The sequence below is a fragment of the Streptomyces spiramenti genome, from assembly GCF_012034385.1.
In the GTDB taxonomy this organism is placed as follows: Bacteria; Actinomycetota; Actinomycetes; order Streptomycetales; family Streptomycetaceae; genus Streptomyces; species Streptomyces spiramenti.
In genome coordinates, this window is sequence record NZ_JAAVJB010000012.1 from 1 (window position 1) to 54,663 (window position 54,663).

Annotated in this window: 40 protein-coding genes; 28 read left to right on the forward strand and 12 right to left on the reverse strand. The window is 71.8% G+C overall.

Annotated features, from left to right (window positions below; genetic code table 11):
* The 4 genes from HCJ92_RS03045 to HCJ92_RS03060 all read left to right on the forward strand — a co-directional run.
* The coding region (locus HCJ92_RS03045) for a M20/M25/M40 family metallo-hydrolase (protein ID WP_167931814.1) at positions 1-613 on the forward strand (613 nt) is incomplete at its 5' end.
* Positions 610-4,662, forward strand: coding sequence for a non-ribosomal peptide synthetase (locus HCJ92_RS03050; protein ID WP_167931815.1), 4,053 nt, complete (start codon positions 610-612; stop codon positions 4,660-4,662). The genes HCJ92_RS03045 and HCJ92_RS03050, both read left to right, overlap by 4 nt.
* Before the next feature lie 10 nt (positions 4,663-4,672).
* A complete protein-coding gene (locus HCJ92_RS03055; RefSeq protein WP_167931816.1) occupies positions 4,673-5,824 on the forward strand; it encodes an acyl-CoA dehydrogenase family protein in 1,152 nt (383 codons plus the stop codon).
* Position 5,825: 1 nt separating this feature from the next.
* Entirely contained in the window at positions 5,826-6,866 is a 1,041-nt protein-coding gene (locus HCJ92_RS03060; RefSeq protein WP_167931817.1) for an acyl-CoA dehydrogenase family protein, read from the forward strand.
* Positions 6,867-7,071: 205 nt separating this feature from the next.
* Here the strand turns inward: HCJ92_RS03060 and HCJ92_RS03065 are convergent, their stop codons facing one another.
* The 4 genes from HCJ92_RS03065 to HCJ92_RS03080 all read right to left on the reverse strand — a co-directional run bounded on the left by HCJ92_RS03065 (position 7,072) and on the right by HCJ92_RS03080 (position 12,305).
* Positions 7,072-7,797, reverse strand: a complete 726-nt coding sequence (locus tag HCJ92_RS03065) for a response regulator (RefSeq protein WP_245240535.1) — start codon at positions 7,795-7,797, stop codon at positions 7,072-7,074.
* 178 nt (positions 7,798-7,975) lie between these two features.
* Positions 7,976-8,155, reverse strand: a complete 180-nt coding sequence (locus HCJ92_RS03070; protein WP_167931818.1) for a hypothetical protein — start codon at positions 8,153-8,155, stop codon at positions 7,976-7,978.
* Between the two features lie 124 nt (positions 8,156-8,279).
* Entirely contained in the window at positions 8,280-11,282 is a 3,003-nt protein-coding gene (locus tag HCJ92_RS03075) for an AfsR/SARP family transcriptional regulator (RefSeq protein ID WP_167931819.1), read from the reverse strand.
* Between the two features lie 48 nt (positions 11,283-11,330).
* Positions 11,331-12,305 (reverse strand): ATP-grasp domain-containing protein, encoded by a 975-nt coding sequence (locus HCJ92_RS03080; RefSeq protein WP_245240539.1) that lies wholly within the window; start codon positions 12,303-12,305, stop codon positions 11,331-11,333.
* 452 nt (positions 12,306-12,757) lie between these two features.
* Here HCJ92_RS03080 and HCJ92_RS03085 point away from each other — a divergent pair, with 452 nt between their 5' ends.
* The 9 genes from HCJ92_RS03085 (at position 12,758) to HCJ92_RS03125 (ending at position 23,265) form a co-directional block, all read left to right on the forward strand.
* Positions 12,758-13,315 carry a DUF1062 domain-containing protein gene (locus HCJ92_RS03085; RefSeq protein ID WP_167931821.1) on the forward strand — a complete coding sequence of 186 codons (558 nt, stop codon included), beginning with the start codon at positions 12,758-12,760 and terminating at the stop codon, positions 13,313-13,315.
* 598 nt (positions 13,316-13,913) lie between these two features.
* Entirely contained in the window at positions 13,914-15,065 is a 1,152-nt protein-coding gene (locus HCJ92_RS03090) for an acyl-CoA dehydrogenase family protein (protein WP_167931822.1), read from the forward strand.
* Between the two features lie 431 nt (positions 15,066-15,496).
* Positions 15,497-16,816, forward strand: a complete 1,320-nt coding sequence (locus HCJ92_RS03095; RefSeq protein WP_167931847.1) for a lysine N(6)-hydroxylase/L-ornithine N(5)-oxygenase family protein — start codon at positions 15,497-15,499, stop codon at positions 16,814-16,816.
* The gene (locus HCJ92_RS03100; protein WP_167931823.1) at positions 16,804-17,853 is read left to right on the forward strand and encodes an FAD-dependent oxidoreductase; all 1,050 of its coding nucleotides are present in this window, start codon (positions 16,804-16,806) and stop codon (positions 17,851-17,853) included. The genes HCJ92_RS03095 and HCJ92_RS03100 overlap by 13 nt, the downstream gene beginning before the upstream one ends.
* Positions 17,850-19,835 (forward strand): class I tRNA ligase family protein, encoded by a 1,986-nt coding sequence (locus HCJ92_RS03105; protein WP_167931824.1) that lies wholly within the window; start codon positions 17,850-17,852, stop codon positions 19,833-19,835. The genes HCJ92_RS03100 and HCJ92_RS03105 overlap by 4 nt, the downstream gene beginning before the upstream one ends.
* Positions 19,832-21,349, forward strand: a complete 1,518-nt coding sequence (locus HCJ92_RS03110) for an AMP-binding protein (RefSeq protein ID WP_167931825.1) — start codon at positions 19,832-19,834, stop codon at positions 21,347-21,349. Before HCJ92_RS03105 ends, HCJ92_RS03110 begins: the two co-directional genes overlap by 4 nt.
* Positions 21,339-21,602: an acyl carrier protein gene (locus tag HCJ92_RS03115; RefSeq protein WP_167931826.1), complete on the forward strand. Its 264-nt coding sequence runs from the start codon at positions 21,339-21,341 to the stop codon at positions 21,600-21,602. The genes HCJ92_RS03110 and HCJ92_RS03115 overlap by 11 nt, the downstream gene beginning before the upstream one ends.
* Entirely contained in the window at positions 21,599-22,225 is a 627-nt protein-coding gene (locus HCJ92_RS03120; RefSeq protein WP_167931827.1) for a GNAT family N-acetyltransferase, read from the forward strand. The genes HCJ92_RS03115 and HCJ92_RS03120 overlap by 4 nt, the downstream gene beginning before the upstream one ends.
* Positions 22,222-23,265, forward strand: coding sequence for a C45 family autoproteolytic acyltransferase/hydrolase (locus HCJ92_RS03125; RefSeq protein ID WP_338053990.1), 1,044 nt, complete (start codon positions 22,222-22,224; stop codon positions 23,263-23,265). The genes HCJ92_RS03120 and HCJ92_RS03125 overlap by 4 nt, the downstream gene beginning before the upstream one ends.
* Before the next feature lie 55 nt (positions 23,266-23,320).
* Here the strand turns inward: HCJ92_RS03125 and HCJ92_RS03130 are convergent, their stop codons facing one another.
* Positions 23,321-24,094 (reverse strand): SDR family oxidoreductase, encoded by a 774-nt coding sequence (locus HCJ92_RS03130; RefSeq protein ID WP_167931829.1) that lies wholly within the window; start codon positions 24,092-24,094, stop codon positions 23,321-23,323.
* Between the two features lie 357 nt (positions 24,095-24,451).
* On the opposite strand from HCJ92_RS03130, the gene HCJ92_RS03135 reads away from it, so the two are divergent.
* The 6 genes from HCJ92_RS03135 to HCJ92_RS03160 all read left to right on the forward strand — a co-directional run bounded on the left by HCJ92_RS03135 (position 24,452) and on the right by HCJ92_RS03160 (position 32,147).
* Positions 24,452-25,390 carry an alpha/beta hydrolase gene (locus HCJ92_RS03135; protein ID WP_167931830.1) on the forward strand — a complete coding sequence of 313 codons (939 nt, stop codon included), beginning with the start codon at positions 24,452-24,454 and terminating at the stop codon, positions 25,388-25,390.
* A gap of 1 nt (position 25,391) precedes the next feature.
* A complete protein-coding gene (locus tag HCJ92_RS03140; protein ID WP_167931831.1) occupies positions 25,392-26,324 on the forward strand; it encodes a ketoacyl-ACP synthase III family protein in 933 nt (310 codons plus the stop codon).
* A gap of 40 nt (positions 26,325-26,364) precedes the next feature.
* A complete protein-coding gene (locus tag HCJ92_RS03145; protein ID WP_167931832.1) occupies positions 26,365-26,628 on the forward strand; it encodes a phosphopantetheine-binding protein in 264 nt (87 codons plus the stop codon).
* 103 nt (positions 26,629-26,731) lie between these two features.
* Positions 26,732-28,714 (forward strand): FAD/NAD(P)-binding protein, encoded by a 1,983-nt coding sequence (locus HCJ92_RS03150; protein WP_167931833.1) that lies wholly within the window; start codon positions 26,732-26,734, stop codon positions 28,712-28,714.
* A gap of 148 nt (positions 28,715-28,862) precedes the next feature.
* A complete protein-coding gene (locus tag HCJ92_RS03155) occupies positions 28,863-30,821 on the forward strand; it encodes a hypothetical protein (protein ID WP_338053991.1) in 1,959 nt (652 codons plus the stop codon).
* Positions 30,822-30,914: 93 nt separating this feature from the next.
* Entirely contained in the window at positions 30,915-32,147 is a 1,233-nt protein-coding gene (locus HCJ92_RS03160; protein WP_167931834.1) for an MFS transporter, read from the forward strand.
* A 652-nt stretch (positions 32,148-32,799) separates the two neighbouring features.
* On the opposite strand, the gene HCJ92_RS03165 is transcribed toward HCJ92_RS03160, so the two are convergent.
* From HCJ92_RS03165 to HCJ92_RS03175, 3 genes are all read right to left on the reverse strand, one after another.
* On the reverse strand, positions 32,800-33,126 hold the full coding sequence (locus HCJ92_RS03165; RefSeq protein WP_167931835.1) for an SCO5918 family protein: 327 nt from the start codon (positions 33,124-33,126) through the stop codon (positions 32,800-32,802).
* Between the two features lie 190 nt (positions 33,127-33,316).
* Complete coding sequence (locus tag HCJ92_RS03170) at positions 33,317-34,855, reverse strand: DEAD/DEAH box helicase (RefSeq protein WP_167931836.1); 1,539 nt, start codon at positions 34,853-34,855, stop codon at positions 33,317-33,319.
* A 978-nt stretch (positions 34,856-35,833) separates the two neighbouring features.
* Entirely contained in the window at positions 35,834-36,718 is an 885-nt protein-coding gene (locus HCJ92_RS03175; protein WP_167931837.1) for an alpha/beta fold hydrolase, read from the reverse strand.
* Positions 36,719-36,799: 81 nt separating this feature from the next.
* On the opposite strand from HCJ92_RS03175, the gene HCJ92_RS03180 reads away from it, so the two are divergent.
* Complete coding sequence (locus HCJ92_RS03180; RefSeq protein WP_167931838.1) at positions 36,800-37,312, forward strand: CGNR zinc finger domain-containing protein; 513 nt, start codon at positions 36,800-36,802, stop codon at positions 37,310-37,312.
* Between the two features lie 733 nt (positions 37,313-38,045).
* Positions 38,046-38,888: an alpha/beta fold hydrolase gene (locus HCJ92_RS03185; protein WP_167931839.1), complete on the forward strand. Its 843-nt coding sequence runs from the start codon at positions 38,046-38,048 to the stop codon at positions 38,886-38,888.
* A 113-nt stretch (positions 38,889-39,001) separates the two neighbouring features.
* Here HCJ92_RS03185 and HCJ92_RS03190 read toward each other — a convergent pair whose 3' ends face one another.
* Both HCJ92_RS03190 and HCJ92_RS03195 read right to left on the reverse strand, forming a co-directional pair.
* Positions 39,002-39,292, reverse strand: coding sequence for a hypothetical protein (locus tag HCJ92_RS03190; RefSeq protein WP_167931840.1), 291 nt, complete (start codon positions 39,290-39,292; stop codon positions 39,002-39,004).
* A gap of 272 nt (positions 39,293-39,564) precedes the next feature.
* Entirely contained in the window at positions 39,565-40,809 is a 1,245-nt protein-coding gene (locus tag HCJ92_RS03195; protein WP_167931841.1) for a helix-turn-helix domain-containing protein, read from the reverse strand.
* A 983-nt stretch (positions 40,810-41,792) separates the two neighbouring features.
* Between HCJ92_RS03195 and HCJ92_RS25510 the strand changes: the two genes are divergently transcribed.
* Positions 41,793-42,608 carry a carbonic anhydrase gene (locus HCJ92_RS25510; RefSeq protein WP_338053992.1) on the forward strand — a complete coding sequence of 272 codons (816 nt, stop codon included), beginning with the start codon at positions 41,793-41,795 and terminating at the stop codon, positions 42,606-42,608.
* Between the two features lie 130 nt (positions 42,609-42,738).
* On the opposite strand, the gene HCJ92_RS03205 is transcribed toward HCJ92_RS25510, so the two are convergent.
* Entirely contained in the window at positions 42,739-44,031 is a 1,293-nt protein-coding gene (locus tag HCJ92_RS03205) for an MFS transporter (protein ID WP_245240537.1), read from the reverse strand.
* Positions 44,032-44,188: 157 nt separating this feature from the next.
* On the opposite strand from HCJ92_RS03205, the gene HCJ92_RS03210 reads away from it, so the two are divergent.
* Positions 44,189-44,827 carry a TetR/AcrR family transcriptional regulator gene (locus HCJ92_RS03210; protein ID WP_167931842.1) on the forward strand — a complete coding sequence of 213 codons (639 nt, stop codon included), beginning with the start codon at positions 44,189-44,191 and terminating at the stop codon, positions 44,825-44,827.
* A 41-nt stretch (positions 44,828-44,868) separates the two neighbouring features.
* Here HCJ92_RS03210 and HCJ92_RS03215 read toward each other — a convergent pair whose 3' ends face one another.
* Positions 44,869-45,789: an AEC family transporter gene (locus tag HCJ92_RS03215; protein WP_167931843.1), complete on the reverse strand. Its 921-nt coding sequence runs from the start codon at positions 45,787-45,789 to the stop codon at positions 44,869-44,871.
* A gap of 568 nt (positions 45,790-46,357) precedes the next feature.
* Here HCJ92_RS03215 and HCJ92_RS03220 point away from each other — a divergent pair.
* The 5 genes from HCJ92_RS03220 to HCJ92_RS25745 all read left to right on the forward strand — a co-directional run.
* Entirely contained in the window at positions 46,358-47,371 is a 1,014-nt protein-coding gene (locus tag HCJ92_RS03220; RefSeq protein ID WP_167931844.1) for a TerC family protein, read from the forward strand.
* A 364-nt stretch (positions 47,372-47,735) separates the two neighbouring features.
* Positions 47,736-49,556, forward strand: coding sequence for an SDR family oxidoreductase (locus tag HCJ92_RS03225; RefSeq protein WP_245240538.1), 1,821 nt, complete (start codon positions 47,736-47,738; stop codon positions 49,554-49,556).
* A 155-nt stretch (positions 49,557-49,711) separates the two neighbouring features.
* The gene (locus tag HCJ92_RS03230) at positions 49,712-51,085 is read left to right on the forward strand and encodes a cryptochrome/photolyase family protein (RefSeq protein ID WP_167931845.1); all 1,374 of its coding nucleotides are present in this window, start codon (positions 49,712-49,714) and stop codon (positions 51,083-51,085) included.
* 173 nt (positions 51,086-51,258) lie between these two features.
* Positions 51,259-52,533 carry an NAD(P)/FAD-dependent oxidoreductase gene (locus HCJ92_RS03235; RefSeq protein ID WP_420824664.1) on the forward strand — a complete coding sequence of 425 codons (1,275 nt, stop codon included), beginning with the start codon at positions 51,259-51,261 and terminating at the stop codon, positions 52,531-52,533.
* Positions 52,534-52,987: 454 nt separating this feature from the next.
* The coding region (locus HCJ92_RS25745; RefSeq protein ID WP_420824665.1) for a MerR family transcriptional regulator at positions 52,988-54,663 on the forward strand (1,676 nt) is incomplete at its 3' end.

The window sequence follows — 54,663 nt, forward strand, 5'->3', positions numbered from 1 at the left end:
GCGCTACACCGTCACCCGCCCCGCCACCCACCCCAGCAACCCGGAACCAAAAGCATCCGAACTCGCCGCAGCCTGCTGGAACACCCTGCTCGAACTCCTGGGACCGAACGCCGGACACAGCACATTCGACCAACCCGGCGCCACCCTCAGCCGACTCACCGCCGACCTCACCTCGGCCACAGCAGACATGAGCATCCGCCTCCCCCCGGACTTCGACACCCGGACACTCCTCCAAAGGCTCCGCACCCGCCTACCAGCCGGAACACTCGACATCCAGAACAACGTCCCCGCCTGCCGAGTCGACCGCACCGACCCCGTCGTCCGCGCACTGACGACCGGAATCCGCCAACACCACACCCAGCCCCGCCTCAAGGTCAAAACAGCCACCTCGGACATGAACACCCTCGCCGAGGTCTGGAACATCCCCATGGCCACCTACGGCCCCGGCGACAGCAGCCTCGACCACACCGACCACGAACACATCGTCCTCTCCGAATACCAACACAGCATCGACATCCTCACCCAAGCCATCCACCAGCTGGCACGCCTCCCCTCGCACCCCGACAACAGCCCCACCGACACCACACCGCCACACCCCAGGAGTCGCAGGTGACCGACACCCACCGCATCACCGCACTCCCCCAACAACGCCGCACACAGTTCCTGGCACGGCTGAGGGAACAGGTGGAAACCGCGGCACGGCGCGGACCGGCGTCGCGCGGCCACACGGGCCCGACGCCGCTCTCCCACGCGCAACGGACGCTGCGGTTCGTCGGCGACTCCGTCCCCGGCGCCCCGCTGTGCCTGCGTCTCAGGGGCAGGCTCGACGCGGGCGCGCTGCGTGAGGCGCTGGCGTCGACCGTGGGCCGCCACGAGGCGCTGCGGACCACGATCGCCGAGCGCGACGGCGCCCCGGCGCAGGTGGTCGCCACCGAGGTTCCGATCGACCTGCCGCTGGTCGAGGTGGAGAGCATCGCGGCGGCACGAGCCCTCGTCGACCGGCGGACCGCCGAACCGTTCGAGCTGGGCCGGACGCCGCTGTGGCGCGCGGCGCTGATCAGGGTCGAGCCGGACGACCATCTGTTCCTGCTCGACCTGCCCGCCCTCGTCTGCGACAGCCGCTCGCGCGGCGTACTGATACGTGACCTCGCCGCGTTCTACACGGCGTCGGCCTGCGGCCGTTCGCCGGACCTGCCTGAACTGCCCGTGCAGTACCCGGACTACGCCCAGTGGCAGCACGACCGGCTCGGCAGCACCGACCTGGACGGGATCGCCGCGTACTGGCGCACCGAGCTGGCGGGCGCCGAGGGCCTGGAGTTCCCTACCGACCGGCCGCGTGGCGAGACCCGCACCTACGCGGTCGACCGCGCCCGCTTCACCGTCGGGGGCGAGGCGGTGCGGCGGGCCGACGAGCTGGCCGGGCAGGTGGGCGCGAACCCGCGCGACGTCCTCATCGCCACGTTCTGCACGCTGCTGCACCGGTACACGGGCCTCGACGACCTGGTGATCGGCTCGACGGACGAGAACCGTCACCACGACAGCGTGTCCTCGGTGGTGGGGCGCTTCACCGATGTCCGCGTGCTGCGCGCGGACCTCTCCGGCGACCCGACCTTCCGCGAACTGGTCCGGCGGGTCGCCCACGTGTCGGCGGAGGCCGACGAGCATGCAGGTCTGCCCTTCGACAAGGTGGTCGAGGCGGTGGACCCGGTCGTCGACCCGTTGCGCTCCCCCGTCTTCCAGATCGTGTTCGCCGAGACGGACGCGGCTGCCGAGGAGACCGTCGCTACCCCGCCCGGGATCGCCATCTCGCACGAGGACAGCCCGACCCACACCTCCTGCTTCGACATGAGCTGGAGCCTGAGCCGGCGGCCTGAGCCGGGGGCCGCCGCGGATCTCACCGTCGAGTTCAACACCCTCCTGTTCGACCCCGGGAGCATCGCCCGGTTCGCCGAGCACTACGACGGGCTGCTGCACGCCCTCACCGCGGCCCCGGACGCCTCGCTGTCCACGGCGGAGATGCTGAGCGCCACGGACCGGGCGTTCCTCGTCGAGGCGGCCCGCGGGCCGGTCCGACCGGTGCGTGAGTCCACCGTGGTAGCGGAGTTCGAGGCGCGCGCGGCGGAGATCCCGGACTGCGTGGCCGTCGTCGTCTCGGGTGTCGAGACCGGCTACGGCGAGCTGAACGCCCGCGCGAACCGGCTCGCCGCCCTGCTGCGGGCGCATGGTGTGGAGCCGGGCGCCCGGGTCGGTCTGTGTCTGCGCAGGAACCTGGACCTGCCGACAGCGATCCTCGCGGTGCTCAAGGCCGGTGCGGCCTTCGTGCCTCTCGACACGACGCACCCCCCCGGGCGCGTGACCGAGATCGCCGACGACGCCCGGTTGCGCGTGGTGCTCGCGCACGCCGACGCGGAGAAGGCCGTGAGCGGGGTCGACGCGCCCGTCGTGATGCTGCACGAGGTCCGCGACGCGTTGACGGCGCTGCCGGACGACAACCCCCCGCTCGCGGCGGGGCCGGACGACATCGCGTACGTCCTCTACACCTCCGGCAGCACCGGGAAACCGAAGGGTGTGCTCCTCGAACACCGCGGCGTCGTCAACTTCATCGACTCCACGCGGGATCTGTTCGAGCTGACGCCGGCCGACCGGGTACTCGGGTTCGCCTCGTCCACCTTTGACGTCTCCGTCTTCGAGACCTTCTCGGCCCTGCTGACCGGGGCCCGCCTGTGCCTGGCGACCGATGAGGAACGGCTGTCGATCGAACGACTCCAGGCGCTGCTGGAACAGGCCCGGATCACCGTCATCGACCTCCCGCCGACCGTGATGTCGCTGCTCACGCCGGAGAGCCTCACCGACCTGCGCATCGCGTTCGTCGGCGGCGAGGCGTTCAGCGGTGAGCTGGTGAACAGGTGGAACCCCGGCCGGCGCCTCTTCAACGGTTACGGGCCGACCGAGTGCACCGTGACGATGATCGTCGAGGAGTGCGGCGGTACCTGGGACGCGTCCCCGCCGATCGGCCTGCCCATGGCCAACCACGTGGCGCACGTCCTCGACCCCGGGCTGCGCCAGGTCCCCGTCGGCGTACCGGGCGAACTGGTCATCGGGGGCGCAGGTCTGGCGCACGGCTACCTCAACCGCGACCGGCTGACCACCGAGAAGTTCGTCCCCGACCCGTTCGGCACCGCACCCGGCGGTCGCCTCTACCGAACGGGTGACCTGGTGAAACGGTTGCCCGACGGGCGCCTCGTCTTCCTCGGCCGCATCGACCAGCAGGTCAAGATCCGCGGCCTGCGGATCGAACTGGGCGAGGTGGAGTCGGCGCTGACCGGCTTTCAGGGGATCGGTCCGGTCAACGTCCGGTCGTGGAGCGACGACAACGGGGACAAGCACCTGGTGGCATGGCTGACCGGGGTGGCTGAGCAGCAGGTGCCCGCGGTACGCGAGCACCTCGGCACGCTCCTGCCCTCGTACATGATTCCGTCCTTCTTCGTCGTCCTCGACGAGCTGCCGCTCACCAGCAGCGGCAAGGTCGACTGGCGCAGGTTGCCCGCCCCCGACCTCACCGGGCCGAGCCAGGGGCACAGCGACGCGTCACTGACCGGGACCGAGCGCAGGCTGCTGGACGACGTGCTCGCCCCTCTCCTGCACGACGACCGTATCGGCGTCCACGACGACTTCTTCCTGGCGGGAGGCAACAGCCTCCAGGCCGTCCAGCTGATGTCGGCGATCCGACGCAGGTTCGGCGTCGAGGTCACGCTCGGTGACTTCTTCTCCTCTCCCACGGTTGCTCATCTGGCCGCCATCATCGACGCCGCCCGCGCCACGGGCCCCACTGACGGCGGCGGTGCGCTCGACACGCTGTCGGGCCCGCCCCGGCAGGACGCCGTCAGGGCGCCGGTGGTCCTGCGTGAGGCCGGGCCGGCGCAGGTGATCCTGCTGCACCCCTCGGGCGGCGAGCTGTTCTGCTACATCCCGCTGGCCAGGGCGCTGCGCGGCGACATCGGCGTGACCGGCTTCGCCGCCGACCCCCGGGACACCGAGGTGCCCGCGCGGGAGGCGATGGCCGCGACCGCCGCTCGCATCGCGCGCTCCCTGACCGAGACCGGCCTGCCCGCGTCCTGCTGCCTGGCCGGATGGTCGTACGGGGGCGTGCTCGCCTTCGAGGTCGCCCGGCAGATCGAGGAGGACACCGGAGAGAAGCCGCCGGTGGTCCTCCTGGACGCCGCCTACGACGAGGACTCCGTGCCGCTGGACGATGCCACGGTGCGGCAGCGGTTCGTGCACGACGTCGCACGGCTGGCCGGACGCGCGGGCCCCGAGGTGGCCGCGGTCCTCGACGACTCGGCCGCGGGGACGGCCGACCTCGGGAAGACCCTCATGGATCTCGGCGTCGAACTGGAGCTGACAGAGGAGGAGTTGGCCTCTCGCTTCGCGACGTTCCGGTGCTCCGCCCTGTCGATGCGGGCCTACCGCCCGCCGGCCCCGTACGGGGGACCCGTCACCGTGCTCGTCGCCTCCCCGCACGTCGCCGTGGAAGAGCAGTGGCAGGCGGTGTGCGCGGGCCCCTTCCGCGCCGAGCGCGTGCCCGGCGACCACTACACCCTGTTCACCGAGCCAGCGATCGACCGGGTCGTCGCGGCGATCGAAGCGACCCTCGCCTCCTGAGGAGAGACACATGCGGTTCGGCTTCACAGAGCATCAGGAACGGTTCCGGGCAGATGTGCGGAACACCCTCCGCCGTCCCGAGGTCCAGGCCGCGGCGGCGGCGGCCACCGGCGCGTTCGGTGTCGAGCCGGACGCGCGCCCGCTCTATCGGTTGCTCGGGGAGCTGTGCCTGCTCGCCGTGCACTGGCCCGTCGAGTACGGCGGCCGGGGCCGCTCGCTCACCGACGCCGCGATCGTCGCCGAGGAGATGGTCCGTGCCGGTGTGCCGGACACGCTCCATGTGAACACCGTCCAGATCGTCGGCCAGTTCCTGCTGATGGCGGGCAGCGAGGAGCAGAAGCGACGGTATCTGCCGTCCATCGCCCGCGGCGAGAGCTTCGCGTCGGTGCTGTACACGGAGCCCGACGCGGGCTCCGACCTGGGCTCGCTACGGACGACCGCCGAGGCGGACGGCGACGGCTACCGGATCACGGGCACCAAGGTGTTCAGTCTCAAGACCCGCTTCGTCGACTTCGGCCTGTGCGCGGCCCGTACGACGCCGGGCGCGGGCACGTACCGGGGCATGAGTCTGTTCCTGGTCGACCTGCGAGCCCCCGGTGTGGCGGTGTCGGTGATCCCCGGCATCGGTGACGAGCACTTCCACCGGGTCGACCTCGATGCGGTCGTGGTGCCGGGCGCGGACCTGCTCGGTCCGCGCGACGAGGGCTGGCCGCTGCTCAACGAGGCCCTGGCCATCGAACGCACGGGCCTGGACTACTACCTGAAGGCGGAGCGCTGGCTGGACGCCGCCCTCGAAGCCCTGGTCGACGGTGAACCGGAGGCCGTGCCCAGCGGCCTCCTTGAGCAGATCGGCCGCTGGCACGGCGCGCTCGCCGCCGACCACGTCCTCGCCTGGGAGGTTCTCACCGGGATAGCGGCGGACCGGGTCGACCAGGTCGCGACTGCCGTCGCCAAATACCACAGCAGCGAACTCGCCCAGGCCATCGCGGTCCGGGCCGCCGACATCCCGAGCCCCGACCAGCGGGCCGACCGCACCGGAGCGGCCGTGACCCTGGAGTCCGCCTACCGGGAGGCTCCGGGACTGACTCTCTCGGCCGGCACCTCCGAGGTGATGCTCCAGCTCGTGGCCGCCTCGTTCGACTCCATCGGACAGGGAGACTGACATGGACCTCACGCCCGACCCACTCACCCTCCAGTTGCGCACGGCCCTGCGTGCCGGACTCGCCGGTGTCCCCGCCCGGATCGAGCTGCACGGCTCTCCGGTGACCGACGGCGTCGACGGCCCCACCCGTGCTGTGCTCCAGGCACTGGAGGCAGCCGACTTCGAGCGTCCGGCCGCCGCCGACGGGCTCGGCCTGGGTCTGCATGCCGGAATCGTGGTCAGCGAGGAACTCGGCCGAGCGGCGTGCGGTAACTCCTACCGGGCCGACGCGTTCGCGGCCGATCTGGGCGTCGGTGCGCCGAGCGTGGCTCTGGCGGGCTTCGAAGCCCTGCCCACCGGCAGTGGGGTCACCGCCACACCGCGTGCCGGCGGCTGGGCGCTGACCGGAACGGCCACCGTCGACGACCTGAGCGCCGACCTGTTCCTGGTGGCCACCAGGGTCGACGGGGAGCCGGTGCTGTTCCCGGTGGAGCGCGCGGCGGACGGCGTCACCACACAGGACGGGATCTGGCCGCCGACCGTCCGGTTCGCAGCCGCACCCGTCCTCGCCGCGGACGTCGTGGCCGTCCAGGACGAGGCGTCCACCGGCCCGCTCGCGCGCGCACGACTGCGGCAGGCGGGCTATCTGCTGGGCATCGCCGAGGGAGCGCACCGCGTGGCCGTGGAGTACGTCGGTCGTCGCCGGCAGTTCGGCACGCGGCTGCGCGATCTGCCGGCGGTGTCGTTCCCTCTCGCACGCGCGGTGGTGGCGTTGCGCGCGACGAGGGCGGCGGTCCACCGGGGGGTCTGGCTGGTCGAGTCCGAGCCACTCGCCGCCCGCACCGCGCCCCTCAGCGCCCTGGCCATGGCGTCCGAGACCGCGCGTGACGTCGTCCGCACGAGCATGCAGAGCTGTGGGGTGCGTGCGATGACGTCGGAGCTGGGCCTGCACCGGTACTTCCGGCTGGCGGCGGCGGAGTCCACCCGCTACGGGGACCCCGCCGCGCTCTGGCGGATGGTCGGCGCCGACCAGCTCAGGATGGCCCGGAGTGCCGCACGCTGAGCGTGTGATCGAGACCCCGCGCCGGATCAGCTCGCAGCGTCAGATGCGGTCTGCTGCACGGCGGAGGGGCGCCCTCATACCGGGTTGTGTGCGGGCGTTCCTGACAACGCAGCAGATGGCCGTAGCCGGCGTCGCGGGCCCGGCGTGAGGCCTCAACGACGCTTCGAGGGGAGCGCCCGGCCGCGGACGGCACCCCTGCCGTCGTTCAGCCGGCCCGTGAGCCACGCAGCGACAACGTCATCGTGCCGGCGTGGGCGTGGGCGTGGGCGTGGGCGACCGAGCGGATGAGCCCGGTCCGGTAGGCCAGTGACACCAGCTCCGCACGGTCGCGGACGCCCAGCTTGGTGCGGACGCGGTAGAGATGGGTCCTGACCGTGGCCTCGCCGATGATCAGTTCGCGAGCCACGTCCTCGGTGGACATACCTTGGGCCACCATCCGGGTCACCTGCCGTTCCCGCGGGGTCAGCTCGGTCACTTCCGGACAGGTCTCGGCCTTCTGGGGCTCCGGCTGCGCTCGGAACCACGTGACGAGCCGCTGTGCGATGTTCGGCGCGAGCACGGTCTGGCCTGCCGCCGCCCCGTGGACCGCGCTGATCAGCTCCTGAGGACTGACGTCCTTGCCGAGCAGGCAGCTCGCGCCGGCATGCAGCACGTCGCTCACCGTCTCGTCGGTGTCGGCGGCAGTGAATACGACGATATGGGGCGAATCGTCCTCCTGCCCAAGTCTGCGGATCATCTCCAGGCCGGAGATGGTCTGGAGGTTCAGATCCGTGACCACGACATCCGGACGCAGGGTGCGTACCAGGACGATGGCTTCCATGCCGTTGTGGGTCGTACCGATCACTTCGATGTTCGGCACCGCGTCGAGAAGAGTCTTGAGACCGTCCGCGATCACCGGCAGCTGGTCACAGACGAGCACCCGAATGGTCATTGTGTTGCCCCCCGACAATGAGTGAGAGAAGAGCCCCGCTGTCATCGATGGGTTCCCGCGTGCGGGGATCGCGAGCCTCGCGTCGCTCGTGTGCGTTCGGCCTCATGGGCGGGACGAGCGTCCGTGCGTGTGCGGCAAGAACGGGCCGGGCGCTGTCGGCGGGCCGCGGCCGGTCCGCTCAGCCGTTGCCGTGGTCCGTCGCGGGCTGGACCATGACCGTGTACGCCTCGAACTCGGTGGCGACAGCGTGGTGCTGGGCCGGTTGCTGCATGTCCGTGCCGGTCGCGGCCGGGGATCCGCTCAAAACGACTCCGAGCGCGATGACGGAGGCGGCGACAGCAGCGGAGGGGAACAGCATGGGAAGCTCCTTAGGGAAGACGCGTCGTTCTCGACTCCGCCAAGACTGGCAATCGGTCTTCCCTGCCGGTTCCCCTCCGGGCACCCGCCCGGTCCCCTCGCTGGGAGCGACCGTTGCACGGGACTCACCGCGCGCTCTCGGGCACGTTCATGAGGGAGAAGAGGCTGTCCGCAGCTGACCGGTGCTGCCGTGCCATTCGCAGCTCGCCCTGGGCCTCGGCGGTGCGGGCGAGGTGCCACAACGCGCACGCCTCGTCGTAGCGCAGTTCCATCCGGCAGGCGATCTCGTGTGCCAGTCGCTGCTGGGCCATCGCCGTGTCCAGATGCCCCTGCGCGTACCGCACGAGCCCCGCCGAGAGGTGCACCGTGGTGCGGTTGATGTTGTCCGTGCTGCTGGCGGCCTTGGACAGCGCGTGGTCGGCGCTCTCCGCCGCCTCCTCCAGTGCTCCCAAGCGCACCAACACATCGGCTCTGCGGGCGAGGACGAGCGGCAGCGTCGCGGGCATGCCGATCTGCTGGCACCTCTCCAGTGCGGCGTCGGCCCGCGCGAGCGCCTCCTCGTGGCGGCCGAGGCCCTCGAACGCCCGGGAAAGATAGCTCAGAGCGGTCACGGAGAGCTGGATCTCCTCGATGGAGTCGAAGATGGCGACCGCCCGCTCCGCGGACCGCCTCGCCTCCTCGAACCGCCCGAGCCGCGCCAGGATCAGGCCCAGCATGCTGAGCGAGGAACCGTCGAGTCGGGTGAAACCCAGCTCCTTGGCGCGTCTGCTGACCTCCTGGCTGAGCCGCAGCGCGTGCTCGAGCTCTCCCATGCTGCTGTAGGCCTGCCCAAGCCGCGCCTGGCACTCCGCCTCGCTGTACTCATCCGCCATCTGCTGGGACAGCACCACGGCTTCCTCCAGCAAACCGATCGCCTCCCGCAGTTGCCCGAGGCGCCACTTCCCCATGGCCAGGTTCATCAGGTTGAGGCGGGTCAGAGAGCGGTCCCCGAGCTGCCGCGACGCCCCGACCCCCTTCTCCAGCGCGAGGTTGGCGCTGAAGTCGTAGCCACGGATGCTGGAGTGGAAGCCCAGCTCACGTGGCAGCCGCGCGGCATGCCACAGCAGCCCGCCCTCGTGCGCGGCGTCCACCGCCGCGAGAAGGCTGCCCCGGTGCTGGTCGAGCCAGTGAAGCGCCTTGTCCTTGTGATCGAACGTGCCCTCCACCTGGTGTTCTCCGTCGTCCCTGATGCGCCGCCGCCCGGGGAACACCACGTCGCACGCATGCTTGGTCATACCCAGGTAGTGGTCCAGGAGCCGCAGCACCGCCGGCTCGTCCCCCGGCTCCCGCGAAGCCTGGACGATACGTTGCACGAAGCTGCGCACCAGGTCGTGCAGGGCGTAGACGCCCGGTTCCCTGGCCTCCAGCAACCGTGCGTCGACCAGCTCTTCCAGCGCGTCCTCGGCCTGTAAGGCGTCCGTGTCGAGCAGGGCCGCGGCCTCCTGGACATCGAGATAGCGTCCCGGATGATGCCCCAGCAGCCGGAAGGCGGACTGCTGCTCACGCGGCATGGACTGGTACGACAGCAGCAGTGTCCCGGCCACCCCTCGGCCCTCGCTCGTGAGCTCGTCCAGGCGCCGACTGTGATCACGCAACCGTTCCACAAGTCGCTGCACGGTCCAGTGCGGACGGTTCGCCAGACGGGCGGAGGCGATCCTGACCGCCAGCGGAAGACTCCCGCACAGCCGCACCAGATCCGAGGCGGCGTCCGGTTCCCTGTCGACGCGCTCGGCACCGAGGGTCGCGCGCAGCAGCTGGTCGCTGTCCTGCTCCGGAAGCGCGCCCACGGAGAGCCATTCGACTCCGTCGAGCCCCGTCAGCCTCGGACGGCTGGTGATCAGGACCAGGCTGTCGGAGGAGGCGGGAATCAGCGCGCGGACCTGCTCGGAGGAGGCGGCGTTGTCCAGGATGAGCACCATGCGACGGCTCCGCATGTAGGACTGCCATCGCGCGGCGCGCCCCGACGACACCGTGGGCAACTCCTCGCTCGGGATGCTGGCGGCAGCGAGGAGGTCCCCCTGTGCGTGGAACGGGCTGAGCGCGTCCTGGCCCGCCGTGAAGCCGCGCAGGTCGATGAAGAGACTGCCGTCCGAGTACCACTCCGCCAACTGATGGGCGGCGCGCACAGCCAGTGCCGTTTTCCCACAGCCCCCCATGCCGTCGAGCGCGACGACCGTCGGGGCCCCTGGCAGCGCGTGACGGGCCACCTCGCCGATCCGCGCCAGTTCGGCACGGCGACCCGAAAAGTCGGGCACGTCGAACGGCAGGGTGTGGGGGGCCTCCGTCGCCGGACGCCTGACACGGGTCGCGGGGCGCGCCGGACGGGCGAGCGACGGGTCCTGGCGCAGTATCCGGTCGTGCAGTCCGGTCAGCTGCGCGCTGGGGTCGATGCCCAGCTCCTCCGCGAGGTGTTTGCGCACGCGGGCGAACTCGTCCAGCGCCGCCGCCTGCTGCCCGGAGTGATAGAGGGCGAGCATCAGCCGGGTGCGCAGCGTCTCGCGCAGGGGGTGCCCGTCCACGAGGCCCCGTAGCTCACCCGTGATCTCGGCGGCCTCGCCGGCTTCGATGCGGAGGTCGTAGAGCTGTTCCGCGGCGCTGATCCGCTGCTCCTCCAGGGCTGTCGAGGCGGCATCGATCAGCCGGCCCCCGGCACCGGACAGCACCGGGCCCCGCCACAGCGCCAGCGCCGCGCGCAGCTCCGCCACGGCACGTTCCACCTCCCCCGCTGCCAGCGACCTGCGGGCCTGGCGCATCAGTTGCTGGTGCCGGAGCAGATCGAGGTGTTCGACCCCGACGACCGCGCGATACCCCGGCCCGTCGGTGACGATGACCTCGGGGCCGTGCGGGAGGCGACTGCGCAGCTTGGCCACGGTCTTGCGCACCTGGTGCTCGGCACTGTCCGGCGGCAGCTCGTCCCAGCCGGCCGTCACCAGCCGGGAGACGGGAACCACACGCCCGGCATCGAGGAGCAGAGTCACGAGGACACGACGTTGCAAAGCCCCGTTGACAGGTATCAGGGCGCCGCCGCAGCGAATCTCCAGCGATCCGAGGACGGCGAACTCCGGACGAAAGCCCGCATCGTCCCCCATAGATTCCGATGTCACCATCCATGCCCCCCGGCCTGCGCATTGGCCTCCTCACCCCGACGGTAGAGGATGACGAATGACAGTAACAAGATCCTTTCGCCCCCTGGCAACCCGATCGCGCGTGAGTTCCGGTGTGTCACCGTCGACGGCCACATATGCGCGCCGGGAGCGTGAGTCGCCGATCGGAGCGACCATATCGCCGACGCTGTAGGGAAAGCGAGCACCGTGTACCCACGGGGTCACGGCGATGTCCTCCATGCCGGTGTAGGTGTCCAGGCGCCCTTCGGACAGGAGGAAGAAGCCGACTTCCGCGTACCGGAAAGGGATCGGCACCTCGGGGCTGCGGCCTTCGAGTCCGGCGAAGACCGCCGCCTCCATGTCGAAGCCGCGCGCGATCTCCACGAGCAAGGGGATCCGGTCACCGCCCAGCTGCGTCCGGCACGACACGATCCGCGGTCCGAACGGCAGCATCGCCACCTGCGTGTGGGCCGGGCCGGAGCGGTATCCCACCGCCGTCAACCGCTCGTCCACCACTGCCTCGATCGCCGCTCGCTCGTCGTCGGTCAGGGGCGCCGGGTGGAGGTAGCCCGTCACGAAGAAGTGCGGCGGCCCACTGGTGCGTTGCGCCGTCACACCCACGACGTGATGGGCCCCGTCCACCGTCAGGGTCTCGACGCTCACCCGGGGAGCCTCTGTCGGCGCCCCGTCGCCCTCTTCGCACACCCGGAGCCGTTCGTACACCGCCGGGGGATTCGCGGACAGGCCGAGTTTCCACGCTTCCCGGACCACGGGCAGCACCGAATCGCCATGTCCGCAGTGCAGCACGGCATCAATGCCGTGTTGCACTGCGGTCCGCTCAATTATTCCGCGCAACCCGATCTCGTCGGCGAAATCGGCCAGCAGGAGCTTCTCCGAGCTCTCTTCGATTCTCGACGCGAAGTCGGCCTCCAACTGCTTCGGATCCCATACCGACCAGATCCGGAAACCCAGATCGGCCCCCTTGCGGACGAGCTGGTGACTCGGCATCACCAGAATCAGTCTGGGCCGAGAACGTCGAGAGAGGTGGGCACGCATACCTGCCACTCTGGAGCGCGTCCTTCCCCTCTTGCTCCCCTCTGCTTCCCCTCTCGCGGTCGCGCGCCGTTCGTCGGCCGCCGCTCCGGAACCCGGACTCCGACGGAAAGGGCACCGGCCGCGACGGACACCTGTCGGCGGTGTCGGGCCGAGGCCGTGAGCGAGACGCCCGGTCCTGGCGACGAGCGTCCACGCACCGCTTACTCGCGACTGAACCTGACGCGGACGCGCGGCCCGTCCGTCCCTCCGTAGCGTCCGTGGTACGCGCCGGGACGACCAGCGCGAGCAGTCCGGTTTCGGGGGTGATGACACGCCGACCGGTCGACCCACCCGGGGTTCGTGCGTGATGCGCCGAGCACCGTGCCCGATTCCGTGGAGAACACAAACCAGGACAGGGGTACCTCTTGCGCACTGACTGGACAGTCAAGCCGGTGGGGCTCCCGCTGATCCGCCGCCGCTGCCCTGGGTGTGCGTCCGGCACGTTCCGGACGACCGGCAAGTTTCGCGTCAATGCGAACCACAAACTCCTCGACATCTGGCTCCTCGCCCTATGCACACAATGTGACTGGACCACGAAGATCACCGTCATTGAGCGGACACATGTGCGCTCGATCAGTTCCGATCTGCTGGACCGCGCACATGAGAACGACCCCGGCCTGGCGGCCGAGTCGCTTCGGGACGGCGTCATAAGGCGCCGCAATCACATCGCCCTCGACTGGAAGGACGCCTGGCGGCTCGACACCGGCGGCTCGAAACATCTGGGCCATCACGTGACCGATGTGTCGGTTCGGTTCGACGCGCACATTCCGGTCAGGCCGGCGAGGATAATCGCGGAAGGCTATGGACTTTCACGGGCCGAGGTCGAACGGCTGATCACGGAGGGCGGTCTCGTCTCCGCGGTTCGTCTGAGCGGGAAACTCTCCAGCGACTTCGCCTTCACGCTCCATCGCCGCGCGAGTTGATCACGCGCCGTCCGCTCTTTCGATCACACCTGGTGAGAGCGTGTGTGAGAGCGTGTGTGAGACCCCGCGTGGGACCGGCTCGCGGCGTCGGATGCAGTCAGCTGCACGGCGGAGGGGCGCCCTCGTACCGGGTTGCGTTCGGGCGTTCCTGACAACGCAGCGGATGGCCGTAGCCGGCGTCGCGGGCCCGGCGTGGGGCCTCACACACGCTCTGCGGACCCGGGCCGGCCTCCATCACGTGGGGCCGGCCCGGCCTGCGTTTCTGCTCCCCCGGCGGCCGGGCGGGCCCGCGCCGGCTCGGGTAAACGAGGCGCGCAGGGACGACGGGGCGCCGTAACCGCCCCGCCTCCCGGCAGATGAGCTTGTGGCGGACGTGCGCGGCGCCGCAATGGCCGTAGCTTCCCCATGACGCGGTGACCGACCGCTCGCAAAAGCCCTTCCCCCGCTCCGCGGCGCCCTGGGGACAGCGGACCGAAGCTGCGTTCCCTGTCGCGACGCGAGAGGCCGGCGCGGCAAGCCGGGCACCGCACACTCCCACTCCGCCACGTCCGCGCGTTCTCCGAGCCGCTCGCCGCATCGACCCCGAGTGAGGATCACGATGAGTCCTTCCGAAGCGTTCGACCCCGACATCCTCGCCCTCCCGCTGTACGACAACATCCACCGCGCACTCGCCGCGGACATCGGGGAATGGTGCGGGGACCGGGCCGAGGCGTGGGCGGCGATGGACACTGGAGATCCGGCCGCCGTGGGACGGACGATGCTCACCGAGCTGGGCCGGTCGGGGTGGCTGCGCCACCTGGGCCCCGACCAGCCGGGCCCCGATACGAGGGCCCTGTGCCTGAGACGCCAAGCTCTCGCCTACCACGAGGACCTGGCCGACTTCACGTACTCGATCCAGGAACTCGTCGCCACCGCGATATCCCGCCACGGCACGGCCGAGCAGCGTCACCGAGAGCTGCCGGGCCTGGCCGACGGGACCCGTGCGGGGGCGCTGGCCCTCTCCGAACCCGGCGCGGGCTCCGACCTCGCTGCCGCCGTGTTCGAGGCGATACCGGACGGGGACGGGTTCGTCCTCAACGGAACCAAGACCTGGATCGCGCAGGGCGACATCGCCGACCTGTGCGTCGTCCTCGCCCGCACGGGCGACGGCCCGGGGCCGCTGGGCCTGACCGCCTTCCTCGTCGACGCCCGTGCCGCCGGTCTCAGGGCCGAGCCCATCGGCGCGATCGCGCCGCGCTCCTGGGCCGAACTGACCTTCACCGACGTCCGCGTCGGGTCCGAGGCCGTCCTCGGTGAGCGGGGCCAGGGACTCGTGGTCGCCCTCGACGTCCTCGAACGGGCCCGGACGTCCGTGGCCGGCGCAGCGCTCGGCTTCGGCCGGCGCGCCTTTCGACTTGCCCGCGGCCACGCCCGTACCCGCAAGGCCTACGGCGGCCGGCTCGCCGACCTCCAGCTCGTCAGGGCGTCACTCGCGAAGATGGACGTCGAACTCTCGGCCGCCGCGTTGCTGACCTCCCGTGCCGCCTGGGCGACGGACCTCGGCCACGACTACGCCAAGCACGCCTCGACGGCCAAGCTCTACGCCACCGAGGCCGCCGGCGAGATCGTGGACCGTGCCGTCCAGATCTTCGGCGCCGCCGGGCTCGTCGCGGGCAGCCCGATGGAGCGGCTCTACCGCCAGGTCCGTTCCCTGCGGATCTACGAGGGGCCCTCCGAGGTCATCGAGATGACGATCGCCGACGCCCTGTGATGCGCGACCAGGACGGGACGCCCTCCTACCGCCCCGCACGCACGGTCTCCGCGAGAGGGCCGCAAGGGCGTATCGGCGTGGCGCGCGGGCCGGCCGCTGCGGACTCGACGTGACCGGCGACGGCCCCCGGCACCGCCACGGTCCGGGTAGCGTCCCGGCCACCGCCGTCCGCCGCTTCGGAGCAGTCCTGGCCGGAGCACCGCCACCCGGTCCTCGCCGAGCCACCGCCGCAACCGAGGAGGTGCACGACAGGTCCGACCGGCTCACCTGATCCGGTCCGAAACGCACTCCCCCTACGACCGTCCGAGAACGACCGCACTGATCCCGGCCCACGGGCAGACACCGCCGGTGCCGCGCCAGGACGTCGCGAAACGTGCCGACACCTCGCACCTCCACAGGAAGGACCTTTCGTGGGATCCGCAGAGAAGCCGATGACGGCGTCCGGTGCCGTCGAGCAGGTCAGTCATCTCCGTCTCGTCGGTATCGGTGCAGGACCGGCCAACCTCAGCCTGGCCGCGCTGCTGCACGGCGATTCGGAGCAGCCGAACCTCTTCTTCGACCGCAAACCGAGCTTCACCTGGCATGACGACCAGCTGATCAACGGCGCGACCCTCCAGGTGTCGATCTTCAAGGACCTGGTGAGCCTTTCCGACCCGGCCAACCGGTTCTCCTTCCTCTCGTATCTGCACGAGCACGGCAGGATCTACCACTTCCTCAACGCCCAGTTCTCCGAGGTGCCGCGCACCGAGTTCCGCAACTACCTCGCCTGGGCGGCCGAGAAGAACGAGAACGTGGTGTTCTCGGAGAGTGTCGAACGGGTCGAATTCGACGGTGTCTTCCGCGTCACGACCGACCGCCGTCAGGTCACCGCCGACAACATCGCCGTCGGTGTCGGCACCGTGCCGTGGGTTCCCGAGTTCGCCCTTCCGTACCTGGGCGCGGGACACTTCCACGTCAGTCGGTACCTGAACCACGCGCGCGGCCTGGCGGGCAAGCGCGTCGCCGTGGTCGGCGGCGGCCAGTCAGGGGCCGAGACCTTCCTCGACCTCATCTCCCGGCCAGACTCCGAGCGCCCGGCCTGGGTCTCCTGGATCTCCAGGCGCCGCAACTACTTCCCGATCGACGACTCGACCTTCACCAACGACTTCTACATGCCGGAGTACTCCGAGTACTTCTACCGGCTGTCCGAGTCCAAGCGCGCCGAGCTCAACTCCGCCCATCTGCTCAGCTCGGACGGGATATCCGAGTCGACCCTCCGGGCGATCTACCAGCAGCTCTACCGACTCCAGTTCATCGAGCGGGACGAGCATCGCTTCGGCCTGCTGCCGAACCGGACCGTCGTGTCCGCCGACCGCACGGCCACGGGGGCCTTCGAGGTGACGCTGCGCCACAACGACGAGACCGGCCAGAGCCAGTGCCTCCCGGTCGACGCGGTGGTCTGGGCGACCGGCTTCCGTCCCACTCCCAAGAGCTTCCTCGATCCCCTGAAGGATCGGATCGAGACCGAGAACGGGGAGGTCCGCGTCGACGAGGACTTCGCGGTCGCCTGGGACGGCCCGCCGGACCGGAAGATCTTCGTGCAGAACGCCGTACGCGGCCAGCGCGGCCTGCCCGACGTGAACCTGAGCCTGAACGCCTGGCGGGCCCAGCGCATCGCCAACCGTCTGCGTGGCCGCAGCGCTCCCGAGATGGCGATGTCGTTCATCGACTGGTCGGCGAAGAGCGGACGGGGCACGCGGTGGACCGCGTAGACCTCGCCGTCATCGGTGGTGGAGTCGTCGGCGCGCTCATCGCCCGTGAGGCGGTCGCCGCGTTCCCCGACGCGACCGTCACCGTCCTGGAACGCGGCCTGGTCGGCCAGGGCGCCTCCGGCCGCTCGGCCGGTGTCCACTTCCCGCGCGGAGCGACCGAACGCGTCAGGTCCATGTCCCAGCACTCCGAGCGAGCCTGGGCGCACCTGGCCCGCGAACTCGACCTGCCGATACGCGCGGTGCCGGCGACCGTGGTCGCGGCAGGCGACGCCGACGCGGTCGCCGCCGCCTACCTGCGTCTCGGTGAGGCCTCCTCCCGCCCCCGCGGCTGGGCGGTACCGCCGGGCTCCCGCGCCTGGGACCTGGCCGGGTGCCAGTACGCCGACGTCCAGGGAGTCGCCGAGCGCGTTCTGGCCGAGCTGCGCGGTCACGTGACCGTTCTGGAAGGGACCGAGGTCACGGACCTCGCCGTCGGAGGCGGGCATCATCGCCTCACTCTCGCCCAGGGGCAGCGTCTGCTCGCCCGCCGGGTCGTCCTGGCCCCCGGTCCGTGGATCGCGCAGCCCGCCTGGGCCGATCTTGTCGCTCCGCTCGGGCTGCGCGTCAAGAAGATCGTGGCTGCCCATCTCGACGAGGTCCCCGCGCCCGGCGATCCGCTGGTGGTGTTCCACGACGAGGACGCGTTCCTCCTGCCGCTCCACGAGCGCCGCCACCACCTCTTCAGCTACACCTGCGACCGCTGGGACGTCGCCCCCGACGACGCCGACCTCGTCCTGGCGCCGTCCGACCTCGACGACGCCCGGGCCGTTCTGGGCCGCTTCGCGCCCGGCCTGACGTCCCGGTGCACCTCCGGCCGGGTGTTCTGCGACGCCTACAGCCCCGGGCGCGAACCCGTCGTCGCCGAGCTGCTGCCCGGCCTGGTCTTCGCCGGGGCCGCCAACGGCTCCGGCTACCGACTGGCCCCGGCCATCGCCGCCGAGACCGTGGCCGCCCTGCATCCCACACCGACCTCCCCACCGCCACGGAGGCAGTCATGATCCTCAACCAGTACAGCGAATCCGAACTGTCCGACTCCTTCGGCATCGAGATGTCCCCCGTCGAGGGTCTCGGTGTCGGTGCCGGTTGGGGCCGAGTAGCCCCCGGGGCCACCTCACACCCCGACCGGCACGACGAGACGGAGTTCTTCGTCATCGTCGCCGGTGCGGGCGAGCTGACCGTGGACGGCCGCAGCCACCCGATCCGCTCGGGCACCGTGGCCCTCTTCGAGCCCTTCGAGTCGCACACCATCGCCAACACCGGCGAGACGGACCTGGTCTTCCTGACCCAGTACTGGCGCGACTCGGCCCGCGCCCGCGCATCGGCGACATCGCGCGCCCGTGCGAATCCGACCGACCGTCCCCAGTTCGTGTTCTCGACGCCGCCGACCCCGAACGGGGACCTCCATCTGGGCCATCTCTCCGGCCCCTACCTCGGCGCCGACGTCTACGTCCGCTACCAGCGCCTCATCGGCAACCAGGCGTGGCACCTGACCGGCAGTGACGACTTCCAGAGCTACGTCACGGCCGTCGCCGCGCGTCAGGACTCCACGTCCACCGAGGTCGCCGCGCACTTCTCGGCCGAGATCGCCGCGACGCTCGCGGCCATGGACATCAGCGTCGACGAGTACTACGCCACCAGCACGGAGGACGGCTACCGCGAGGGTCTTCAGCGCTACTTCAGCCGGCTCGTCGACTCCGGGCACGTCCGCCCCAGGGCGACGCCCGCCCTGCTCGACGCCGAGACCGGCGAGTACCTCTACGAGGTCGACGTCGCGGGCAGCTGCCCCAGTTGCTCGCACGCCGCGGGCGGCAACATCTGCGAGGAGTGCGGCGAACCGAACCTCGTTGCCGACCTCGTCGACCCGTCCTCACGCCTGAGCGGTGCCGCGCCGAAGACCGGCGAGGTCGTGCGCTACACCCTGCCGCTGCACGAGTTCTCCGACACCGTCGCCGACCACCACAAGCGGGGCCGCGTCCCGGTCCGGCTGCGCGAGCTGGCCGAACGGGTCTTCGCCCGCGAGACGCTCGACCTACCGGTGTCACACCCCTCCGACTGGGGCGTGCGGCCCCCGGGTGACGACCTGGACGGACAGGTCATCTGGGTCTGGCCGGAGATGAGCCACGGATTCCTGCACGGCATCGAGCGGCTCGGCGCCGGGACGGGGCAGCAGTGGTCGAAGGAGGCGCCGTCCGACGACTGGAAGATCGTCCACTTCTTCGGGTACGACAACAGCTTCTACCACGCGATTCTCTACCCCGTGCTGTACGGGCTCGCCCATCCGGAATGGAAGCCGGATATCGACTACCACGTCAACGAGTTCTATCTGCTGGAGGGCCAGAAGTTCTCCACAAGTCGGCGGCACGCGATCTGGGGCAAGGACATCCTCACGCCCGACACCGTGGATGCGGTGCGCTACCACCTCTCCCGCACCCGACCGGAGGGCGAGCGCACCGACTTCCGTCGCGCCGAGTTCGACCGCACCTGCGCAGACGTCCTCGTCGGCGCCTGGCAGAAGTGGCTCACCGGTCTCGGCGAGCGCGTGGAGAAGCACGGCGACGGCGTGGCCCCCGACGCGGGCACCTGGACGACCGAGCACACCGCGTTCCTGACCCGCCTGTCGATACGGCTCGACGAGGTGACGGCCGCCCTCAACCCGGAGGGGTTCTCGCTGACGGCCGCCGCTACCGCGCTCGACGGCATGGTCACCGACGTCCGCGCCTTCTCCCGCCGGCAGTCGGCCCTGACGCACCACGGCCGGTGGAGCTCCGAGGCCCGCACCGCCCTCGCGCTCGAACTGGCCGCCGCCCGCCTCCTCGCCACGACGTCGGCACCGCTGATGCCGCGCTTCTCGGCCAAGCTCGCCGCCGCCCTCGGCATCCCGGCCATCGAGGCCTGGTGCGACACGGTCGGTATGGTCGAGCCCGGCAGCCGCTGCACCCTCACGGACACCCGCTTCTTCGGCACCGGTGAGCAGCGATGACCGCATCGATCATCAACCGCATCATCACCGAGCGGCCCACACACGACGGCTCCCTCACGATCACCGCGCTCGGCCACCGCACCACGGTGCCGCTGTCCTCGTTCCACGACCGGGCCAGGGCCGTCGCCGGGGCGCTGCACCGCCGGGGCGTCGGCGCGGGCGACCGTATCGGCATCCTCTCGGCCAACCGGCTCGAATGGGTGCTGCTCGACGTCGCCGCGCTCATGCTCGGCGCGCAGACCGCCGGGTTCGAACCCGGCAAGTTCAGCCCCGGCGCCGACCTGGTCCGGCGCTACGGCCTGGACGCCCTCTACACCGACACCCGGCTGCCCGACGACGCTCCGTCCGGGGTCCTGCCGATATCGACCGTCGCCGACTACGCCGAGGAGGACCCCGACGGGTTCGAGCCGGAGCAGTGGACCGCGACGCAGTGCACGACCGTCAAGTTCACGTCCGGGTCGACCGGTACCCCCAAAGGGCTTGAGGCGACCGTCGGCAGCATCGACTCCTCGCTGAACGCCGTGCAGAGCCTGTTCGCGCACCGGCCGGGCGACAACATCCTGACGTTTCTGCCACTCTCGCTGCTCCAGCAACGCTACTGGTTGTACTCGGCGTTGCACTGGGGCCATGACATCACGATCACGACGTACCAGTCCGTCTTCGCCGTGCTGCCGTCCGTCCGTCCCACCGTCGTCATGGGCGTCCCCGCCTTCTTCGACACGGCGAAGCGGCACATCGAAGGCGTCATCGCCGGGGGCGTCGAGCCGGCCGAGGCCGCCGCCGAGCTCTTCGGCGACCGCATCCGCTACCTGTGGACGGGTTCGGCGCCCGCCGACCCGGCGACGCTCGGCTTCTACGGTGAGGTCGGCCTCACGATCTTCGAGGGCTACGGCCTCAACGAGACCTGCATCACGACCAAGAACCATCCCGGTGCCCACCGGGAGGGCAGCGTCGGCCGAGCACTGCCCGGCAAGGAGGTCGTCATCGACGCCGAGGGCATCGTCTGCGTCCGCAGCGACCATCCCGTCAACACGGCCTACACGTACGCCGCCCCGGGCGAGAGCGAGCGCATGTTCCAGCCGGGCGGCATGGTGCGCACCGGGGACCTCGGCCGCCTCGACGAGGACGGATACCTCTACATCCTCGGCCGCAGCGACGACGTCATCGTCCTCGACAACGCCAAGAAGATCATCGTCAGGCCGGTCGAGACGCGGTTCCGCGACACCGGCGCGGTGGCCGAATGCGTCGTGTACTGCCCAAGCCCGGCCGGCCTGGTCGCCGTCGTCTCGCCCCACCCGGGTCCGGTCGACACGGCCGCGATCCGCGACGCCCTGGCCGCGGTCAACGCCGTTTCGGAGCGGGACGAGCGGATCATCCGCGTGATCGTCGCCGACGAGCCGTTCACCGTCGAGGGCGGGCTCCTCACCTCGCAGTTCAAACCGATCCGCAAGCAGATCGCCGGCCGCTACAGCGACCGGATCGACGACCCGAAGGCAGGTCTCCTTGTCCACTGACCTCGACACCCTGGCCCGCGAGAAGCTCTCCCACGTGCTGCGCGACCACCCGGACCCCGCGAGCCTCGACCTCGGCGAGAACCTGGTGGACACGTACGGCATCACCTCCCTCAACAAAGTCCTCTTCCTGACCTCCCTGTGCAGGGCGGCGGACATCGGTCTCGACAACTTCACCGAGGACGACCTCGCCGGGATGCGCACCCTCGGCGACGTCGTCGACACCCTCCGCCCCCACGCCGCCCCGAGGGGATGAGTTCGTTGACCCACCACGCCTGGAGCCGGCACGCCTCCACCTCCCTGGCAAACGAGCACGTCGAACTTCACCCGGTCTCGGAAAAGGACCGCGAGCCGCTGCGCGAGATCGCGTACGACGACCGGATCTGGACCTACTTCGTCTCCCGCGTCGCGTGCGACGACGATTTCGACCCGTTCTTCGACGCCATGCTCGCTGACCACGCCGCCGGCCGGCGTGCGGTCCACGTCATCGTCGACAACAGCACCGGGCGGGTCGCCGGCAGCTCCAGCTACGGGAATCTCAGCGAAGCCGACCGCCGGCTGGAGATCGGCTGGTCCTGGCTCGGCGTCGAGTTCCAAGGCAAGGGCATCAACCGCTGGGCCAAGTACCTGCTGCTCCAGCACGCGTTCGACGTCCTGGGCGCCGAGCGCGTCGAGTTCAAGACGGACGTCCTCAACGTCCAGGCCCGCGCCGGGCTGCGGAAGATCGGCGCCTACGAGGAAGGCGTCATGCGCAGCTTCAACCCGATGCCCGAGGGCCGCAGGCGTGACGCGATCTACTACTCGGTGCTCCGGCCCGAATGGCCCTCGATCGCGGACCAGATCCGCCGCGACGGCAGGGCGGTCAGCCCGTGCGCGTGACCGACGCGCCGCTCCTGAACCTGTCCGGCTCGCCGCATGCCCGTGGTCTGCTGCACGGGCATGCGCTGGCCGGGCGGCTCCACGGCTTCCTCGAGGACTCTCTGGCCCGTCTCGGCCACCTGACCGACCGGCCGGCCGTCCTCGACGCGCTGCGGCCCGACATCGCGGCCCACCGCGCGGTGACGGCCCGAGCACTGCCGGACCTCGCCGCCGAGATCGACGGACTCGCCGAGGGCGCCGGGCTCGAACGCGACGCAGCTTGGCTGCTGCAACTGCGCCGCGAGCTGATCGGCTACAGCCGGGCCACAGCCGGGGACTGCACGACGTACGCCTCAGTCGGCGGCGGGCAGCCAGTGCTCGCGCAGACGGTCGACCTGAACGGCGACCTCGACGACCAGATCGCCGTGCTGTCGGTCTCCGGGCCTCGTCACCGCTCCCTGGTGCTCAGCTTCGCCGGTCTCCTCGGCTACCTCGGTGTCAACGACGCCGGGATCGCCGTGGGCATCAACCTCGTCCTCGGCGGCGACTGGCGACCGGGCGTGCCGCCGTACCTGGCGATCCGCCATGTCCTCGACACCGCCGACACGGTCGAGCAGGCCGTCGAAACCATCCGGGGGCTGCCGCTGGCCAGCTCGCGGGCGTTCATGATCTGCGGCGTGGACCGGACCGTGTGCGTCGAGGCCACGGTCGCACGACGCCGCGTCCTCGACGGTGACGCCCTGGTGCACACGAACCACTTCCTGAACGCCGAGCTCGCCGAGCAGGACGAGATCAACGTCTTCGCCAAGAACTCCTCCAAGCGGCGCCGCCGGACGGTCCTCGACGCGGGCATCCCCGAGGCCGGTGACACGGAGCGCCATCACCGGCTCCTCGCAACGCCCCCGATCCTGGTGCCGGACAACGGCGACATCCGGCGGGAACGCACGGTCGCGGCGGTGATCCTGCGTCCGGACCTGGGGGAGATGCGGCTGTGGCCGGGCGACCCGTCGACCGTGCCGCAGCAACTGCACGTCCTCCCGCAGAAGGCGGGACCCGGCTGACGGATCCGGCCCCGGGACCACGGACGTGGTCCCGGGGCCGGCGGCCCTGTGCGGCTCAGCGCCCGATGAGATGCTGCTGGCCCTGCGGCCGCGGGCGCAGGCTGTGCTGGCCGCCGTCCACGGCGAGCATCATGCCGACGGAGGCGCTCGACAACGGGCTGGCGAGGTAGGCGATGGCGCCGGCCACCTCGTCGGCGGTCACCAGGCGGCCCGGCGCCAGGAACGCGAGCAGTGACTCCCGGGCGGCCTCCGGGTCCTCGGTCCCCTGCAGTTGCTTCTCCACCCACGGGGTGTCCGCCGTACCGGGCGCGACACAGTTGACACGGATTCCCTCGCGGGCGTGGTCGGTCGCCATGGCAAGGGTCAGCGAGTACACAGCGCCCTTGCTGGCCGAGTACAGCGTTCGCGTCTGGTGGCCGGCCCACGCGACGATCGAGCAGGTGTTGACGATCGACGCGGCGGGCGAGCGGCGCAGGTGGGGCAGGGCGTACCGGGCGACCCGGACCATGCCGACCACGTTGACGTTCAGGACGTTCAGCCACTCCTCGGAGCTGTTGGTGGCGACGTCACCGACCGCCGGTACGCCGGCGTTGTTCACGACGATGTCGAGGCGGCCGAACCGCTCGACCACGGCGTTCACCGCCGCCTCGACCTGGGCGTCGTCGCCGACGTCGGCCCGGACGCCGAAGACGCCGTCCGGCAGGCCGTCCGTCCTGAGGTCGAGGACCGCGACCGTCGCGCCCCTGCTGCTCAGCAGTCTCGCCGTGGCCAGGCCGATCCCCTGGGCGCCACCCGTGACGATCGCCACGAGTCCTTCGAAGTCACTCACTGGTTCTCTCCTGTCGCCTGTCGAACTATCAGGAACGAACTTCGGCCACCACTCCCTCGGGGTGACGCTTCCCGACGACGCCGCGCGCCGCGGCCCGAGAATGCCTGCCGGGGTCCCCGGCCGTGGCCTCCGCGTGGGTCCGCGCAGTGGGCCTGTCCAGCCGCAGCACCGGACGAGGACGTTACGACCCCACCGGATTCCGCCGCGTCCGCGGCAGGTTCGCGGAACGGACACATCGCGTTGACCCGGCCCCGCCGGGGCTCATCACCTCGGTTACCCGGCGCGGTCCGGCGCTGTGCCACTCTCGTTCTCGGTTCGGATTTTCTTGATGCAGGCCTGGGAGCTGAGGGATTCTTCATGCCGCTTGATCCGCTCTACGCGGGAATCCGCGACTACCGTGTCAGCACCGGATTCACACCGCTCTACACCATGTCGGTGAACCGGGCCCGGGTAGCGGATCGGGAGACCGAAGCCGAGATCTGGGACTGGGTGAAAGAACCCGAAGAGGTATTCGACTTCGACATCGACGGTCCGGTGGGTCCGCTGACGCTGCGGGTGTACCGCCCGCAGCGCGAGGGCGACGCACCGCTCCCCGTGGTGGTGTACTTCTTCGGCGGTGGCTGGGTGGTCGGCTCCCTGGACACCTGCGAGGCGATCTGCCGTGCACTGGCCGACCTGACCCCCTGTGTGGTCGTGTCCGTCGGTTACCGGCTCGCTCCCGAGCACCCCTTCCCGGCCGCCATCGACGACTGCTACGCCGCCGTGCGGTGGGTGGGGGAGCACGCGTCCGAGCTCGGCGCCGACCCCGCCCGCATGGCCGTCGCCGGAGACAGCTCCGGCGGTAACCTCGCCGCGGTCATGGCCCTGATGGCCCGGGACCGGGAGGGACCGACGGTCTCCGCGCAGGTGCTCGTCTATCCGCCGACGCGCAGTGACGCCACGACGCGGTCCATGAGCGAGAACGTCGATCCGATGTTCTTCAACGCGAGATCGTCGGCCTGGTTCTGGGAGCACTACCTCGCCGAATCCTCGGACGGCGAATCGCCCTATGCCTCACCGGCCAAGGCGGCCGACCACACCGGACTTCCGCCGACTCTGCTGCTGACGGCCGAGTACTGCCCGCTGTACGACGAGGGCGAGGAGTACGCGGAGATCCTCTCACGCGCGGATGTGCCGGTGGAGTTCCACCCGCACAAGGATCTTCCGCACGGCTTTCTCCAGCTTTCGGCCGTTCTGGAAACGTCCCGGAACGCGATGCGCCTGATCGCCGACTTCCTGCGCAGACGGTTGAACTGACATGGAAGAGACAGAAGACCGGCACGTGGTGCTGCGCTCACCCAGATATGTACTCGGCGAGGTGGAGACGGATCACTCCGAGATCAAGGGATTCGCAGCATTCGTGGACGAGCGGCGGATGGTGCCCGATGCCACGATGTGGGGCTGGGGCTCCGTGCACCGTACGGAACTCGACACGGCGACGCTCGCCGTACGGGCCGGACGGCAGACGCTTGGCGCGGCGGGCGCCGCCCCGGACGAGATCGACGCGCTCGTGCTGTGTTCCAGCACGTTCCCCAGCGAGGTCGGGGAGCACGGTGACCTGATCGCGACAGTCCTGCACGGCCTCGAACTCGGCGACGTCCCGGTCACCGGGATCACCCTGAACCGGTGCGCCTCCCTGCTCACCGGTCTGCAGACGGCCGCCGCGATGGTTGCTGCCGGCCGGCACCGCACCGTGCTGGTGATCACCACCGACGCGGTGCCCGACGAGTCCGCGCGGCTGGCCGACTTCGCCCTGTTCAGCGACGGTGCAGCCGCCTGCCTGGTCGCGCGACGGGTGGACGGCGCACCCGAGTCCTACGAGTGGGTCGGCGACGCGCACGCCCAGGACCCCGCCTCCATGCTCCGAGGCACCGAGATCAGCGCCGACCTGGCCAAGGCGGCCAACCAGCGGTTGTTCGCCGAGACCGGTATCCGCATCGATCAGATCGACAGCCTGCTGCACCACAACACCTTCCTGCCGATCGTGATGATGAAGGAGGTCCAGGCCGGGTTCCGCCCGTCGCAGCTGGACACCTCGAACATCACGAGGGTCGGACACTGCTTCGCCGCGGACCCGCTGATCAATCTCGCCGACCGGCAGTCGGTCGGCGGCATCCGCCCGGACGGGCTCTATCTGCTGGCGTCGAGTGTGTCGGGGTTGCGGATGTGCGTCCTGCTGAGGGCCGTATGAGCGGCCTCGCCCCCATTCACTCACCGAAGGAGTCACCGAAGTGCGGAACAACCAGGAAGCCGAGACCACCACGCTGTCGTGGCTGCAGACCACCGTCCGTGAGGTGCTGCGGCTGGCGGAGTCGGAGGAGGTCGCCGGGCGGACCCTGCGCGACCTCGCCGCGACCTCGCTGCAGACGGTCGGCGTGCAGTACCGCGTCCTCCGGGAGAGCTCGGTCCAGTTGGAGATGAGTGAGCTGGTCGGCGACGCCACCGTCGCGGAGCTCGCCGCGCTGATCGACGGGCGCGCGCAGAACGCCGCGTGACCCACGGGTCCCGTGATGGATGCGCCGTACTGCTCGTTCACATGCCGCATCGTTCACGCCCGTGCGATACGACCCCACCGTGACCGAGGCGTAGGAACGGAATATGACGAGTTCACTGGCAGTGGCAATCATCGGTGCCGGCCCCCGTGGTACCTCCCTTCTCGAACGTCTCATCGCGAATGCTGCCGAGTGTGCGCCGGGCCGGACGATCGACGTCCACATCATTGATCCCCACCCACCGGGGGGCGGCCGTATCTGGCGATCCCGGCAGTCACCGCTGTTGTGGATGAACACCACCGCCGGCAGCTGCACCATGTACACCGACGAGACCGTCGCATGCGACGGCCCGATCGTCCCCGGTCCCACGCTCAGTGAATGGGCCCAGGAACTGGCCACCGACTCCCTCTCGTCGCCCGAAGGATTTCGGCACTCCCCCTCCACCGCGGCCGAGGCGGGGATGATGCACGCCGGCTGGTTCACCACCCGTCGCACACAGAGCGACTATCTGTCGTGGGTCTTCCGGAAGCTGGCCGACGACGGCAGCCCGCAGGTACAGGTCCATGCACACGTGGGCCGAGCCGTCGACGTGCACGACCTTCCCCTTGGCCGGCAGCGCGTTGTCCTGGCGGACGGTCTTCCGCCGCTGGACGTCGAGATCGTGCTGTTCGCCCAAGGGAACGTCGATGTCGAACCGGACGGGGAAGAGGCGCGCCTGACGACATACGCGGCCGACCACGACCTGCACTACCTGCCCTCGGGATCGACGGCTGATCATTCCCTCGAACGGATACCGGCCGGCGAACCGGTTATTGTGCGAGGCCTTGGACTGTGTTTCATCGACACCGTCGTGCTGCTGACCTCCGGGCGCGGCGGCGCATTCCATCGCGATGACGCCGGAGAGCTGCGCTACACCCCGTCCGGCAGGGAACCCATCCTCTTCGTGGGGTCGCGGCGCGGCGTCCCGTACTGGTCGAAGACCCATTACAGCCTGGCCGGCTCACCTCCGGAGTCGTTCGGTCACCTCGACGCCGCGGCGCTGGCCGCTCTCGGTGACCGCCCTCTGGACTTCGCCGTGGACATCTGGCCGCTGATCGCCCGCGAAGTCACCCACGCGGGCTATCGCGAGCTCGCCGCATCGCACCAAGAACTCCTCGCCATGGAGGCCCGCCAGTTCCTTCACCGTCTCGACACCCTCGACTGGGACGGACCGGAACTCAAGGAGTTGGTCGACCGGGCGGTGCGGCTCGACGGTGACCGGATCGACCTGGAGGAGACGGCCCGCCCCCTGACCGGCCGCCAGTTCCCCGACTCGGACGCCTTGCAGAGCTGGATGGTCGACTACATCGCCACAGGGGTGCAACGCGGACGCGATCCTCGGTACAGCGCGGACCTGGCGATGGTGCACGGCCTGTTCTCCGCCTTCTCCACGCTGGTCGAACTCGTCGACGACAAGAGAATCTCCCTCACCTCCTGGGAGCGGGACCTGCCGGCGTTTCTCGACTTCTGCCGATTTCTCACCAGCGGACCACCCGGACCGCGGCTGGAGGAGCTGCTCTCCCTGACGCGAGCCGGTGTCGTCAGGTTTCTTGGTTCGGAGATGGCGGTGACCACTCACGACGGGCTGTTCCACGCACGGTCGGGCAGCCTCGACGGGTCGACCGCCGCCCGGTCCCTCATCGAGGCCCGGCTCCCGGAGCGCACCATCCACCGCGTGAGCGACCCCTTGCTGCGCAAGCTGATCCGGCGCGGTGAGATCAGAGAAGAGACCCCATCGGTCCCCGGCGGTGACCGGTACCCCTCGGACGTCATCAATGCGGCCGGGCTCATCGACACCGATTCCCTCAATCACCTGAAGCGCGCCGACGGAAGCGTCCACGAGAGCCGTTTCGGTGCGGGCGTGCTGTTCTCGGGAAGTGTCGCATCCGGCCGATTCCCGGTCCCCAGGAGCAACGACGAATTCTTCCGGCAGAACGACAGGATCGCTCGTGCCGCACTCGGCGAGCTGTGCCGACGTGGCGTCGGCCGGCGTAAGCGAGGCGCGCAGGCACACCGGGAAGGGGTAAGCGTCAGGTGTCCTCGTACCTGAACGTGCTGCGGATACACGGGACACCGGACCGGACGTACCGTCTTGGTACCTCGACACGTGGCGCGAGATGTCCGGTTTCGCCCGCCGAACACCACGGCTCCGGATCGTCGCTTCCCCGAGGCTGAATTCCGTCGTGAAGGAGTCATACGTGGCGCAGTCCGAGATCCGTGTTCCCGGGGGCGATACCGCGACGATGTCGGCCTCGCCCTTCTCCCTCCTGGAGGACGGCTCCTCCTACGCCGCCGCCGTTGACACCTTCCTCGCGGACACGGCCCGCACGCGAGTCCCGGTCTGGACCGACGGGCGAGTCGATCTCGCGGCCTCCGCTGCCTGCGCGGCGAGTGTCTACGGGAAGGCACGCCGACCGGTCGCCTGCTCGTACGGCGTCATGCTGGGACCCGAAGCGCTCCCCGCCGGTCTGATAGCGCTCATCGATCCGCTCGCCGACCGTTGGCTCGACAAGGGGGAGGTCGGCTCCGACCTGCTCGACACGCTCTTCCCGCGGGCGTCGCGGAGTGAGCACGGAGACCGGGAGGCTGGTGAGGGCGCCGGCCCGGGCGAGGTGCACTCCCTGCTGATCGCCGGTCTGTACGAGCACCTCACGGTGGACACCGTCTGGCCCCTGCTGCGCGCCGCCGACCACCGGCCCGATGTGCGTCTGAGGATCCTGACCGGCCGGGACGCGGCGTCCCTCGCCTGGTTCACCGCCAAGCAGTACGTCCGCAAGGCTTCGGACGTACGGGAGCTCGGAGTGTTCACCGCCGTGGACCGCGGGCTTTCGCGCAGCGGCATCCGCCTCCTCGACGCGCGGGACATGGAGACCGCGGATGTCAGGTCCGAGATCCTCGGCACCCGTTGGAGCCGCCTCCTTCTCCAGGGGCACGGCAAGGACGACTCCCTCAATCTCGCCGACTACACCATCTGCGGCCTGAACTCCCTGGCTCCCCGCAGGGAGAACGTCATCGGGCCGATCTGCGCGTACTCCGACGAGCCCACCTGCTACCGCCCGCTGGACAAGCTGATCCAACTGCGCGAGATCCGCGCGGCCGAGGTCGTGCTGAGTTCGTGCAACAACGGCCCATTCACCGACGCGGCCATCTACGACCCCAAGTACCAGTTGATGCTCAACGCGATCGACGGCACCGCCAGGGACGTCGTGGCCGCGATCACGGCACACGACGTCGGGCGCGCGGAGAACGCTTCCTGGATGGAAACGGTCCTCGCGCACGGCTCCTCCGCCGCAGCGTTCAACTCCAGCATCCGCACCGCGGGCCCCTCCCCCGCATACGTCCACTTCGGCATGGGAGACGACGAAGAAGCCGACAGGCCGGAGCCGCCCTCGCTGATGCCGGAACCGCTGCTGCTGACCACCTCCGCACGCGCCACCGCCTATCTGGCCGGCGGCCTCCTGCGGCTCGACAACCCGCTGCGAAACGAGCTCGAGAACCTGGCCACCAGGGTCGACAGCCAGGTCGCCAGGGAGTCCCAGGCGGTGCACGACCGGGCAGCGAAGACCCGCGACCTCGTCGACGACCTGGAGTCGCTCGACCTGGCCATCGCAGAGCGGTTCGTCGGTGACCCCGAGAACGAATTCAGCGGCTGTTTCGGCTACTTCGGAGACCGCAGCAGTATCGACTCCTCGTCACTCGCGAGCGTGCGCTGTCAGTGCGGCCGACCTGCCGAGCGCTTCGTTCGGCGTGCTCTGGTACCCACCGCGCTCGACACCGAGGGCGTCATCTGCACGCGGTGCAGCGACGTGTCCTTCCGGTTGCCCACAGGCCCCTCGCTGCGGATCCACGCCGAGGAGGATCTGCTCCAGGGAAGTGACCAGCAGGTGCGCGTGGAGGTGCACGACGCCCGCCCGGGCATCGTGCACCTCAGCCTCTTCGTCGCCAAGTACGGACGTGAGTACTGCACGGTCGCGCCGCAGCTGCGCAGGGTTGACATCGGGCCGCAGGGCCACGGAGAGACCGAGTTCACGCTCACCGTGGCCCGTTACGCAGCCCCCATGGCCTACTACCTGACGGCATACGCCGTTCAGGACCTCGCCATCGCCATGGCTCGCCACCCCTACGGCGTCTTCCCCGCGTCAGACGGCAGCGCGTGACCCCGCGTTCCTCGTGAGCACACTCGACAACCGCGTCACCTGTGAAGCTGTGAAGCGCTCGCAGGAGGCAACCTTCCCGAAGTGAGACACACCATGGCATCTTCTGCCGACGCCACGATCCCCAGCGATCCCGAGAGCTCCCCGGCGCCCCCGTCCGGCGGGAACCGACTCGTCGCCGCCGCGCGCAGCAGAACCATGCGGGCCCCCCTGTTCTGGAGTGTCGTCGGGAGATTCCCCTTCTACCTGGTCGGCCTCGCCCTGGTGGTCTTCACCACCTCGAGGGATGCCGGCTACCTCTCGGCAGGCCTGTTCCTGGGCGCGTACAGCCTGGGCACCGCACTGTTCGCTCCGCTCATCGCCCGTCGCGTCGACCGGTACGGGCAGACGAACGTGCTGCTCATCACGGGCGTCGTGTACCCGGCGTCGCTGATCGGCTTCGTCGCCTTCGAGTCCGGTTCCCTGGCCTCCCAGTTGGTGTGCGTGGCCGTCGCGGGCGCCACGGTTCCGCCGATCAGCGGCTGCATCCGCGCCCTGTGGCGCGGGACGGGCGAGCTGGAGCGGGCGGGCATCTCCCTGGAGACGGTTCTGTTCAACTTCTTCCTCATCGGTGGGCCGCTTCTGCTCAGCGTCATGCTCCTCCTGAGCAGCCCGGGGGCGGCCATCGTCGTGGGGGGCCTGCTCGCCGCCGCGGGCGCCATCGGGTTCGCGACGACCCGGGCTTCGCGAACCCAGCCCGCCACCCCGAGCGAGCGGGACCCCCTCGGCGCACTCCGCTCGTGGGGCTTGCTCCTGGTGCTGGCACTGGTCGCCTGCACCGCCGTCAGGACCGGGATCTACAACGTCGCGCTGCCCGCCTTCGCCGATGATCAGGGCTCGGCCGGCAACGTCGGGCTGTTCTATGCGGCGTTCGGCGTCGGCGGAATTCTCGGCGGACTCTGGTACGGAAGCCGCAATCGGCTCTGGTCCCTCAAGCTCGCCGTCAGAGTGGGCCTGCTGGTGGTCACCGCGGGCGCCCTTCTGCCCGTACTCGTCTGGGACAGCTGGTCGATGGGCCTGGTCCTGGTCGTTCTCGGCTCCTTCGAGGCGCCCATGACGGTGATCCTCTACGAGATCATTTCGCGGACCGCACGCCAGAGCCATGTCACCGAGGCATTCACCTGGTCCTCCACGATCAGTCTCGGCGGATCCGCACTCGGTGCCCAGATCGGCGGCCTGGTCATCACTCTCGTCGGCACGCAGATGGCGTTCCTCTGCGCGTTCGGTGTCCTGCTGGCCGCCGTCGCCATCGCCTTCGCGACCCGCCACCAGCTCGCGAAGACCTTCTGAGCCGGGGGTGTCCCCACCTGCCCGTCATGTGCGGCAGGTGGGGCTCGTGCGTTCCGAACCGCTCCGCGTTCGCCACGGAGCCTCAGCGGAAGCGGTCCACGGGACTTCTGCCACGCAGATGACGCCAACGCTCGTGAACGCTCCGAACCCAGTCGTCAGGGGGACCGCGTCGGATCAGCTCGCGGCGTCAAATGCGGTCTGCTGCAGGGCGGAGGGGCGCCCTCGTACCGGGTTGTGTTCGGGCGTTCCTGACAACGCAGCAGAGGGCCGTAGCCGGCGTCGCGGACCCGGCGTGGGGCCTCACACACGCGCTCACGGTGTGACCACGGCGTCGAAGGGTCCTCGGGCTCCGGGACCTCTCCCGAAGCCGGTGCGCGCGGCGGAGGGCTCTCCGAGGCCCAGCCCGGCGCGCGGGAGAACGACGGGAGCGGTCTCGACACGGTCCCGATCACCGCGGATTCCGGCGGCACCCGCGCGATCCCGTCGCACCGGCGGGTCGCACCGGGGAGCGGTCAGGTATGTGTCCCCCGGCCACCGTGCGACCACGTCGCTGACGCGGTCGACGGGTACGGGCGTCGTTCAGTTCCGAGCCGCTCCGACCGGTGGTCCCCGGCGCGGTCGGCCCCTCGGGGACGACGGTCGGAGCACCCCGTCAGGACGAGGAGGCGGGCGGGCCGAAGAGGGCGTTGGCCTCCTCCATGGGGCTGCGCGGCGCCGCGGGGGCCGAGGTGGCAGCCGGGGCCGCGGGCGCTTCGGTGCAGGTGAAGCCCAGTCGGGTCATGGCCCGCGTGACCTCGCCCGCGCTGAAGTCGCGGCGGTCCTGACCGGTGACGATCTGCCCGACCTGCTTCGCCGGGTAGACGCGGTCGCCGATGGTCACGGAAGCACCCGTGACCTCCTCGGGCTCGATGCCCTTCATCGAGCCGAGAACGCTGCTCTCGGTGAGCTCGAACGGGAAGCGGGCGATGACACAGCGCATGTTGCCTCACAGGTGGGAGGGGCGGAGCGGGATGGTTCCACCGCGGCCGTGGCTGCCGGTGTCAGGTACGGGAGCGTCCGTGACACCGCCGTGCTCCACGGCTGCGGACAGAGCACCGACTCAGCTGTCGCGCGTCGTGTGCTCGACCTTGCGCGAAGGGGGCGTGAGCCCCCTTCGCGTGAGGGTTCGGTCAGGCGGCCCTGCCGGAGGAGGACGGCCGGCCGACGCCTGCGCGGCGGCGGGCGCCGGAGGCGGGGCTGCGGCGACCGCGCGAGCTGCTGCCGCGCTTGCGGGGCTGCTCGGCGGCGGGCGGCGCGGCGATCGTCACGGGGACACCACTGGGAGCCTGGGCCCCGGTGATCCGCGTCAGCTCCTGCTCACCGGAGCGGACCTGCGTGGTCTCCGGCACGATCCCGGCGGTCGTCATGAGCCGGGTCATGTCGCGACGCTGGTTCGGGGTCACCAGGGTGACGACGCGGCCGGACTCACCGGCGCGGGCGGTACGGCCGCCGCGGTGCAGGTAGTCCTTGTGGTCGGTCGGCGGGTCGACGTTGACGACGAGGTCCAGGTCGTCGACGTGGATGCCGCGGGCCGCGACGTTCGTCGCCACCAGCACGGTGACGTGCCCGGTCTTGAACTGCGCCAGGGTGCGGGTCCGCTGCGGCTGTGACTTGCCGCCGTGCAGGGCGGCGGCGCGCACGCCGCTGGCCAGCAGGTCACGGGTGAGGCGGTCCACGGCGTGCTTGGTGTCGAGGAACATGATCACCCGGCCGTCACGCGCCGCGATCTCGGTGGTCGTGCGGTGCTTGTCCGTGCCGTGCACGTACAGGATGTGGTGCTCCATCGTCGTGACCGCGCCCGCGGAGGGGTCGACGGAGTGGACGACGGGGTCGGTCAGGTAGCGGCGCACCAGGCGGTCGACGTTGCGGTCCAGCGTCGCGGAGAACAGCATCCGCTGCCCCTCGGGACGGACCTGGTCCAGCAGCGCGGTGACCTGCGGCATGAAGCCCATGTCGGCCATCTGGTCGGCCTCGTCCAGGACGGTGATCGCGACCTGGTTGAGGCGGCAGTCGCCGCGGTCGATGAGGTCCTTCAGCCGTCCCGGGGTGGCGACGACGACCTCGGCACCGCCGCGCAGCGCGCTGGCCTGGCGGCCGATGGACATGCCGCCGACGACGGTGGCCATGCGGAGCTTGACCGCGCGGGCGTAGGGGGTGAGCGCGTCGGTCACCTGCTGGGCCAGCTCGCGGGTGGGCACCAGGACCATCGCGAGCGGCTGCCGGGGCTCGGCGCGCTGACCGGCAGTGCGGGCCAGCATCGCGAGACCGAACGCGAGGGTCTTGCCGGAACCGGTACGGCCCCGGCCGAGGACGTCGCGGCCCGCCAGCGTGTTGGGGAGGGTGGCGCCCTGAATCGGGAACGGCGCGGTGACGCCCTGCGTCGTCAGCGTGGCCAGGAGCGGCTTGGGCATGTCGAGGTCGGCGAACGACTCGACCGCCGGCAGCGCCGGGGTGATCGTCTCCGGCAGTGCGAACTCGCCCTGGACCGCGGCGGGACGACGGTTGCGACCGCCGCCACCGCCCGAGCGGCTGGGGGCCTCGGAACGGCCGCCGCCGCCCGAGCCGAAGCGGCCACCACGGCGTGCACCCGAACCGGAGCCCGGTCCGTAGGAGCCGCCGTCGGACCGGCGGGAGCGGAATGAACGGCCATTCGTACGTGCGGGGTTCATGCAGAACCTTCCTTGATACGGCACGCATCAAGGAATATCCGCAGCGGGTGAGCGCGGGGAATCACAAGTACGAGCCGAGTGGAATGCGCAGTCGCTCCGTGCCTCGGGGAGGCCGGTACGAAACGCAAAGGACAATTGGGTGACGCCGGGGTGAACATCGTGTTCTCGACGTCGGGGTGTGGGCCGTGGGGCAGTCGGCCCGGGGGCCGCCGGCGGCCGGTCGGGGCCGCTACGGGGAACGCCCGTGACCGGGGCACGGACCCCGAGGGCGTCGGACCTCCGCCGAGCAGTGAGCTTCGGAACGGGAGGGGTATGTCGATGCCCGCCGTCGGACCCTACCGGACCGGCAGGAGTTCGGGCGCGACGTCGACCTTCGAGTGTTCGGACGACCGTGGCCGACCTGGGATGACGACATCGGAGCGGGCCGCGAACCCGTCAACACCTCGGTCGACCTACGCAACGAGGAAGGAACCCTTCGCCCTCTCGAACCACTTCACCGTACCTGACGCCACGCCACGTCTCCTTCGGGGCAGTGCACCGACGACCCGCGATGCGCGGACACCGGGTCATCGATGGTCGTCGCGATGACGTCCCGTTCCGGGACAGCGGTGACAGAAAAGAGCTTCGGCCGACCAGAGGATTGGGCCGAAGAAGCCCGGAGTTCCGGGAGACGACAACCACAGCCGGTACCGACAGTAGCACGAGGTAGCGAGCGGTGTACGGTGAAGAATTTCACTCCGCGGCGCGGAAATGCACGACGGACGGCCTCCCCCGAATCCTGGCACACCACCGCGCGGGAGGGCCGCCCGTTTCCGGCGCCCCTGCCGCGCGGTCGGGCGCGGCCCCCACCAGGCCCGGGGACCACCCGCCGCGCCCCGGGGGACCGCCACCGGGACGCCCCGCCGTCCCTCCCCTCCGCCCCCGCCGAGCGTCGCGGTCACCCCGCAACCCCGCAACCCCCGATGCGTACCCGCCCCCTCACCCGTCGGTCGACGTGGCACCGATCACACGGGGACGGAAGTCCTCGATGGCGCCGACGACGGTGTCCAGGTGGCTCTCCAGCAGGAAGTGCCCGCCGTCGACCAGCACGATCTCCGGGGCGCGGGCGTCCCGCCGGAACGCCGCCGCTCCGGCCGGGGCGAAGATCTCGTCGTTGCACCCCCAGATCGCCAGTACGGGCACGCCACTTGAGCGCAGCCAGCGGTGAACCGCCGGGTAGAGCGGCCGGTTGGTCCGGTAGTCCGCGAACAGGGCGAGCTGGGCGCGGTCCACGCCGGGGCGCGCGAGCAACGCCAGGTCGTGCTCCCAGGCGTCGGGGGCGACGACGGTGGGGTCGGGGACGCCGTGGGTGTACTGCCACTCGACCGCTTCCCGCTCCAGCGCCGGACGGAGCCGGGCCTCGTTCTCGGGGCTCGGATCGGCCCCGTAGGCCCAGACCGGCTCCCAGAACTCCGGCACGAACCCGTCGTCATAGGCGTTGCCGTTCTGGGAGACGACGCCGGTGACCGCCCCGGGGGACGCGAGCGCGAGCCGCCACCCGATGGGCGCGCCGTAGTCCTGGACGTAGATCGCGTAGCGGTCGACGCCCAGGGCGTCGAGGAAGCCCCGGGTCACCTCGGTGAGGGCGTCGAAGGTGTAGGCGAAGTCGTCCGCGTCGGGGGCGGAGGAGCGGCCGAAGCCGATGTGGTCGGGGGCGATGACGCGGTAGGGGCCGGCGAGCGCGGGGATCAGGTGCCGGAACATGTGGGAGCTGGTCGGGAAGCCGTGCAGGAGCAGCAGAACGGGGGCGTCGGCAGGGCCGGCATCCCGGTAGAAGACGGTGAGTCCGTCCACGTCGACGGTCCGGTGATGAACAGCTACCACGATAACCTCTTAATCAAATTTAAACGGTTAGGCTATGCTGACGATGCACAGCCCGACTCGTCACGTCAAGGAGGGTGATCCGTGGCCGGCAGCGCCATCGAGGACGAGGACCTGCTAATCGGCGTCCTCAACAGCGCCCCGGTGGTCGAGGGCAACCCGACCGACGCGCTGCGGGCGCCGGGGGCCACCGAATGGCTACGGGGGTTCGGGGGTCACGGCACCCAGGAGGAGTGCGAACGCGTCCGCCAGGTGCGCGACGCGCTGCATCCGCTGGTCCGGGGCACCTCCCGGAACGTGGACATCCTCGACTCCGTGCTCTACACGGCCCGGCGGCGCCCCGTGGTCTCCCCCGCGGGCGTGTCCTGGCAGCTGGAGACGGCTGCCGAGGAGGAGCTCGCGGTGCGTCTGGTCCTCGCGTGGTCGCACATCACCACCGAACTGCCGGGGCGCCTGCGGCCCTGCGCCAACGAGGAGTGCAACCTGTTCCTCGTCGACCGCAGCCGGCCCGGTACCGCCCGGTGGTGCTCCATGGCGGCCTGCGGCAACCGCATGAAGGCACGCACCCACGCCCGCAAGCGCCGATCGGAGCAGTGACCCGGGCGGACGGCCGCCGAGCGCCGCTCCCGGACGGCACCGCGACGCCGCGATGTCAGGGCGCCCGGTCCGCCGGGCGTCCTGCCGCCCGGTCCGCCGGGCGCCCACCGCACGGGTGGCGCGGATGCGGCAGCGCCGCGGGCCGAGCACCGCGTACGGCCCCGTACGGCCGTGAGCAGCACGGTGGCGGTCCAACCGGCGGTCGCGCTGCCGGGGGCGCCGGCACCCGGTCCGGGAAACCGTCCCGTCCGGCGCGAAGACGACGACGGCGAACCATCCGAGGGGGCCGCGCGTGCCGCCCACCCGGGAAGGCCGCGCCGAACCCCACCGGCCCGACAGCTCGGGCGCAGCTCCGCAACAGCACCTTCGACGAACCGAGTTGCGCCCCGGCCGCCGCCGTGACCGCCGCGCCGACGGCCGGCAGGTGCGCGGCACGGCGCGTCGGAGCAGGAGGGCGGTCCTCCGGACCGACAGTCCGTCGAGCACGCGCGGCAGTTCTCCACCCGACGTGACGTGTTCCACGCCGACCGTCCGGTCCGGGGCGGGCGCCGTACGGGTGGCCGACGCGTCCGATCGGGCGGTCGCGACGCGGGGGGCGGGTGGTTTCGGGGCGTGGAACGGGAGAGGCGGGTAACCGGGACCGGAACCCCGGCGGCACCAGGGCCCACATGCACGGGCCCGACGCCGGGGCAGCACGCCCCGCGTCCCGCGGTCCGAGGAGAGGTTGAGCGGCATGCCCGAGATCACCGTCAAGAGCGAGCGTCCCGGCGTCGAGGACGTCGAACTGCACTACGAGGACAGCGGCTCCGGTCGCCCGGTCGTCCTGATCCACGGCTGGCCGCTCAACGGCCGCTCGTGGCAGGCCCAGACCGGGGTGCTGACCACCGCGGGACATCGGGTGATCACCTACGATCGGCGTGGTTTCGGCGACTCCTCGCAGCCTGCGAACGGCTACGACTACGACACCTTCGCCGCCGACCTCGCGGCGCTGCTGGAGGCGCTGGACGTACGCGACGCGACGCTCGTCGGCTTCTCCATGGGTGGCGGCGAGGTCGTGCGCTACCTCTCCCGCCACGGCAGCGAGCGGGTGAGCCGCGCAGTCCTGGCCGCCGCCGTCCCGCCGTACCTGCACCGGACCGGGGACAACCCCGACGGCGGGCTGGACGACGCCACGATCGCGGGGTTCGAGGACGGCGTCCGCGACGACCGCGCGGGCTTCCTCGACGGGTTCGTCACGCAGTTCTACCAGGCCGGGGAGCGGACCGACCTGGTCTCGCCGGCACAGCACGCCGAGGCCGTCGCGATGGCGCTGCCCGCCTCCCCCACCGCGACCCTGGAGTGCATCGGCGCGTTCTCACGGACGGACTTCCGCCAGGACGTGGCGGCGGTTGACGTGCCGACACTCGTGATCCATGGGGACTCCGACGGCATCGTGCCGTTCGAGGTCAGCGGCCGGCGGACGCACGAGGCGATCACCGGCAGCCAGCTGGTGGTGGTCGAGGGCGCGCCGCACGGCCTGAACGTCACGCACGCGGACCGGTTCAACGAGGAGCTGCTCCGCTTCCTCGCGCAGTAGCGGCGGGGGTCCCGGCCGGCGGACCGCGGGCCGGGACGGGCGGCGGGGGCGCGGGGGCTGCGGCACGTGGTGGGCTGCGGGTGGGCGGACCGGCCGGGGCAGCGCACCGCGCCTCACCGCACCGGGCTGCCGACCACCGCGATGACCAGGACCACGATCAGCAGAGCGATCACGCCCAACGCGGCACCCGCGAGCGACCAGCCGAGGTTGGCGGCCTCACCGCGCTCACAGCGGCGCGCCCCGACCACACCGAGCACCAGGGCCGCCAGGCCGGTGGGGACGGCGATCAGCTCGCCGAGGGTAGGGACGAAGGAGAAGACCAGGGCGACGAGCCCGAGTGAGAGCGACAGCTCGCCGGGACGGTTGCGCTGCCCCGGCGGATCGGCTGTTTCCTGGTCCGGCATGGGAGTCCTCGTGACGGGGTCCGGCCCGCCCGCGGGGTGTGCGCACGGCGCCGGCGCCGCCGTGCGGCAGCGGCTCCGAGCATAGGACGCCGGGCCGCGAGGCGCACCGGATGGCCTCGGGGCCCGTCCGGAGGCCATCGGTGCGGGTGCCCACCACGCCAGCCACCCACCGCGCCGTGGCGGTCGGCCTCCCCGGTGAGCCGCCGCGGGGATTCGCCGCCCACCGCCGACGCGTCCCCGACCCGTCGCCGGTCACCGTCGCCGGACACCGGTCACTGGTCGCGTTCGCCGCTCGCACGCGCCGCCATCTCCTCCCGCACCCGGTCGATGCCGGCGAAGCAGTGCGACCAGTGCTCGAAGCTCTCCTCCGGCTCCCACAGCGCGTGGGCGAGCCGGATGTTGGTCTCCCAGTCGAGCGCTTCCAGCGGGGTGCTCCGGAGGTCGTTGAGGCGGCTGTCGGATATCTGGAAGAGCCCCCAGTTGCGGGTGCCGTTCTCGTTGCCGAGCACGTAGAGAGGGTCGAACTTCGTCGCGCAGGCCGCCACCGCCACGGCGGTGTCGGCGTCCTCGCCCGGGAAGAGCTCCCTGATGAGTTCCGCCAGCTCGTCCTCCTCCGGTGTCTCTACCGCGACGTCCGACTCGTACAGGGCGAGCTTCGTCTCGTCGCCGACGACACCGTTGACCCCGAGTCCCGCGAAGACCTGGAAGGCGGTGACGCGGCGCAGCGTCTCGGGGCCGAACTGGGCGTCGACCACCATCGGCAGCCCCCGGGCCACGAGCAGTTCCTGGAGCTCCTCGACGCAGCCGTCGTGGCGGCCCATGGCGATGGGCTCGTCGCAGGGGTGACGGAGCAGGGCGCGCTCCTCGTCGGCCGCGGCCCCCGCGCCGCCCCCGGCCGCCTCGTCCTCCCGCGCCCGGTCGTCCGGCCCGCCGCCGGAGAGGGCCACGGCGGCGACGCCCGCGCCGACGAGCAGTGCCAGAACCAGCAGCAGGGCCGACAGCCGGGGTCGCAACCGGACCCCCGCGTCGGTCTCTCGACCACCGGTCGGGCCGGCTCCGTCGGAGGCATCCGCCGCGGCGTCGGCGGCGGCGGCGGGAACGGTGATGCCCCCCGGGTCGGTGGTGGCTGGTGCGGGACCGCCGCCCGTCGGTTCGGATGCGGCGACGGCCGGGGGGCCGGCTGCCTCCCGTTCGACACCCGCCTCCCCCGTCTCGTCCCGAACGGCCGACCCGTCCGCCGCGTCGGCCGGCAGGGGCACCGGCTCGGAAGCCAGCACCCACAGCCGGTGCAGCTCGGTGAGGTCGGCCCGTTCGGCGCGGCAGCACCGGGCGAACCGCTCCACGGTCGCGAACTCCGCCGGTACTCCCTTGCCGGAGCAGTAGCGGTGCAGCGTGGAGCGGCTCACGCCGGTGCGGCGCGCTATCGACTCGAAGCTGTGGCTCGTGTTGCCCTTCAGCTCGCGCAGCTTCTCGGCAAATGCCTCGATGGCAGCGGTGTTCTCGCGTACGCCGGCCACAACCCACCCCCGGCGGTGTTTGTCGTCATCCACCGCCGAGCGTAGCAACCACGACCGACACACGACTACCCAGAGTCACGAAAATCGGCGACCTTGCGTCAGGCGTACGCCGCTCCCTCACTTATCGGCCGCCTCCGACCGTTCAGCTCCAGCTCCAGCCGCGTGCCACTCGCCGCGGCAGACCACCCGTCGTACGGGACATCTCGCACCTCCTCTCGTCGCTCACGCTCCCCCGTGGACCCCGCCTCCGCCCCCCGTGACGGGGCGGGGAACCACGCCCGCCGCACCCCGTGGAACGCGGGTTCGGTCGGGCCCTGCGGCGCCGTCCCACCGGCACCGTCAGCAGAGTGCGGCGCAGCCTCACCAGCGGTCAACGCAGGCCCGGCCCGAAGGGACGATGGGATGAAAACCACGCGCTGACCTGCGACGTCGCAAGCGCGTGGGACAGCGGGCGAGACGAGGGTCCCGCGGCGCGCCCGTCGCCGGACCGCCGACCGGAAGCGTCGGCGGCGAGGGTTCCCGAGCCGCACCGGCATCGCTCCCCCGCGCGGGGCCCGTGCCTCGGCGGTCGCCCGGGCCGCCGGGACGGCGGCGGGGGCCCAGGGAGTCCGCACCGACAGCGCCGCCCGACCCCCGCGCGGCGGCGCGACGGCGCGACGGCTGGAAGCCCGGCCGGTGCGACCCGACCGGCGCCGACGGGGAGACACGGGCGGACACGGGCACGGCAGGTCACGCCCGGCACGCAGCGGTCGGGCACCGGCCGTCCGCCGGCGGCGCCGTGTGGCCGCTCAACACCCTTCCGAGTTCGGCTGGTTGACGCCGTCGACCGAGGGGCGACCGACAGAGTCCCGGCTACGGCGCAAGAGCCGCACGGTCCAAGGTTCGGTCAATTCACATTGCTCTTTGACCATGGTTTCGCCAAGCAGCGATCAAGTAATCACCACATCGATCAGAAGGCTTGAGTCAGCATCTAGTTTCCGATCGTGATTTCGAACTGTGAGGCCACAGGCCCACTCCCCACCCCCTCCCACCCCACCGCCCCGTGCACGGCGACCGCCGCCGCCACCCACGGCAACGGTCGCCGCACCTTCCTCCGCACCGCTCTCGCCGGGTCCGCGGCGCTCGGCGCCGCCCTGACGCTCGGCGGTGCCGGGCAGGCGGTGGCCGCCCCCTCCCGCCCGGCCGGGCCGGGTGCACTCGACTCCGCTCCGGCCGCAACCACCCCGAACCAGGCGCTCAAGCGCCTCGTCGCGGGCAACAACCGGTGGCGCGCGGGCACTCAGCAGCACCCGAACGAGTCGGCGGCCCGGCGGGTGGCCGCCGTCTCGGGCCAGCAACCCTTCGCCCTGGTCCTCTCCTGCATCGACTCGCGGGTCCCGCCGGAGCTGGTCTTCGACCAGGGGCTCGGCGACCTCATGGTGATCCGCTCCGCCGGATGCGTCCTGGACTCGGCGGTCATCGGCTCGCTCAAGTACGGCGTCCTGGAGCTCGGAATCCCGCTGCTGGTCACTCTCGGCCATCAGCACTGCGGCGCCGTCAAGGCCGCGATCCAGGCGGAGGAGACGGGTGCCCAGCTGCCCGAGCACCTCGACTATCTGGTGGACCGGATCATCCCGTCCATCGACCACACGACCACCGGGGAGGCCCAGGTCGACGCCACCACCAACGCCTTCACCCGCTCGGTCCGGGACACGCTCAGCGCCGAGGTGGACATAGCACCGCGCGTCGCCGACGGTCGGATCAAGGTCGTGTCGGCGCGCTACCAGCTCACCACCCAGCGGGTGCACGGCCTGGCCTGACGTCCCGGCAGCGGCCCCGGGGGGAGTCCCGGGGGGAGTCCCGGGACGGCACCACCCCGTCCCCTCGGGCCGCCGCACACGGGCGGCGGCCCGGGGGACGCAGGCGGCGCCGAGCGGGTCGGCAGCCGCGTCAACCGACCCGCTCGGGCCGCCCCTCGCCACCGCCCTCGCCACCGGCGGCGGACCCGCCGTCCGCCGCCCCGCCCGCGTCCGGTGTCCCGCCCGCGGTCGTCGTGCCCGCCTCACGGGGACGCGCAGCCCCGGCGGTCACCACCACGGTGGCGACGACCAGCAGCACCAGGACCATCGCGCCGCGCAGCCCGACGTGTTCGCCGACGAAGCCCAGGACCGGTGGTCCCGCGAGGAAGGCCAGGTAGCCGGCGGTGGCGACCGCGCCGACCGCGGCGTCGGGGTCCTCGGAGTCGCCTGCCGCGGAGATCGTCACCGGGAAGCCCAGCGAGGCGCCCAGCCCCCACAGCACCACGGCCGCCCCCGCGACGACGGGACTCGGCGAGAACACCACCAGTGCGAGGCCCACGGAGGAGATCACCGCACTCCCCCGCAGCACCCGCACCGCCCCGAACCGGGCCAACAGCGCGGCACCGGCGAAGCGCCCCGCCGTCATGGCGGCGGCGAACGCGGCGAACACCATCGAACCCACGGTCTGCCCCGTGCCGTGGCCGTCGACCATGATCAGCGGCAGCCAGTCGTTGGCCGACCCCTCGGCCAGGGCGAGGGCCAGGACCACCGCACCGAGCAGCAGCACCCGCCGGTCCCGCCAGACGGCCAACTGGGCCCGTGCCCCGCCGCCGTGGCCCGGCGTTGCGGCACGGCGACCGGTCCCCCCGGGGATACCGCGCAGCGCCCAGCCGACGGCGGCGGCGGCCAGGGCCGCGACCACCGCGAGGTGCCAGATGACCGGCACGCGCACGTAGGTGCAGAGGATGCCGACGAGCGCCCCGACCACCGTTCCGGCGCTGAAGCAGCCGTGCAGCGCCGGAAGCACCGAGCGTTCCAGCCGCCGTTCGACGTCGGCACCCTCGATGTTGACCGCGATCTCGGAAAGGCCGCCGCCACCGCCGAAGAGTGCGAGGCCGAACGCCACCAGCGGCGCCGAGGCCGCTTCGCTGCCGAGTCCCACCACCAGCACGCCGGCCACGACCAGTACGCCGCCCACCGCCATCGTGTGCCTGCCGCCGAATCGCCGGACGGCGGCACCGGAGCTGAGGATGCCCGACATCGACCCGACCGACAGCCCGAGCAGGACCAGGCCCATCTGGGCGGTCGACGCCTCGATGGCGTCGCGCACCGCGGGGGTGCGGACGATCCACGAGGACATCGAGACGCCGACCAGCAGCATGAAGACGAAGAGGGAGAGCCGCCAGCGGCGGATCACCTGCGGCGTGGGGGAGGTCGAGAGCATGCGTACGATCGTACGCATGCGCGCGCGGTCGCGGGAGGGCCTCACCGGGCACCCGCGCCGGGCACCGCGGGGCGAGGGGCCGGGCACCGCGGGGCGAGGGGCCGGGCATCGCTGCCCGGGGAGCCGGGCACCCCGGGGGCCCTACACTGACGCGGATATGAGCACGCGGCGCAACGACCCCGGCCGGCGGGACCGCATCATCGACGCCGCCCTCGAAGTGATCGCGGAGGACGGCGTGGTGGGCGCCTCCGCCCGGCGGATCGCCGCCCGGGCCGGAGTGCCGCTGGGTTCGGTCACCTATCACTTCACCGGCATGGACGAGCTGCTCCACGAGGCGTTCACCCGGTTCTCGCTGCGGATCAGCGACCGCTTCGAGGGGCGGATGGCGGGAGCGCGCTCGCTGCCCGAGGTCGCCGACGCGGTGGTGCAGATCATCCTGCGGGACACCTTCGGCGACCGGGACTCGCTGGTCGTCACCCTGGAGCTGTACACACTGGCGGCGCGGCGCCCCGAGTTCCGCCGGATCACGCGCTCGTGGATGGCGCGCAGCCGCGCGTCCCTGGAGCGGCACGTCCTACCCGAGACCGCCCGCCAGCTGGACGGGCTGGTCGAGGGGCTGTCGATCCACCACGCGCTCGACCCGGGCCCGTACTCGGAAGCCCTGGCCCGCGCCGCGGTGGAGCGCCTGATCCTCGGCGCGGCGCCCACCGGGTTCGACGGCGAGGGGCCGCGGCCGGAGCCGGCGACCACGCAGCCGCCTCGGCTCCCGCCGCCGGCCGACTCGGACCGCGGCTGAAGGAACCGCGGTCGCGGCTACCGGTGGGTGCGACGGCCGCGTCAGCGCAGCAGCACCGTCACCACCACCAGCGCCGGGGCGGCGAGGATCGTCGAGAGCAGCACGGAGTCCCGCGCGAGGGTCGTCCCGATGTCGTACCGCGACGCGTAGGTGAACAGGTTCTGCGCCGCCGGCAGCGCCGCGACCACCACCACGGCGAACAGCGTCTCGCCGGACAGGCCGAACAACCCGGCCCCGATCAGCCAGGCCAGGAACGGCTGCACCGTGACCTTGATCAGCACCGACAGCAGCACCGGCCAGCGGTCGGGGCCACGGCCGGGGAGCGCCCGGCCCCGCAGCGAGATCCCGAAGGCCAGCAGCACCGCCGGGACCGACATGCCGCCGATGAGCGCCACCGGGTCCATCACCACCGTCGGTACCGTCGCCCCTGCCACGTTCACCCCCAGCCCCAGCAGGGAGCCGACCACCACCGGGTTCCGGAACGGCGAGGTCAGCTGCCGCCAGACCCCGGGGCGCTCCTCGGCGGTGGTGATGTCGAAGATCGTCAGCGCCACCGGAGCGACGAACAGCTGCTGGAGGAGCAGGACCGGCGCCACCAGCGAGGCGTCGCCCAGCACGTAGGCGGCGATCGGGATGCCCAGGTTGCCCGCGTTGACGTAGCTCGCGCACAGCGCGCCCATGGTCGAGTAGCCGACACCCCACCGCCGCACGCAGGCGACGACGACGAAGAGCAGCGCGGCGGCGAAGGTGGAGAGTGCGGTCACGACCAGCGGCGCGGAGAGGATCACCGACAGGTCTGCCTCCGCCATGACGGTGAAGAGCAGCGCGGGCGTGGCGATGGAGAACGCCAGCCGGGTGAGGACCTGCCGCCCGTTGTCGCCGAGGACGTCGAACCGGCCGGCCGCGTAGCCGACCGCGATGATCACCGAGATCGTCGCGAACCCCGTGATGACGCCGCCCATGACCCCTCGCTCCCTCGTTCGCGTCCCGCTCCGCCGCCCGCGCACCGGGTCGCCGTACCCACACCCGGCGCGCGCCGCGACCGACGGGCGCCCGCCCCGCCGGGTCAGCGGGGCGCCGACAGCGCGCACGCGGGCGCGCGATCGGGAAGCGATTCATCATGCAACCCGCATCTTTCCGGGCGGTCACGGCACGGGCGGCGACGAATCGGACCCGCTGTGGCCTTCGTCACGCACCCCGCTCATCTGCCGGACGGCCACCGGGCTCGCGGTGTCCACGCCGTCACGCTGCGCCGACGCACCCCGACCTTCCGCCACCCCCGCCGAACAACCGGCGCAGACGCGGCCACGCTGGGGTCACGGCGGTGTGGCGGAGGTGTGGGAGATCCCGGCCCAACCTCCCACTTCGGTCGTCCGGGTCACTAGAATCGGCCGGTGGTCCGGAGAACGGCACGCACGGTGGTGACACCGGCAGCGGCCCGACCGGCACCGCCGGACCGAGGCCGGAACCCCCCGGACCGTGGTTCGACACCGCCGGCAAACGTCGCCCGGCAGCCGCTAGGAGAGCTGTATGGACGTCACCCTGAACATCTGGGTCCTGACCATCGTCGGTCTGTGTGCCCTGATCGCCGCCGACTTCTTCATCGGTGGGCGCAGGCCGCACGAGGTCACGACCAAGGAGGCGGGCATCTGGACCGCCGTCTGGGTCGCCTTGGCCGTGCTCTTCGGTCTGGGTCTCCTCTGGATGGGCGAAGGCCAGGCCTCGAGCGAGTTCTTCGCGGGCTACATCACCGAGAAGTCGCTCAGCGTCGACAACCTCTTCGTCTTCATCCTCATCATGACGAAGTTCGCGGTCCCGAAGATCTACCAGCAGCGGGTGCTGATGATCGGCATCCTCATCGCCCTGGTGCTCCGCGCCGGCTTCATCGCCGGCGGCGCCGCGCTGATCTCGAACTTCTCCTTCATGTTCTTCATCTTCGGCGCCTTCCTCATCTGGACCGCGTGGAAGCTGATCGAGGAGGCCCGCAGCGACGACGAGGACGAGGAGTTCCAGGAGAACCGCTTCATGCGGCTCGTGGAGAAGCGCTTCCCCTCCACCGACCAGTACCACGGCACCAAGCTGACCATCGTCCGCGACGGGCAGCGGCTGATCACGCCGATGCTCATCGTCATGCTGGCGATCGGCACCACCGACCTGCTGTTCGCGCTGGACTCGATCCCGGCGATCTTCGGCCTGACCCAGGACCCGTACATCGTCTTCACCGCCAACGCCTTCGCCCTCATGGGCCTGCGGCAGCTGTACTTCCTGATCGGCGGGCTGCTGCAGAAGCTGGTCCACCTCTCCTACGGCCTGTCGATCATCCTCGGGTTCATCGGCGTGAAGCTCTTCCTGCACGCGCTGCACGAGTACGACGTGCCGGTCCCCGAGATCCCGACCCAGGTCTCGCTGGCCGTCATCTGCGGCGTCCTGGTGGTCACCACGATCACCAGCCTCGCCGCCTCGAAGAAGGCCCGGGAGGCCGAGGCCGCCGCCGGCGGTGGCGAGGACGGCCCGGGGAGCGACAAGGACAGCGTCAACCACTGACCCACCCCGCCCGCCCCACGGGCACGGCGACCGGCCCACGGGCCCGACGACCACCGGAACACCCCGCCCCGCGACCACGCGGGGCGGGGTGTTCCGCGTTCCCGCATCCCGCCTCCTCCCGGCCCCGGTCGCCGGCGAGCCGCGCGCCCCGCCGACCCCGCCCCGGCGGGGCGCTTCCCACCCGGCGCAGGAGCGGGCGAGGTGGGGCGCGGGCCCGCACCGCACGCCCGAACACGCGCTCCGTACCACCACGGAAGGCGTGCGGGGCGCAAGGTGGGGCAGGTGCAGCCGACGCCCCCGTGAGCGGATTCCGCCGCCAGGGGCGAAGGTGGGGCAGGAGGCACCAGCGCGACCTGGAGGCACGATGACCGCTCGGCACACCGGCGACACCCCCCGTACCCGCGGGGCGACGGCAGACCACGGCGGCGACCGGGCGGTCACGAGCTCCGCCCCGGCCGGATCCGGATCACCCGCCGCCGCCCCGGGAGCCTCCCGCACCGCCGCCGGCCCGGCCCGCTCCACCGGCGCCGACATCCCGGCGGGCGGGACCGACGAACCCGCCGCCCCCGACGAACAGCCCGCCGCCGACGGGGCGCCGTCCACCGGCCATCCGTTGCGCTGCCTGGTCACCGGCGCCAGCGGCTACATCGGCGGACGCCTCGTGCCCGAGCTGCTCCGGGCGGGCCACCGGGTCCGCTGCCTGGCCCGCTCCCCCGAACGCCTCCGCGACCAGGACTGGGCCGACAGCGCCGCCGTCGTCCGCGGCGACGTGACGGACCCCGACTCCACCGCCGAGGCCATGCGCGACATCGACGTCGCCTACTACCTGGTGCACGCCCTCGGCAGCGGCGACAGCTTCGAGGAGACCGACCGCCGCGCCGCCCGGAACTTCGCCGACCGCGCACACGCCGCCGGGGTCCGGCGCATCGTCTACCTCGGTGGCCTCACCCCGGAGGGCGTCCCCGAACGCGACCTCTCGCCCCACCTGCGCTCCCGCGCCGAGGTCGGCCGGATCTTCCTGGAGGGCCCCGTACAGGCCACGGTCCTCCGCGCCGCGGTGATCATCGGCTCCGGATCCGCCTCCTTCGAGATGCTGCGATACCTCACCGAACGGCTCCCGGTGATGATCACCCCCAGCTGGGTCAGCACCCGCACCCAGCCCGTCGCCGTCCGCGACGTGCTGCGCTACCTCGTCGGCAGCGCGGACATGCCGCCCGAGGTGAACCGGGGCTTCGACATCGGCGGGCCGGACGTCGTCACCTACGCGGAGATGATGCAGCGGTACGCGGCCGTGGCGCGCCTCCCCCGGCGGGTGATCCTCCCCGTCCCCGTCCTGACCCCCCGGCTCTCCAGCCACTGGATCGGCGTGGTCACCCCCGTTCCGCCCACCATCGCGCGCCCGCTCACCGAGTCGCTGCGCCACGAGGTGGTCTGCCGCGAGCACGACATCACGGACCACGTCCCCGACCCGCCCGGCGCCCCGATCGGTATCGACCGGGCGCTCACGCTCGCCCTGCGGCGTGTCCGGGACGCCGACGTCGCCACCCGCTGGTCGTCGGCCTCCGTCCCCGGCGCGCCCAGTGACCCGCTGCCCACCGACCCCGACTGGTCCGGCGGCAGCCTCTACACCGACCGCCGGACCCAGCGCGTCGACGCGAGCCCCGAGGCGCTGTGGCGCGTCATCGAGGGCATCGGCGGGGACAACGGCTGGTACTCCTTCCCCCTCGCCTGGGCGGTGCGCGGCGGCCTGGACCGGCTCATGGGCGGGGTCGGCCTGCGGCGCGGCCGACGCGACGCGCAGCGGCTCCGCGTGGGCGACACCCTCGACTTCTGGCGGGTGGAGGAGATCGAGCCCGGCCGGCTGCTCCGGCTGCGCGCCGAGATGCGGCTTCCCGGGCTCGCCTGGCTGGAGCTGCGCGCCGACACGGCGGAGCCCGACGGACAGAGCGCCGGTGACGCGTCACCCGGAACGGGCGCAACCGAGTACTCGCAACGCGCGTTGTTCCATCCGCACGGCCTGCTCGGCCACCTCTACTGGTGGAGCATCTCCCCGTTCCACGCGGTGGTGTTCGGCGGCATGGCGCGCAACATCGCGCGCGCTGCCGAGCACCGGGCGCGCAACGAGGAGGCGACCGAACAGTCCCGCACGACGCAGGCGACCGCCGTCGGCGTCGACCGCGGCTGACCGGCGCGGGCAGGCCCCGCCACACCCGACCCCCACACCCGACCCCCGCACCCACACCCGCACCCACACCCGACCCCCGCACCCGCACCCGCACCCGCACCACCGATGTCACCGCACACCGCCGCCGCACTCCCGCACCGCCCAGGAGCCCGCCCATGACCGTCGCAGTAGTCCTCTTCACCTCGGACCTGCGCCTGCACGACCACCCCCCGTTGCGGGCCGCGCTGGACAACCACGACACGGTGGTCCCGCTCTTCGTGCGTGACGAGCGGATCGACGCGGCCGGCTTCACCGCCCCCAACCGGCTGGCCTTCCTCGCCGACTGCCTCGGCGATCTCGACAGCGGCCTCCGCGAGCGCGGCGGACGGCTCGTCCTGCGCACCGGGGACGTCGTCACCCGCGTCCGGGAGGTCGCCCGCGAGGTCGACGCCGACGAGGTCCACGTGGCCGCCGACGTCAGCCGGTACGCCCACCGGCGCGAGGACCGGCTACGGGAGGCGCTGCGGGAGGACGGCCGACGGCTGAGGGTCCACGAAGCGGTCGTGACCGCACTGCCGCCCGGGGCGGTCGTCCCCGCCGGCTCCGACCACTTCGCGGTCTTCACGCCCTACCACCGCCGCTGGGACCAGGAGCGGCTCCGCGACCCGCTGCCCGCCCCGCGCACGGTACGCGTCCCTGATTCGGTCGACTCCGACGAACTGCCCTGCCGGGAGAAGATCCCCGACGTCTCCGAGGGCCTCGCGCCGGGCGGGGAGGACGCGGCCCGCAGGATCTTCACCACCTGGCTGCGCAGCGGGATCCACCACTACGACGAACGCCACGACGACCTTCCCGGCGACGGCACCTCCCGGCTCTCCCCGCACCTCCACTTCGGCACGCTGTCCCCGACGGAGATCGTCCACCGGGCGCGGGCCGTCGCCGGCAGCGGCTCCGAGGCGTTCGTGCGACAGGTCTGCTGGCGCGAGTTCCACCACCAGGTCCTCGCGGCCCGGCCTGCCGCCGCGCACGACGACTACCGCGCCAAGCACGACCGTTGGCGCACCGGGCAGGCCGCCGAGGACGACTTCGCCGCCTGGCGGGAGGGGCTCACCGGCTATCCCATCGTCGACGCGGCGATGCGGCAGCTGTCCGCCGAGGGGTGGATGCACAACCGCGGCAGGTTGCTCGCGGGCAGCTTCCTCACCAAGACCCTCTATCTGGACTGGCGTTGGGGCGCCCGGCACTTCCTGCGGCTCCTGGTCGACGGCGACGTCGCCAACAACCAGATGAACTGGCAGTGGATGGCCGGCACCGGCACCGACACCCGTCCCAACCGGGTCCTCAACCCGATCCGCCAGGCGCTCCGTTACGACCCCGACGGCGAGTACGTCCGACGCTGGGTGCCCGAACTGGCCGAGCTGGAAGGCTCTGCCGTCCACGAACCGTGGAAGCTGACCGGATTGGAACGCGCCCGCTACGACTACCCGGACCCGATCGTCTCCCTGAGCGAGGGCCTGGACCGGTTCAAGCAGGCCCGGGGGGTCGACTGACGGGAGCCGCCCGTCCGCGGGTGCCCGCTCACGCGCCTCCCGCGGACTCGCGTCCCCGCTCGCCCGTCCCGACCTGCACCGCCCGACGCGGACCCACCCCTGACCGTCGGCGGTGAACCACCCACCCGCCGGGCAGCCCCGGCGCCCGTCACCGGCCGAGTGGCCGGAGGAAGGTGAACAACGTGCCGGCCCACAGCCGCTACCACCCCGACCACCCCGACGTCATCGTCATCGGCGCGGGACTCGCCGGGCTCGCCTGCGCCCGCGATCTCACCGACGCCGGCCTGGAGGTGGCCGTCCTGGAGGCGTCAGACGAGGTCGGGGGCCGGATGCGCACCGACCGCCGCGACGGCTTCCTCCTCGACCGGGGCTTCCAGGTCTTCAACACCGCCTATCCGCAGGTCGCCCGCCGCCTGGACCTGCGGTCGCTGCGGCTGCACCCCTTCACGTCGGGGGTGCTGGTCCACACCCTCGAGGGCCGCGTCCGGTGGGACAACCCCACCCGCAGCCCCCGACGCGCCGCCGGCGCCCTCACCTCCGGGGCCGCCGACGCCCGCGACCTGCTCGCACTCGGGCGGCTGAGCGCCCGGGACATGCTGCTGAGCGGCCCCACGCTGCACCGCGCCCTGCGCCGCTCCCCCGAACGCACCACCCGTGAGGAACTGGAGCGGTCGGGCCTCTCCGACCGCCTGGTGTCGGAGCTGCTCCACCCGTTCCTCGCCGGGGTCTTCCTCGACGACGAACTCACCACCACCAGCCGGATGTTCCACCTGGTGTGGCGGAGCTTCCTGCGCGGCCACCTCACCCTCCCCGCCCGCGGCATCGGGGCGGTCCCCCGGCAGCTCGCCGACGGCCTCCCCACCGGGTCGCTGCGGCTGGAATGCCCGGTCTCGGAGATCACCGAGGAGGGCGTGACCCTCTCGGCGGGCGGCCGGATCGCCGCCTCCACGGTCGTCGTCGCGACCGACGCGGGTACCGCCGCCCGGCTGCTGCCCGACCTCGCCGTCCCCGCGTTCCGCACCGTCACCACCTACTACCACGCGGCGTCACGACCACCGCTGCGTGAGCCGACGCTGCTGCTGGACTCCGCCCGCCGCTTCCTCAACACCGCCGTACTGAGCCAGGTGGCGCCCGCCTACGCGCCACCGGGGTACTCCCTGATCGCCACCTCGGTGGTGGGCGACGACGTCCCCGGACGGGAAGCGGCCGTGCGGGCGGCGCTCGCGGAGGTGTACGGCGCCGACACCGCCGACTGGGACCTGGTCGACGCCCGAACCGTCCCCGCAGCGCTCCCCGCGATGACGCCGCCCTGGCCGTTGAGCCGTCCCACCCGGCTCGCCGAGGGGCGCTACATCTGCGGTGACCACCGGGCGACCGGTTCCGTCCAGGGCGCCCTGGCGTCCGGGGCGCGCGCGGCGCGCGAGGTCATCCACGCCCGCATCCGCTGACGCGCGACGGCCGGAACGGGACGCCGCCGGGCCATGGGCTCCGCGGCAATGCGCGCCAGGCCCGCCGTGGGGCCCGCACCCCGGGACGGTGCGGGCCCCTTCGCGCCACCCCAGGGGCCGCCACGGGAGCGGCGGGGGCGCCGGGCGGACACGGTCGGCCGGGGGCCGCACGGGGCGTGGAGCACGACCGGTCGGCTCGGCGGGGTGCCGGGGCCATGTCCAACCCCGAGCCGACGCAGCTCTCGACCCACTGCCCCGCGCCCCACGGCGGTGTGCGCCGTGCCCCCTCGTCCGGATGTCCGCCACGTCGCCCCCGGGCACCGGCGCCCGAACCGGCGACCGGCAGTCCCGGGCGTCCGCGCTGCCTCCGCGCCCGTCACGGCCACGGCACGCCCAGGCGCGGGAATGATCAACTCGGCCCGGGGGCGGGTGTGTACTGCCTAGCATGGTCCGGGTGAGCGCCGACCGGAGCGACCCCCACCCATCGGAGGGCAGCAGGCCCGCCCTCAGCACCGGCGCCGTGGCCCGCCGCCTCGGCGTCGCACCGACGACGCTGCGCAGCTGGGAACGCCGCTACGCCATCGGACCCGAGCACCACGAGAGCGGCCGGCACCGTCGGTGGACCCCTGCCGACATCGCACGGGTGGAGGAGATGTGCCGCCTCACCGGCCTGGGCGTCCCACCGCGTGAGGCGGCCCGCGCCGCCCTGGTGGCGAAGCTGCCCGCGGCCGACGTCCCGGGAGCCGACGGCCCCGCCCGCTCGGCCACGGGCGATGCGGACGGTCCCGCCGGCCGAAGAACCACCGGCCCCGGGAACGTCGTGCACGAACCGCCCGGCCTCGCGAACGGCACGCGTCGCCCCGACGGCACCGTCCTGGAGACCGGCACCGTCCCAGGGACCGGCACCGTCCCGAGCGCCGCAAGCGCCCGGGACAGCGGCAGCGTCTCGGACGGCGGCACGCGGCCGGGCGGCGCCGGGGACGGGTGGTTCCCGGCACCGCCCGGCGCGGGTCGCGGATTCCGCACCACCGACAGTGCCCCCTCGCCGTCGGAAGCCTTCGCACCGGCGACCACCACGCCGACGGCGCATGGGGGGCGCCCCGGCGGTGCCGCCGAACCCGGCGCGACCGCCGCGGCGGGTGAACCGCCGCAGGACGCGCCGATCGGCGACGGCAGCACGATGCCGGGGACGCGCGAAGCGGCCAGAGCCGAACGGCGCCATGACCGGACGCCCGAGCAACCGTGCCGCGCCGGTGGTCCGCCACCGCCGCGCGGCAACCACGCGGAGGGCGGCGACGGGCCCCCGCAACTCACCCGGTACGCGGTCGCCGCCCGCGCCCTCGACCGCACCTCCCTCGTCACCGCCCCGGCCCGACCGTTGATCGCGTCCCGGTCGGTTCCCGGCACCGTCCGGCTGCCGCCGCCGAGAAACGGCACCCTCCCCCGCCCCGGCTCCGCCCCGACCGCCGGACGACTCCGCGGTGCACCGGCGCCCTCCCCCGGGATGCCGTCCCGCAGGGCGGACTCGGGTCCGGGTCTCGACCCGGATCACGGGACCGCTGCCGTCCGGCCGGGGCCCGAGTGGCGAGGTCTGGCGCACGCCGCTGCACGGCTGGACGGCCCGGCGCTGGAGCAACTCCTCGACCTCGCCCTGCAACGCCACGGCCTCATCGCGGCCTGGGAGGAGGTCATCGCCCCGGCGTTGCACACGGTCGGGCGCAAGTGGGCGGTCGAGGGCGAGCCGTACGTGGGCGTGGAGCACCTGCTGTCCTGGCACGTGTCGTCCGCGTTCCGGCGCCGCCGCACCGCCCCGCCGAGGCCCGGCGCCGCGCCGACGCTGCTGACCTGTGTGGCGGACGAGCACCACACCCTGCCCATCGAGGCACTCGCCGCCGCCCTCGGCGAACGCGGCGTCCCGACGCGTGTGTTCGGGGCGGCCATGCCGGCAGAGGCACTCCTCGGGGCCGTCAGACGGCTGGGGCCCGCTGCCGTGGTGCTGTGGGCGCAGTCCCGCGAGACCGCCGACCGCGCGCTCGTCGCCATCGGCCTCGGCTACCTCTCGCTGGACCGCGAGACGACCAGCCTCTCCGGCGGCGAGTCCCAGCGCATCAAGATGGTCCGCCACCTCAG

Coding starts and splice junctions, on each gene's coding strand:
- HCJ92_RS03095 (WP_167931847.1), top strand. CDS start 15,497: ATGACGGCGTCCGGTGCCGTCGAGCAGGTCAGTCATCTCCGTCTCGTC.
- HCJ92_RS03160 (WP_167931834.1), top strand. CDS start 30,915: ATGGCATCTTCTGCCGACGCCACGATCCCCAGCGATCCCGAGAGCTCC.
- HCJ92_RS03060 (WP_167931817.1), top strand. CDS start 5,826: ATGGACCTCACGCCCGACCCACTCACCCTCCAGTTGCGCACGGCCCTG.
- HCJ92_RS03170 (WP_167931836.1), bottom strand. CDS start 34,855: ATGAACCCCGCACGTACGAATGGCCGTTCATTCCGCTCCCGCCGGTCC.
- HCJ92_RS03210 (WP_167931842.1), top strand. CDS start 44,189: ATGAGCACGCGGCGCAACGACCCCGGCCGGCGGGACCGCATCATCGAC.
- HCJ92_RS03080 (WP_245240539.1), bottom strand. CDS start 12,305: ATGCCGAGTCACCAGCTCGTCCGCAAGGGGGCCGATCTGGGTTTCCGG.
- HCJ92_RS03225 (WP_245240538.1), top strand. CDS start 47,736: ATGACCGCTCGGCACACCGGCGACACCCCCCGTACCCGCGGGGCGACG.
- HCJ92_RS03215 (WP_167931843.1), bottom strand. CDS start 45,789: ATGGGCGGCGTCATCACGGGGTTCGCGACGATCTCGGTGATCATCGCG.
- HCJ92_RS03075 (WP_167931819.1), bottom strand. CDS start 11,282: ATGGGGGACGATGCGGGCTTTCGTCCGGAGTTCGCCGTCCTCGGATCG.
- HCJ92_RS03105 (WP_167931824.1), top strand. CDS start 17,850: ATGATCCTCAACCAGTACAGCGAATCCGAACTGTCCGACTCCTTCGGC.
- HCJ92_RS03165 (WP_167931835.1), bottom strand. CDS start 33,126: ATGCGCTGTGTCATCGCCCGCTTCCCGTTCGAGCTCACCGAGAGCAGC.
- HCJ92_RS03070 (WP_167931818.1), bottom strand. CDS start 8,155: ATGCTGTTCCCCTCCGCTGCTGTCGCCGCCTCCGTCATCGCGCTCGGA.
- HCJ92_RS03205 (WP_245240537.1), bottom strand. CDS start 44,031: ATGCTCTCGACCTCCCCCACGCCGCAGGTGATCCGCCGCTGGCGGCTC.
- HCJ92_RS03120 (WP_167931827.1), top strand. CDS start 21,599: ATGAGTTCGTTGACCCACCACGCCTGGAGCCGGCACGCCTCCACCTCC.
- HCJ92_RS03185 (WP_167931839.1), top strand. CDS start 38,046: ATGCCCGAGATCACCGTCAAGAGCGAGCGTCCCGGCGTCGAGGACGTC.
- HCJ92_RS03220 (WP_167931844.1), top strand. CDS start 46,358: ATGGACGTCACCCTGAACATCTGGGTCCTGACCATCGTCGGTCTGTGT.
- HCJ92_RS03230 (WP_167931845.1), top strand. CDS start 49,712: ATGACCGTCGCAGTAGTCCTCTTCACCTCGGACCTGCGCCTGCACGAC.
- HCJ92_RS03110 (WP_167931825.1), top strand. CDS start 19,832: ATGACCGCATCGATCATCAACCGCATCATCACCGAGCGGCCCACACAC.
- HCJ92_RS03065 (WP_245240535.1), bottom strand. CDS start 7,797: ATGACCATTCGGGTGCTCGTCTGTGACCAGCTGCCGGTGATCGCGGAC.
- HCJ92_RS03135 (WP_167931830.1), top strand. CDS start 24,452: ATGCCGCTTGATCCGCTCTACGCGGGAATCCGCGACTACCGTGTCAGC.
- HCJ92_RS03140 (WP_167931831.1), top strand. CDS start 25,392: ATGGAAGAGACAGAAGACCGGCACGTGGTGCTGCGCTCACCCAGATAT.
- HCJ92_RS03055 (WP_167931816.1), top strand. CDS start 4,673: ATGCGGTTCGGCTTCACAGAGCATCAGGAACGGTTCCGGGCAGATGTG.
- HCJ92_RS03190 (WP_167931840.1), bottom strand. CDS start 39,292: ATGCCGGACCAGGAAACAGCCGATCCGCCGGGGCAGCGCAACCGTCCC.
- HCJ92_RS03090 (WP_167931822.1), top strand. CDS start 13,914: ATGAGTCCTTCCGAAGCGTTCGACCCCGACATCCTCGCCCTCCCGCTG.
- HCJ92_RS03150 (WP_167931833.1), top strand. CDS start 26,732: ATGACGAGTTCACTGGCAGTGGCAATCATCGGTGCCGGCCCCCGTGGT.